This window comes from Dokdonia sp., assembly GCF_039945015.1.
In the GTDB taxonomy this organism is placed as follows: domain Bacteria; phylum Bacteroidota; class Bacteroidia; order Flavobacteriales; family Flavobacteriaceae; genus Dokdonia.
Window position 1 is genome coordinate 519,043 of the sequence record NZ_JBDUXP010000018.1, and the last position, 57,671, is coordinate 576,713.

The following is a 57,671-nucleotide window of genomic DNA, read 5'->3' on the forward strand; positions in this document are numbered from 1 at the left end:
AAAACTTCAGTTAGGATGGTTAACGTAATCGCACTTCCATTACCTGCAAGTGTATTGATCCCTCCTGCAAAGAGAGCCCCTACAATGGCAATTGCATACATCTGTAACTCTGTCATAGTAGCACAAAATTAAAACCTCAACTCAACACCTCCATAAGCATTAAAACCAGGTGCAGGCTCGAAAAATCTACCTCCAAAAGCATTAATACGTACATTATCTGTATATGCCTGATCCAGCAAATTATTTACACCAACATAAGGTCGTATCATCACATTTTTATATCCAAAATCATATCCTCCTCTAAGGCTGATATTCTCATATCCTTCTACCTCTGCTTCATTACTATCATTTGCATATTGCAATCCTACGATGGATGTTTGAATTCCCACATAAATCCCTTTATCAGATCGGTATTGAAGTCCAACGTTTGCCACATGTTTTGGAATTCCTGGCAATGCGTTTCCATCAAAAGCGCCATTAGGTGTTGTAAAATTACGGTATTTAAAATCTGAGAAAGTGTAGGATGCAGATACACTCCACGCTTTCGCGAAAGCGTATACCCCTTCTACTTCAAAACCATTACGATTGGTTTTTCCTGCATTTCTAAAAAATGTACGATCTGGAAAAGCCTCTAATTCAAAAGGCACCAAATCATCCTGAGTATCTATACGAAAAAAGGCAAGTTGATACCTTAACTTCTTTGCAAATGTTCCTTCAAGCCCTATTTCATAATTAGTCGCTCTCTGCGCTTCAAGGTCTTCGTTAAATCCTTGCCCTCCATCTGGATTTGCAGAAAGTTCAGAAAGGGCTGGAGTTTCAAAACTGGTAGAAAAACTACTGTATATGCTATGTGCTTTCGCGAAAGTGTAATTAACACCAACACTTGGATTGATTGCATTTAAGGTAATATCTCCCGAATCATCACCATTACTTAAAAATGCATCATCTGCCGAAAGTTTATTATAATCAAAACGAAGTCCCCCAGTAAAATACCAGTTTCCTATCTCTAAATGATCTGTCACATATACTCCAATGTTTGTAAACTTTTCTTTCTGATCTAATGTCTGATCACCCTGAGTTCCTTCTAGATTTCGGAAACGTTGTCTATCATCATTTTGATATCCAAAGTCATATCCAGCTTTCAATTTATTTTTTCCTTTTATATAAGAAATACTAGCACCTTGTCCTAGGTAATTTCTTCCCAAATCAATAACGCCTCCAAATTCAAATGGAAGTTTGCCATCAAATTGTCTATTATTATAAAAGAGGTATCCCTCTACTAGAGTATGCTTAGAGCGATTCCAGACAATACTTGCTCCTACTTTAAACTGTCGTATCTCTTCTCCTGTTTCAAAAAGCACATTACGATCTCTGGCTTGTCTTCGATTTTCTTGTACCGATTCTAGTGTCAAACTTCCTGGATCTTGAGCCTCGGGAGAATCACTATAATTTAGTAATGCTTTTAAGGTCACGTTATCTCCTAAACGGAAGTTTGCTTTAAAGTTGGTATTGGTTTGCTTAAATCCGCTTTGATCACGGTATCCATCTGAAGACACATAACTTCCGTGAAAAATATAGTCGGCATTTTTTGTCCCAATACCACCTGTGGCTTGAAAGTTTTGAAATCCATAAGCTCCCACACTTCCTTTCCAACTAGAAAAAGGAGATTCTACATTATCTATGGTTTGTATGGAAATCACACCTCCTGATGCATTACCATATAAACTCGAACTTGGCCCTTTTAAAATCTCTATACGATCAATAATTCCTAATGTAAGGTTATCTAATTGTCCTTGACCATCTGGAGTTGTTTCTGGAATCCCATCTACAATAAGTTTTATGCCTCGTATTCCAAAAGCAGAACGCGCTCCAAATCCTCTAATAGAAATTCGCAGATCCTGCGCAAAATTTGTTGCATTCTGAGTAAATACCCCAGAACTCTGCTGCACATATTCTTGTAATGACAATTGTTGTTTTGTAGCATCCTCTGGTCTCGCTTGATATACGGATACAGATGCCGGTAGTTTTTGCAACGTACTAGAAATACGAGATGACTGAATATAAACAGTATCTAGTTTTTGAGCTGGAATAGTATCTGTTTGCGCATAACACGTTTGAATAGTTAGTACTAACAAGACACTATAATGTAGAAATTTATTTTTCAAGCAATTTGATTTTCATCGAAAAATACGCCCTAGCTAAGGAAACTCAAAATAAAGTTGCAAAATTAAGGTATCTTTAAGATAAGAACTAATTAAAAATGATACGATTATTTAAAAAATTCAAGAGGTGGATCTATGCAAAATTAGATAAAATCACTCCCGGGAAAACAGCTATAAAAGGAGCTTCAATAGCACTACTCATTTCCTCCATAATTTTGTTTTTATTATTTGCACTCTCTAGCACATTAGAGGCAGGTGATCCTTGGTTATTTATATTTTTTATTGGATTTGCAGGACTATTTGTAGTAAGCGCATATATATCATTATGGGTGATTAAAAAATTTAATCATATCCCAAAAAGATACAAAATCGCTGTATTAATTGCGATTCCTCTATTCCTTTCTGCCCTTGCTTTTGAAGGGCTATATATAATAACAGCTATTATAATCACATCATTATTAGGAGCTTCAATAGCCATTATTTTAAAAGGTACATTTAGAAAATTAACAACTCCTAAGAAAGTAGTCACTATACTAGGTTTTATACTAGGTCTAGGAGGATTCATAAGTGCTATTATAGCCTATATTCCTACAGGCTTTGAAATGAAACCTATCATAAATGCCGCTGCCGTAAATACCGCTACTATAAAAAACATAACAGCTCCTTCTCCTGCAAAAAAAGGAACATATCCTGTAAAAACACTTACATATGGAAGTGGCAAGGATCATCATAGACCAGAATTTGGAGAAAATGTCACCATCAAAACCGACAGTGTAAACGGTGTTCCCTTTCTAGATAATTGGGAAGGATTTAGTGGTTGGTATAGAGAACAATTCTGGGGATTTAATGCAAAATCGTTACCTGTAAATGGATATGTTTGGTATCCAGAAGGAGAAGGCCCTTTTCCATTAGCACTTGTTGTTCACGGGAATCATATGATGCAAGATTTTTCAGATACGGGATATGGATATCTAGGAGAACTTCTAGCTTCGCGAGGAATTATTTTTGCTTCTGTTGATGAAAATTTCTTTAATAGTTCTTGGTCAGATATTACAGGAGGATTGGATGAAGAGAACGATGCTCGCGGATGGATGTTATTAGAACACTTACGTGTATGGCAAATGTGGAATACTGATAAAGAAAACATCTTCTACAATAAGATAGACACTACAAAATTAGCTCTTTTAGGCCATTCTCGTGGTGGGGAAGCTGTAGCTCATGCTGCCTTACTTAACAAAATGCCATCTTATTATGATGATGCGACAATCCCACTAGACTATGATTATGACATCCAATCTATTGTAGCCATTGCTCCAGTAGATGGTCAATATGAACCAGGTAATGCACGCACCACATTAAAAGATATTAACTACCTTGTTTTACACGGGGCACAAGATGCTGATGTCTCATCTTATGCCGGATCTAAACAATATGAACGCATTACTTTTTCTGACAGTACTCATTATTTCAAATCGGGAATCTATATTCAAGGAGCCAACCATGGACAATTTAATACGAGTTGGGGAGATAATGATGTAGGATCTTTTACGAAGCTTCTAAATAATAAGCCTTTATTGCCTGCAGAAGATCAAAGAAAGATTGCACAAGTGTATATAAGTGCTTTTCTAGAAACTACCCTTAAAGACAATACCACATATAAATCCTTATTTACAGATGCGCGTAAAGGCAAAGATTGGCTACCAGAAACCATCTATTTAAATCAATATGAAGATGCTAGTTTTGAAGCAATAGCTAGTTTTGATGAAGACTTTAATGTACATACCGCTACAGCGGGTAGTTCGACTATTGCTTCAGAACACGTATCTGTATGGAGAGAGCAAGAAATCAAACTTAAATGGGGAGAAAAAGGTAGCCGCGCTTCTTATATAGGATGGCATTATGACGATCTAGAAGAAGGAGAAATTGTACCTGATTCTATCCAAGCTAAATATATTATTCATATTCCTGACACCTTAAAAACTATAGATAGCACCAGTATATTTATGTTCTCTATGGCTGAATCTACTGAAAGTTCAAATCCCAAAACTAGTGGAAAGTGGGTAAACAAAGAAAATGAAACGAATGAAATAGCAGAAAATAATACGTCTGACAAAGAAGGGAATGAGGATGAAAGTGAAAAGGATGAAAACAAAAAAGACAAACCTAAAGAGCCCATTAACTTTTCCATAAAAATGACAGATGCTTCTGGTGAAATAGTGCATTTCCCTTTAAGTCACTTTTCAGCACTACAACGCGAACTAAAAGTAAGGATATGGAAATCCCAATTTCTCAAAGATGAAGATTCATCTGAAAATATATTTCAAACTTTTTCCTATTCCCTGAGCGACATCCAGACATTCAATCCTTTTTTTAATATTACCACCATTAGGAAGATCGCTTTCATTTTTGATAAAACACCTAAAGGAGTTGTTGTGATAGATGATATCGGTTTTATGAAACAGGAATAGTATATCATAGAATTTAAAGTATGCTTTCGCGAAAGCATACTTTCATGCAAATTTGAGACAGATCAAGGCGTATATGAATTCTCTATAGTACAACTTGATTTTTAACATAATTCAAAACGCTAACTAGCTACAAATTAGTATTTTTAATCTATCAATCATCTATTATGAAATCAATTTACTTGCTATTCTTTTTACTTATCTCATTTCTTTCAAATGCTCAAGAAGACTTAAATCGTACTTGGTTTTTAACTGAGCTTACAATGAGTGGAAGCACTGTAAATATTCCAAATACTGTATTTTCAGATCTATCTATAGACACGTCCACAGGAGAATATATAGGAAGTTTAGCATGTAATGGGCATGGAGGATTGATGATCAACTTCACGGATACTACAATTACTATTGAAAGTTATAACCAGACCCTCGATGTATGTGATATTCCTGAAGAAAGTGCTTTTGAAGGAGCTATGTCCGATTTTTTTGGCAATCCTCAACCTCAAGATTTTTCCTATTCTATAAATGAAGATTCATTAGAATTTACACAGCTCACCCTTATAAAAAGTAATGGTGATCAAGCAATATATGGTACAATTAATTCAAATGTTCCTTCAGATATTTCGCAAGAAGGATGGTATTTGGATTACTATGAAATAGATGGTGTAGCACAAAATCCTCCCACAAATCAGGAGAATCAACTTAATGATTTTACTATTAGTTTATTTAATGACTCCAATGAAGTACAACAAGATTTTGTATGTCTCTTTGGTGGGAATGGTGTTTTTTCAACATTCAATTATTTTGGAGTTCCAACAATTTCAATAGGATTTCTTGCAACACTGGCCGATGAGTGTATTAATACCATATTAGCAGATTATGACTACCTATTTTTAATGCAATTAGAAGGTAAAACACATACTTATGAAATTATAGAGGAAGGTCAAGGTAGACATCTTATTCTTACAGATATAAATGGTGATCGTATTTTTTACACCAATGCATTCTTAAACACTGAAGAATTTGGTCAAGATATTTCGATTCAATTATTCCCAAATCCTTCACTAGACAAAATCACAATTACTGGAGATCATATTAACCGTATACAATCCTACCAAATTATAGATATACAAGGTAGGATTATCTCACAAAATATTTTTGATACAATCATTGATGTAGAAAGCCTTGCTACAGGTATGTACTTTTTAAAATTACAAGGAATCCAAACAGAAACTACACGTCGTTTCATTAAAAAATAACGATTTAAAAAGACAGCAAAAACCCATATCATTTATCTATAAAATCCACCTTGATTTTATTATTTATTTTACTATAGAAAAACCCTATCACAGTATATGTTAGAATAATGTTAGGTTCTATGGAAAAAAGCTACTTATGGCGTATATTTGCATATTATTTAGAATCATTATGATTAAAGTAACAACAGAAGCAAAAACAAGAATCGCAGGTCTTATGCAAGACGATGGATATGATATCGCTACAGACTACGTAAGAGTAGGTGTAAAAAGCGGTGGATGTTCTGGTTTATCATATGATTTAAACTTTGATAAATCTCAGGCAGAAGACGATAAAGTTTTTGAAGACAACGACGTACGCTTAATAGTAGATAAGCGTAGTTTTTTATATCTCATAGGAACAACACTAGAATATAGTGGAGGTCTTAATGGAAAAGGATTTGTATTTAACAATCCAAATGCACAGCGTACCTGTGGATGTGGAGAGAGTTTTTCATTATAATATAACTAATGGGCCAAAGGAGAATGAAACAGTTTAGTAATAAACGCACCACCTTTTTGTTCTCCTAACGCCCTATTACGTATTTATAATGTATTGAATAACTCAATATAAGTAGCTGATTAAAATCAGTGGTATCAAAAAAAATGGCATATACTGAAGACGATTTAAGAGAAGAATTAAAAACCAAAGAATACGAATATGGTTTTTTTACAGATATAGAATCTGAAACATTTCCTATAGGTTTAAATGAGGATATCGTTCGCGCAATTTCTAAGAAAAAAGAAGAGCCTGAATGGATGACCGAATGGAGACTAGAAGCTTTTAAAGTTTGGAAAGCAATGGAAGAACCAGAATGGGCGAATGTAAACTATGAAAAACCAGATTTTCAAGCTATCGCTTATTATTCTGCACCTGTAGCTGTAGACCCTAACAAAACACTTGACGATGTAGATCCAGATCTACTAACGATGTATAAGAAATTAGGAATCTCTGTAGACGAACAGAAAAAGATGAATAATATCGCAATGGATATTGTAGTCGACTCTGTTTCTGTAGCAACGACATTCAAAAAGACACTTGCTGAAAAAGGAATTATTTTTATGAGTATTTCTGAAGCTATTAAAGAGCATCCAGAACTCGTAAAAAAACACCTCGGTACCATTGTCCCAACAAAAGACAACTTTTATGCAGCCTTGAATAGCGCTGTTTTTAGTGATGGTTCTTTTTGTTACATCCCAAAAGGGGTACGTTGCCCAATGGAGTTATCTACATATTTTAGAATTAATCAAGGAGGAACTGGTCAGTTTGAGAGAACACTTCTTATTGCAGACGAAGGTAGTTATGTAAGTTACTTAGAAGGATGTACAGCACCTAGTCGTGATGAGAATCAACTACACGCCGCTGTTGTAGAACTTATTGCTCTTGACGATGCTGAGATTAAATACTCAACTGTTCAAAATTGGTATCCAGGAAACGCCGAAGGAAAAGGGGGAGTATACAATTTTGTAACAAAGCGTGGTCTTTGTGAGAAAAATGCAAAAATCTCTTGGACACAAGTAGAAACAGGAAGTGCTGTCACTTGGAAATACCCTAGTTGTATTCTTAAGGGAGATAACTCTATCGGAGAATTTTACTCTATTGCTGTAACAAACAATTACCAGCAAGCAGATACAGGAACAAAAATGATACACTTAGGTAAGAATACTAAGAGTACCATTATTTCAAAAGGAATTTCTGCTGGAAAATCTCAAAATTCATATAGAGGTCTTGTAAAAATAAATGCCAATGCAGATAACGCTCGTAACTTCTCACAGTGTGATAGTTTATTGATGGGAAATGCTTGTGGAGCACACACCTTCCCATATATCGAGGCAAAAAATAAATCTGCGCAGATTGAGCATGAAGCAACAACAAGTAAAATTGGAGAAGATCAAATCTTTTACTGTAACCAACGTGGTATAGATACTGAAAAAGCAATTGCCCTTATCGTAAACGGATTTAGTAAAGAAGTACTTAATAAGCTTCCTATGGAATTTGCTGTAGAAGCTCAAAAGCTTTTAGAAATTAGTTTAGAAGGAAGCGTAGGATAATCCTAAAACTTGCAAATAAAAACTCATGAGAAAGATTATCATACTTTTTGCTGCAGTCCTTGTCTTTATTTCTTGTAAGGAAGCAACAGTAGATACAAAAGAAGCAGAAAAAGAAAAGGTACAAGAAGTGCCATCAAAACCTGCCGTTCTTCTCTATACATTTGATGGAGGATCTGTAGGCGCAAATAACCTTAATCTCTTTGCACAAGGAGACACGTACAAAGGAGAATCAAAACAACTTGTAGATCCTTTTTATGTAGTTAAACATCCTAAAGGAACCTTACTTTGGGATACTGGATTACCTGAAGGACTTGTAGGGCAAGAAGCATACACAACTCCTGATGGGGCTTTTACCATTTCTAGAAAAGATTCTATTTTAAATCAACTAGCGACTATTGGCCTTAAAAAAGAAGATGTAGATTATATTGCTTTTTCGCATATTCATTTTGATCATACAGGTGGAGCTAGTCATTTTGCAGCTGCAAAATGGCTTGTACAAAAACCTGAATTTGATTTTTCTATAAGTGAAGAAATTAAAGGCAATGGTTTTTATGCTCCAGATTCATTTAAAGCACTTACTAATGTCATCTCACTTTCGGGTGATCACGATGTTTTTGGAGACGGTAGCGTTATTATAAAATCAATGCCGGGACATACACCGGGACATCAAGTATTATTTATAGACTTACCAGAACATGGCCCAACATTGCTCTCTGGAGATATGTATCACTTTCAAGAAAATCGTGATGGACACGTAGTTCCTGGGTTTAATCATGACCTTACACAAAGTGAAACCGCTATAGCCAATTTTGAAGCTTTCGCGAAAGCAAAAAAAGCAACTGTATATATTCAGCACGAACCTGCAGACTTTGCAAAAATGCCTGTAGCTCCAAAAACACTTAACTAATAAATCCTATATGAAAAAACTTGTCATCCTATTCGTTATAGCGCTAGCAATCACAAGCTGTAAAAATGAAACAAAAAAAGAAGATGGATCTTCAGAAACTGTTGAGAATACACAAAGCAAGAATACCTCTTTAAGAACAATTGAAGGAGAGTTTCTCTTTGTTGATGGTGCAGGCGTTATTATGGGCAACAACTTTATTTATGGTGTCGTTCTAAACGATATGACGGAGGAGCTTATAAAACAGGCCTCTTCAAAACAGAGAGATAAATTTGACATGGTTCCTGTAGTTATAAAAGGAGAAGTCAACCCAAAACCAGAAGGTAGTGATGTTTGGGAAGAAATTGTGACCATTAAAGAAATTGTAAAGGTACTTCCTCCTAAAGGAGATGAACCTATAAAAATAGAAACAGGAAAATAACAGCCTGAAATAAAAAAGAAACAATACGTTATGTTAACAGTAAAAGACCTGCATGCAGGTATAGAAGAAAAAGACATCCTTAAAGGGATTAATCTTGAGATTAAAGCAGGAGAAGTGCATGCTATTATGGGACCTAATGGTTCTGGAAAAAGCACATTAGCATCTGTTATTGCTGGTAAGGAAGAATATGAAGTATCTGGTGGCGACATCCATCTTAATGAAGAATCTATTTTAGAAATGGATCCTGAAGAGCGTGCTCACAATGGTGTTTTTCTTTCTTTCCAATACCCAGTAGAAATTCCTGGTGTATCTGTAACAAACTTTATTAAAACTGCTATCAACCAAACTCGCAAGGCAAAAGGTCTAGAAGATATGCCTGCAAGTGATATGCTTAAAATGATACGTGAGAAATCAGAACTTCTTGAGATTGACAGAAAGTTCTTATCAAGATCTCTTAATGTAGGGTTTTCTGGAGGAGAAAAGAAACGTAATGAAATATTTCAAATGGCTATGTTAGAGCCTAAACTTGCTATTCTTGACGAGACAGATTCTGGTCTAGATATAGATGCATTACGTATTGTAGCAAATGGAGTAAATAAGCTTAAAAGTAAGGATAATGCAGTGCTAGTCATTACACATTACCAACGTCTTTTAGATTATATCGTCCCAGATGTAGTACACGTACTTATGGATGGTAAGATTGTAAAAACAGGAGGTAAGGAACTTGCTCACGAGCTTGAAGAAAAAGGGTACGACTGGCTTAAAGAAGAAGTAAACGCATAAACAGTTTGGAGAAAAAAGACACGAGATATTAAGTCGCTATACGCAACATTTCGATTCTTTACATTCCTAACTCACAACTTAGACACATGAGTTTAAAAGATAAATTAGTAAGTTCACATATCGTTTTTCAAGATAGTCTTGATCCAGACTCTGCTTTATACGATTTACGTGGAAGTGCTATAAAAACATTTGAAGAAGAAGGTTTTCCTTCAAAAAAGGATGAAGCTTGGAAATACACATCTCTAAACAGCATCTTAAAAGAAAACTACAGCCTTTTTCCAACAAAAAAAGAAACCTCTCTAGATTTTAAAGATGTAGAGCGTTATTTTATTAATGATATAGACACGTATAATATCGTTTTTGTAGACGGTGTCTTTAATGCACATCTATCCTCTACTACACATGATGGAATTGACGTATGTACACTAAATTCTGCTCTTACAAAACCGAAGTATAAGCAAGTCATTGATGTATATTTTAATAAAATTGCAAAAGAAGAAAGCTTAACTTCATTAAACACTGCATATGCAAAAGAAGGAGCTTACATCTATATTCCTAAAGGAAAAGTAGCAGATAAGCCTATTCAAATTATTCACTTTGCAACAGGATCAGAAGCAGCAACACTATTACAACCTCGTAACCTTATTGTTGCAGAAGAAAATAGTGAAGTTCAAATCATAGAGCGTCATCAGAGTCTTTCAGACACCGCTGTTCTTACAAATACCGTGACTGAAATATATGCGGGTAAGCGTGCAATGATAGATTATTATAAGGTTCAAAATGATAAACTAAAAGCTTCTCTGGTAGATACTACAGAAATAGAACAACATAGAGAAAGTGTTGTTTCTGTTCATACGTTTTCTCTTGGTGGTAATATCACACGTAATAACCTTAATTATTATCAAAAAGGAGAATACATGGATTCTATCTTAAAGGGGATTACTTTAATAGAAGGTAAACAACATGTAGATCATAATACACTTGTACATCATATCGAGCCTAACTGTGAATCACATCAGGATTACAAAGGTATTTTTGCAGAGAGCTCTACAGGTGTTTTTAACGGTAAAGTAGTTGTAGAAAAAGAAGCTCAGAAAACAAATGCATATCAATCTAACAATAATATTTTGATAGATGATAAAGCAACGATTAACTCAAAACCTCAATTAGAGATTTTTGCAGATGATGTACGTTGTTCTCACGGATGTACCATAGGACAGCTAGACGAGAGCGCATTATTTTATTTACAATCTAGAGGTATCGCTCAAAAAGAAGCAAGAGCTTTACTTATGTATGCTTTTGCAAATACAGTATTATCTAGTGTAAAAATTCCGCAGTTAAAACAACGTATTACTAAACTTATTGCCAAGAAAATTGGTGTAAGTATTGGGTTTGATATATAAGTAATACAAATTATAAATTACATATTAAAATACCCGCTTAATGCGGGTATTTTAATAAAATGAAGGCATTATTGAAGATGGAAGCAACAAAATCAAACACGGCGTTTGACGTACAAAATATTAGAAAAGACTTTCCGATACTCACAAGAAAAGTAAACGGACACCCTTTAATTTATTTTGATAACGCAGCGACCTCTCAAACACCTCAAGCAGTTATAGATGCTATTGTAGATTATTATTCTAACTACAATGCAAATATTCATAGAGGTGTACATGCACTTTCACAAGAAGCTACAGATGCATATGAACAAGCTCGTATTAAAATCCAAAAACATTTTAATGCGGCAAAATCTCATGAGATCATCCTTACTGCTGGTACAACCCATGCTATTAATTTAATAGCAAATGGATATAGCTCATTACTTAAAAAAGGGGATGAAGTCTTAGTCTCTTCCTTAGAACATCACAGTAATATTGTGCCATGGCAAATGCTATGTGAACGTACTGGAGCGGTTCTTAAAGTAATACCGATGACGCAGAGTGGAGAACTGGATATGGACGCTTTCGCGAAAGCGATCTCTACAAATCTCAAACTTGTATTTGTAAATCATGTCTCTAATGCTCTAGGAACTATTAATCCTATTGAGCACATTATTGCCGAAGCTCATAAGGTAGGTGCATCTGTTGTTATAGATGGAGCACAAGCAACACCACATATCAAACCAGATGTACAAGCACTAGACGCCGATTTTTATGTAGCCAGTGCTCATAAAATATGCGGTCCTACTGGAGTAGGGATTTTGTACGGAAAAGAAGCTTTATTAGAACAGCTTCCTCCCTATCAAGGTGGTGGTGAAATGATTGACCAAGTAACCTTTGAAAAAACTACATATGCAGGACTTCCGCATAAATTTGAAGCAGGAACTCCAAATATTTGTGGCGGTATCGCAACTGGTGTAGCAATAGATTATATGAATGCTATAGGGTTTGATACCATTGCACATTACGAAGAAGAATTACTTCAATATGCAACAGAGAAGTTACTTCAAATAGAAGGGCTTAAAATATTTGGAACTTCTAGTAAAAAAACAGCTGTAATCTCTTTTAATGTAGCAGCTATTCATCCATACGATATCGGCACTATTCTAGATAAGTTAGGAATTGCTGTACGTACAGGTCATCATTGTGCGCAACCTATCATGGATTTTTATCAAATCCCAGGAACCGTGAGAGCTTCTTTTGCATTTTACAACACAAAAGAAGAGATAGATATTTTTATAAAAGGCGTACAACGAGCTGTAACAATGCTCTCATAAAGTAGTTCTATATGGTTACTATTTCTGACCAACTACAACTTATCCCTATTACTTTAGAAGATCAATCGGATCTTTTTAAATTAATGCAACGCATTTATCCACCTGCGTATGCTCATTTCTGGCATGACCAAGGGAATTGGTATATTAATCATGTATACGGTTCTGAAAGCCTAAAAAAAGACCTAAGTGAGATAGGTTCTCATTATTACTTTGTACGCTTTCGCGAAAGCGTATTTAATCAAGATTATAAAATCATTGGCATCTTTAAGACTATAGAAAATTGTACATATCCTGAGCAACCTGATATTAGCAGCTTTAAAATACAGCGTATATATCTAGATACAACCATACAAGGAAAAGGAATTGGAAAACAATTGATGCAATATGCTCATGATCGTGCACAGGCAACAAATCATAAGCTCATTTGGTTAGACGCTATGGATCAACACCCACAAGCAATGCATTTTTACGACAGACTTGGATATCAAAAAGGAGGATTGCAGTGTTTGGATTTTGAATTGCTACATCTTCCCTATCGCCCAATGTGGTATCTATACAAACATCTATAATTTCTATCATGTCAAGGTGACAGTTGTCTTTTTGGGCACTATCTTTGCCTTAAAGTTCGTATACTATGATACGGTTCTATATTTTACTATTTATGATGTGTTTGACAAACTCCTGTGCATCAAAACAAGAAACTAGTTCTCAGCCAGATGAGAACCAGATTTTTGCAGGTACTTTTGTTGTGAATACGTTGTATGGACGACTTATAGAAGGAGATGACATTATCATGAAAATTAATGATCGCACATCTAAGGTTTCTGGGCTAGCGGCTTGTAATACATACAATGTTGCTTTTACTCAAAAGCAAGAAAAGATTACATTTTCTCATGTAGTAAGCACTATGGTAATTTGTGATGATGAAACAATGAAGAAAGAAAGACGGTTTTTAAATATCTTTACAGGGATTAAAGAATTTAATACCAAAGGCGATACGCTTATTTTATATAACGAGGGTAAAGAAATTTTAAAAGCGACACGCTTTATATTTTAACTATGGCAACAATACAAGAAATACAAGAAGAGATTATAGATGAGTTTTCTATGTTTGATGACTGGATGCAACGGTATGAATATATGATTGATCTAGGAAAGTCGTTACCTCTTATAGAAGGACAATATAAAACAGATGATTATAGTATCAAAGGATGTCAAAGTAAAGTATGGGTACACGCAAATATGGAAGACGGTGCTATTAATTTTACAGCAGATAGTGACGCTATTATTACCAAAGGGATTATAGCGATCCTTATACGCACTTTTTCTGGACAAGCTCCTTCTGCCATTATAGAAGCAGATACTGCTTTTATAGACGAGATAGGGCTTAAAGAACACTTATCACCTACAAGAGCAAATGGTCTTGTAAGTATGATCAAACAATTAAAGTTATATGCTGTTGCATATCAAACGCAATTAAATTAAAGACAATGAGCGACACCACTATAAACACAGAAGAGTTAGGCGAAAAAATAGTTCGCGTGATTAAAACAATATTTGACCCAGAAATCCCAGTAGATATTTACGAACTTGGATTGATTTACGACGTATTTGTAAATGAAGACTATGACACAAAAATTCTCATGACACTTACAACTCCTAATTGCCCTGTAGCTGAAACACTACCATTAGAAGTAGAAGAAAAGATAAAATCTATTAAAGGAGTTAATGATTGTGAAGTCGAAATAACGTTTGATCCACCTTGGACTCAAGAACTAATGAGTGAAGAAGCTAAATTAGAATTAGGAATGTTATAAAACCTATGGATGAAATCGTAAACAGAGTTGCAAATAGTAAATTAATTACATTTGATCTAGAAGATTTATATGCTTCTGGAGAGCGCATTACTATTGACATTTCTCAGTGGCTAGAAGAAGGATTTTTATTACGGGAGAAAAGCTTTCGCGAAAGCGTATCAACCCATAATTGGTCACAGTATCAAAACAGCTTTGTTGCCTTGCACTGTAGTACAGATGCCATTATTCCTGCATGGGCCTATATGCTTGTTGCTACTCAATTACAAGGGATTGCAAAGAAAACAATTACTGGAACATTAGAAACTCTCGAAACGGTACTTTTTACAGAAGCAATTCTCCATCTAGATACGTCGCCATATGAAAACAGCCCAGTCATTGTAAAAGGATGTACAAATAAACCTGTCCCTCAAAACGCTTATTTATTACTTATAGAAAAACTGCAGCCAGTAACAAAAAGTTTGATGTTTGGAGAGGCGTGTTCTTCTGTTCCTTTGTATAAAAAAAGGAATTAATTTTGTGTTGAATTTTCTGTTCAATTAGGCTACTTTTGCCCGCTTATTAAAAGTATATTGATAATGCGTGCACTTAAAATAACATTACTCTTTTCCCTATTCTCTGTATCACTAATCGCTCAAGAAAAGCCTAAAAAAGATTCAATTTCAAAAGGGTGGAAGAGTAAAGGACTGGCTCAACTTTTATTTAATCAAAGTGCTTTTAATGAAGATTGGCAAGGCGGAGGGACTTCAAATGTTGCCGGAAGCTTTAATATAACCCATGATCTGAATTATAAAAGTGAAAAAATTAATTGGGACACAAAACTCATTACCAACCTAGGGATTACCATTGCAAAGGATCAAAAATTTGTACGCAAAACAACAGATAGGTTTGAAATTAATAGCATTTTTGGTAGTAAAATTCCTAAAACAACCTGGTATTATTCTGGGATTATAAACTTTAGAACACAGCTTGCCTCTGGATTTGAATTTTTTAATAGAGATCTCCTCAATGACCAAGGGGAGATTATAGAAATCGTACAAGACAGAAAGGAGATAACAGCACCATTTTCACCTGCTTACTTACAGTTTGGACCAGGTGTCCTATGGAAAGAAAGTGATGATTTTAAAATAAATATAGCCCCAGCTACTGCTCGATATATATTTGTGAGTAGTCGCTTTACAAACGTAGATGAAAATGATCCTGAAGCTGTAACAAGTTATGTTCCTTTTTTTGGAGTAGCTGCAAACAGAACGACACGTTTTGAATTAGGAGCTTCCTTAAGTGCTTATTACAAAGAAGAACTCTTGAAAAATATTGTTTTTGAGAACACACTCAACTTATATTCAGATTATCTAGATAAGACTAAGAATGTAGATTTAGATTATACACTTAATGTAGCAATGACTGTAAATAAATATATCACTACAAATCTTGCGCTTCAGCTTATTTATGATGAAAATGCCATTAGTGGTCTACAAGTCCGTGAAGTACTAGGTTTAGGAATTAAATATTCGTTTCTAAATTGGGAATCTTAGATTTATAGATAAAACATCTTAAATAAACCTCATCGATCAACTACACAACACACACGTTATACAACGCAAAAAAGGCATTATTTACTTGTAAATACCCATATTTTGCAATAAATCCTATCTTTGCAAAGCAAAACTATAAATCAATTATACCATGAAAAAAATCATTGCACTAGCAGCCGCTATGCTACTGACTATCAGTCTACATGCTCAAACAGAAGAGGAACTAAAAGAAGAACAAGCTCCTAAAAAAGCTGAGATTGCAAAATTACAAGGAGAAGTAGATGCTTTGCAAGCAAAAATAGATGCTTTACCAGGCTGGAAAAAAGGAGTTTTTGGCACTATAGGTGGAAATATCTCAAAATTTGATCAATGGTTTAATCAAAGTAATCCTAACGTATCTTCTGGTAATTTTGGAATAAACGTAAATGCATATGCAAATCTTAAAAGAGAAAAAGATTTTTGGCGTAATGCATTAAGTGCAAACTTAGCTTGGGTAAAATTTGATGATAAAGATATAGATACAGACAGTGATGACTTTGAACAAAGTACTGACGTTTTCAATATTAGCTCTTTATACGGAAGAAATATTACTGAGAAGTTGGCATATTCTGCACTAGGAGAATACAGAACTACATTATTAAACAATTTTAATGATCCTGGATATCTTGATTTAGGGGTTGGTATTACTTGGCTTCCTATTAAAGACCTTGTTGTGGTTGTACATCCATTAAACTATAATTTTGTTTTTGCAGATGGAGATTCAAATTTTGAATCTTCACTTGGAGCCAAAATATTAGTTGATTATACTAGAAAAATTGGTGCTATCAACTTTAAATCAAACTTATCTGCTTTTCAAAGTTATGAGACAAGTGATTTATCAAACTGGACTTGGACAAACTCTTTTGGATATACACTTTGGAAAAAGATTGGTGTAGGCTTTGAATTCGGTCTAAGAAATAGTCCACAAGAGACATTATTCTACACACTCAATACACTTGAACAAGCCGATGCTACCTTTGATAATATTGACACAGAAATACAAAGCTACTGGACATTAGGATTAAGCTACGCTTTCTAAGAAAAACACAACTACATTAAAAACAAAAAAGCGACCCGATGGGTCGCTTTTTTTGTTCCAACTTAGATGGTATATCATAACATTTTCCTACAGATTTAATCAGGATAATACCAAAAAGGGATTTTTGACATATCTCTAACGACCAAAGAATCTCCACGTATTCCTTGTCTAGCTAAGTGCAATACATGATGCCCTCGCGATATACCTTGTAAATCCAAAACTGTCTCGTATCCTCGTTGTCCCTTATTGTTCTCTACTGCAATATACATCGCTGGCATTTCTAAGCTATCTAATTTGATAGTAATAACATCACTAAGCAAGGACATGTATTTTTTAAAATTTGGGTATGCCATGGAATCTCTACCGTTACTAAGCTGTATTCTAAAACCTGACATTTCCAACCCACGAACATCTTTTATAGGAGTAAGCGTACTATCAAGCTTACAAATTACATTCTCTATAGCCGACTTGTGTTTTATAAACACTGGCAAAGATGTTGTCTTTATTATATTAGAAGGAATTGCTGCATTACTTACATAAGTATTTTCCTTATCATCCATTTGGTCGTAATAATTTCGCGTTTTTGCATACTCTACAGTATCATCCCAACGGTCTATATGATAATTGGACTCCTTAATAGTAAGTGTAAATAATAACAAGCCCAATACAAAAACAGGCACCATTACTGCTAAGATTCGTTTTCCTAGTTTATTGTCTAATAAATTATAAAGCAATGGCCGATAGAGAAAAGAAAACGTGATTCTACTCATCAATCGGTATATGGGAAAATAAATAATAGCGAGCCATTTCTTTTTCTTCAAGAATCCTTGAGTAAAAAAATCAAAGGCAGTCATAAGATATGCTATCGCAAATAAAATAACTAAGATAGGCCCCAAAACACTTTGAACTCCAAGACCAAAAATATTTTCCAATAAAATAAAAACAGTTGCCGCAAATCCTATACTAAAGAAGAAAGAAATAAAGAAAAAAACTAACAAGAAGGACAAGGCAAAAATCAAACTACAATAGTCCTCTAAATTTGCAATATACTTATCAAAAGAACCTATTCGTTTTTTTAAGTATGTTTTAAACTTATCTGTATAGTTAAGAACCTCATAATCTATATCACCAGAAAAATATCGCAATCCAACAGCCCCTATCCAAAGACCTCTTAAAATCACATGAATAATCAGGCATATTGTCAAAGATAGAAGTGATATTAGTATTGCTGTAAATCCTATCCCTGAAATAAAACCTAAAAAGAACTCTCCTTCAGATTTTGCTCTTATAGAATTCATAACCTTTACGATAGGTTCAATGGCTTGTACCAATCCAAAAATAGCCACCCCAGAAATAATAAGTTCTAATTGCCAACTCTCTTGCTGTAATAAATCAAGCCATTTTTTAAACTTAGAATTTTCGTGTTTTGGTTGCATACTATGATCGTTATGATAGACTAAATATAAGGTAAGATTAATAAGAATTGTTACAATAAAAAAATGCAAGCTTCTAAGGCTTGCATTTTTTTATTGTAATTATAGCTTATATATTCTAGAATCCTTCTTCATATTCTGGATACAGAAAATTGTTATATGGAAATCTAGTAATGTGAATTTCTCTCACGCGTTCATATACTTTTTGTCTAAAAGTCTCAAAGTTATCTTTATTTAAAGCAGATATAAAAATAGAATCTCCATTAGTACGCGCCATCCAGGTTTGTTTCCATTCCTCTATAGAGTAATGTACGCCCTTACGCTCTATCATAAGATCATCTTCATCATAGGTTTCTGGCACATAAACATCAATCTTATTAAAGACCATAAGCACAGGTTTATCTGCACTCTTTATTTCATCAAGGATTTTATTTACAGACGCAATATGATCTTCAAACTGTGGGTGAGCAATATCTACTACATGAAGTAATAAATCTGCTTCTCGCACTTCATCAAGTGTACTCTTAAATGAATCTACCAGTTGTGTAGGAAGTTTACGTATAAACCCTACCGTATCCGAAAGCAAAAAAGGCAAATTCCCTATCACCACTTTACGCACTGTAGTATCTAGCGTAGCAAAAAGTTTGTTTTCTGCAAACACTTCACTCTTACTCAAAGCATTCATAAGTGTAGATTTCCCTACATTGGTATATCCTACGAGTGCAACTCTTATCAATGATCCACGATTACCACGTTGTACAGACATTTGCTTATCGATCGTTTTCATTTTACCCTTAAGGAGTGTAATACGATCTCTTACAATACGTCTATCTGTCTCGATTTCTGTCTCTCCAGGCCCTCTCATTCCAATACCTCCACGTTGACGTTCAAGGTGTGTCCATAATCCTGTAAGTCTAGGTAACAAGTATTGATATTGTGCAAGTTCTACCTGCGTACGTGCATAACTTGTTTGGGCTCTTTGTGCAAAAATATCGAGTATTAAATACGTACGATCTACGATCTTACATTCTAACAATCGCTCAATATTACGTTGTTGTCCAGGAGAAAGTTCATCATCAAAAATAACCGTTCCTATATCATGCTGATCTACATATGCTTTTACATCCTCCATCTTTCCAGACCCTAAAAATGTTTTAGGATTAGGCATATCAAGTTTTTGAGTAAATCTTTTAGTCACCTCACCTCCTGCTGTATAAGCAAGAAATTCAAGCTCATTCAGATACTCATTCATTTTATCCTCATTTTGGTGACGTGTGGTCACTCCAACAAGAACACATTTTTCATATTCTATTTGTTCAGTTTCTAACATGGGGCAAAGGTAGGAAATGCATTGCTATCATTTTTACTAAATTCGTAACTCTCAATACATGATTTATGAAAGATAATTCCGCTTTCGCGAAAGCGCACTCAACCCAAAAAAAAATAAGCGTTGCTTTTTATAATTTAGAAAATCTCTTTGATACCGAAGATGACCCCAATACCCTAGATGATGACTTTACCACCGAAGGTTATAAAAACTGGAACGGAAAACGTTATTCCAACAAATTGCGCAAACTAGGACGTGTTATCTCTCAGATTGGTCTTAAAGAAACCGAAGGAGCTCCTGCATTATTAGGCGTTGCAGAAGTCGAAAATAAAGAAGTATTACTCAACCTTATAGAAGCTAAGGACATTAAAGACGTTGGTTATGATGTTGTACACTATGATTCTCCAGATGAGAGAGGCATTGATGTAGGATTACTCTATCGTAAAGAATATTTTGAAGTACTTGAAAGCGAGACAGTCTCTGTTTATTTAGAATCAGAGTTTGGAGAACGTGATTATACACGAGATATACTACACGTTACAGGAAACTTACAAGGCATAAAAACACACGTATTGGTAAATCATTGGCCTTCTCGTCGTAGTGGTGTTGATGAGTCAGAACCCAAACGAATCACAGCTGCTCAAAAAAACCGATCTATCGTCGAAACGATACAAGAAGAAGATCCCGAGGCTCGTATTATTATTATGGGAGATTTTAATGACGGCCCTCATAATGAAAGTGTCAAAAATCATCTCGTGCAGAAAGATTTATATAATCCTATGGTGTTTTTAAATACACGATATGAAGGAAGTCTCAATCATGATTTTGAGTGGTATTTATTTGATCAAATCATTCTTTCGACAAATTTTATGCGTCTGCATGAAAACCCGCTTACGTATGAAATGTCCAATATTTACAATGAACATTACCTAACCGAATTTAAAGGGCGTTTTAAAGGAAATCCATTTCGCACCTATGCAGGCAAGAGATATCTAGGAGGATATAGTGATCATTTTCCTGTGTATTGTGTATTTAAATAAAGAGTCATAAATAGTATACAAAAAGGCTATCCATAGTATGGATAGCCTTTTTTACTTTATATTCTATATAGAAGTAATTATTGCTTTATAAACCTCTTGGTAACAGCAAGTCCTTCTTTAGAGACAAATCTCACAAAATAAATTCCAGAAGCATACTGAGACACATCAACAGAAAGCCCATCTGTTTTTGGATTTATTTTCTTAACAATCGTTCCTGTAGAAGAGAAAATTAGGATCTCATTATAATCTCCATCAAGAATATCAATAGTTATTTGCGACATTGTCGGGTTAGGATACATTTTGATATTATCCTTAGACGCTTCTGTAAACGAACGTAATGCCGTAATCGTAGATACTTCTTCTGGAGCAGTAATTGAACTTGTATTATCTCCAGAAACAATTACCTGATCTACCCATATTTGATCATTATTGGCACTTGCATCACAACGGATACGGAATCTATTATTTGCATTAAAGTTAAAATTACTACTATCTAAAGTAATGGTGTCATCAAAGAAAGTCCCATTAGAAAAATCTGTTCCACTAACGTACTGACCAATTACTTGATAAGAAGACCCATTAAAGAACTCTACAAAGTAATCTTCTCCATTTTCCATACTATTTGCAAACGTATGAAACTCAATAGTCACTTGATTATTTCCAGAAAGATCTAGAACAGGTGACACCATATTAGAAGAATTAGAGTTATCCCTAAGTCTTACAGAAAAAGATCCTTCAAATGAATTTGCCGAAGATTGTCTTGCACAATCATTACCTCCATCAATCCATCCTTCTAGTCCAGTTTCAAAGAAATAACCAGCAATTACACCTGGAGTACCGCCATTATCTTCCAACGTTGTAAATGATGTTGTAGCATCGCCAGAAACATTTCCTGCAGCATCTTGTGCGCTTACAGATGCGTTGTATGCTGTTAACTCAGAAAGCCCCGTTACATTAAATGTTGTCGTTGCAGAAGTTCCTACAACTGTACCATCTATAGAAATGGTATAGCTAGTAACTCCTACATTATCTGAAGATGCATTCCAACTAAGAGTTGCACTATTTGAAGTAATGTTTGAAGCTACTAAGTTTGTAGGATCTGTTGGCGCTTCGGTATCAGGAGGCCCTGCTTGTAATTGGAAAGATCCAACAACACCCCTTCTTCCGTTGTTCATATACTCATTAATAAACCAGAATGTAGAGTCGTCTGAAGGATCAACATCCATCTTACTATAATCTCCATAACGAGTTCCTGGTATTTTTGCATCACCATTAGCTATTAATCCTTCCATAGCTGTCATTGTTCCTAATGGATCTCCATTCATTCTTCCTGTAAAATAAGAACTCACAAAGACTGTAGAGGAAGTAGAAGCTCCAGACATAGAAGTATATCCCATCCCTATATTTCCTTGTCCATCCATCGCCATACTAGCATTCCAAGCATGTCTTCCATCAGGAGCTGTGTACGTACCCTCTTGGTATAAAGACCAAGGTTGATTATCACCACTCTGACGGAACTCATACCAACGTACAGCCGCCTGTTCTCCTGAAGTTGCATCTGCATCTACTACAAAATTAAAAATTGCCGAATTATGGGTTGCAAACTTTCTAAACTGCGCTTGATTCATAATCGTTGCTTGTAGTGCATCTATACTAATACGCCTTCCATTTCCAGGTTGTAATAAATTCGAAAAACTTCCATTATCAAATACGCTTATAAATGGCGTTGTATTTATTTGTGTTGGGTTTGACACTGTTGAGCTAGATGGATTTGACCAATTTACATCAGCCGTCCACACTTTAATATGATCTACAGATACACCTGCCCAAGCATCATCTTGTAAATACACAATTGTCGCCCCACCAGCTGCTGGTAAATTGCTATTGGTAACATTTAATGCTTGCGGACTAAAAAATCCACTGGTGACTATTCCTGGAAGGTTAAATCCTAAAATTTGAGCATTAGGATCTCCTACTAGCATCGCATCTCGTTCTAACGCCCAAAGTCTATTAGAGCTTCCTGTATTTTCTGTAATATAATATCCATCACTCCACACAGATAATTTTTGATAATCTTGTATTCCCGAAATAGTATATACAAACCAACCAGCAGTAAGGGGATTTGGACCATCAGAAACAGCTACTTGTGCTCCAGATCCTAAAAATGAAAGTACCCATCTATCTGCTGCATTATCATAAGAAGCTGTAAGATCACAACATCCTCCTGAGGGAAAAATCGCTGGATTAGGAGAGGTCTGTCCTAATAGTTGATTCCCTGATTTATCATAAATAGCAAATCCCGTATTAAAGACAACCATAACATGATTAGGACCAACGGCTAGAGAAGGATCTGTAGGTTGAGATCCTGACGAGTATGCATCAAAAACAAGACTTGCAGGAGCCATACGAACACTCTGCTCCATTTCATGCTTATTTCTTACATAATAATCGTTCTCAGTTTGAGGATCTTTTCCTTCTACTATTTGAGGAGCTAGTGATCTCTTGTCTTTTGCTTCTTTTACTCTATTATCTGATGAAATCAGATCATTAGGTCTTGACATCATAGGAGATACATACTCGACAGATGAAATCTTCCCTTGATGAAAAGGCTTAGTATCTTCACCTACTTGTGAGTACCCCATAAAGGTAGACGCAATGAAGAAAAGAAACAATAGTAATTTAGTTTTCATAATATTTTGGTTTTAAGTTATTAACAGCCTGTAAGATACATAATTTAAAGTCGTTGTTTCTTACAAAAAAATTCACATCAAAATAACCACATTAAAGAAGAAATAAATAGACCTATAATTTATAATAAAGGGATAAGTTGTCTTATTAAAAATTATCATAGTACTGGCAAGAAAAAAACTCTCTAATTCTATAGAAAAAAGAGATATTGGAGCCAAAATGTTCATTTCCAAATACAATGTCCCTCTTAAAATCACAAATAATCAGATAACACTTGTTAGTCGTCGATGATTTTGTGCTTTATATCTAAAAAAAAAGTTAACGTTTTGTAAGATTCTTTTTTTGTTTAACCTTAGTAGCATATAATGACAAATTATCTTCTTTCATAGTTGCTTTTGTTTTTAAAAATTAATCCTACTAAAAAATAAGATATCATTGTCGAGCTATATCATTAGTATCGAATACAACAACTAATTTCTATCAAATGAAAAAAAAATTACTTTCATTTTTATTCGCAACCCTTTTTACGTTTATAGGCTATGGACAAATTACCATAGATGAGAGTCTAGATGCTCAAACGTTAGTCGAAGATGTTTTAATAAATTCATCCTGTGCCGAGGTTTCAAACATTGTATCATCAACAGGGACTGACTTTGGAGATGTAAATGGTATTGCAGCCTTTTCTGCAATTGGGACTGACTTTCCTTTTGAAGAAGGGATTATACTAATGTCTGGAAATGTTCAGGAAGCTCCTGGTCCAAACTTAAATGTACAATCTAATGGAGGATGGCCTGGAGATGCCGATTTAGAAGCAAACACCAGTGCTGTTAACACTAATAACGCTTCTTTTATAGAGTTTGACTTTACTCCTTTTATAGAACAAATCAGTTTTGATTTTATTATGGCGTCTGAAGAATACGATCAAAATTTTGAGTGTACTTTTTCTGATGCTTTTGCATTTATTCTTACTGATGTAACTACAGGAGATGTACAAAATCTTGCTGTATTACCCGGAACAACCATTCCTATTGAAGTTACAAACATACGCCCAGAAGTACCTGGACAGTGTGCTGCTGTAAACGAAGAATTTTTTGATAGATACAATTTCCAGCCATTTAATGACGAAAATGCTTCGGCAACAAATTTCAATGGACAAACTGTTGAACTTACTGCTATGGCAGATGTTATTTCTGGAAATCCATACACTATAAAACTAGTGGTAGCAGATGAAACTGATAGCTCATTTGATATTGCTGTATTTTTAGAAGCTGGTAGTTTTAACATTGGCACTACAGACTTAGGGGATGATATTCTTGTTTCAAATGGTAATGCCGTTTGTGAAGGAGATACAATTACCCTTAATGCAGAAGATCCAGATGCGATCTCTTATACTTGGTTCTTAAATACTGTAGAGATTGCTGGAGAAACAGATCCTACACTTGTTGTTTCTGTTCCAGGAACTTACAGTGTGATCGTAAGTCTTAACAATACAGATTGTGTTATTGAAGATGACATTTTTGTAGAGTTTATAACACAGGACGCTGTTAATCTTGGAGATGATATTGTAGCCTGTGAAGGAGATACGGTTACACTAGATTCTAATATTCTTGATACCGCAGCAACTTTTTCTTGGTTCTTAAATAGTGCTATATTAATTGATGAAATATCTCCTACATTAAATGTTACTCAAGCTGGAGAATATGCTGTTACCGTTAATTTCAATTCTGGATGTTCTTTTTCAGATACCGTTATTGTAGATCTCACTACTGCTCCTATTATTGAGTTAGGAGATACTATAAATAGCTGTTTAGAAAATCCAACAACACTAGATGCTACACCGACCAATACAGATCCTGCAGATGCTACTTTTGTATGGACTCTTAATGGAGTCGAGCTTGCTGGAGAAACAAATCCAACACTAGATGTTACTGCTGCTGGAATATATGAAGTCACTGTTACTTCAGGACCTTGTGTTGTGACAGACTCTGTTATTGTCGCTGCTCTTGCTGTTCTTTTTGAGTTAGGAGACGATTTTAATACTTGTTTTGACGAAACGGTAACACTAGATGCTACCCCTACAAACATAGACGCTGCAGCTGCAACATATGTATGGACATTAAATGGAGGTGTTATTGCAGGAGAAGAATCACCGATGCTCACAATAACTGAAGCTGGAAATTATGAAGTTACTGTTTCATTAGGTATTTGTTCAAACACAGATACTATTACAGTTACTCAAGCAAACCCTGACGGATCTCCTTGTTCAGATCCTCCGCCACCATCAGGCTGTGTAGTATTAGATGTTGGACCAGATCTTGAAGTAGATTGCGAAAACCTTTGTGTTGATTTAGTAGCATCTATTATCACTATGCCACTTACCTCTACATCATCATATAGAATAGAACAAATAGAATGTCCCAACCCTCCTACTAGTGGAGAATCTACAAACCTTACCACTGATGATCTTTGGAGCGGTGTCATAGATCTACCTTTTACATTTAATTATTTTCAAAACGATTATAATGGTCTTGTTATAGGGGCAAATGGACAAATCTCATTCAACACAGCTCTTGCAGATCAAGCAAACGGTTGGAATTCTGACATAGGAGAGCTTTTACCTTTTAATGATGAAGCAGCAGAACCTGGAGCTGCAGAATTTCCTTTCAATACTATTTATGGAGCTTTTCACGATATCGATCCTAGTGTAAATGCAGACCCTGCTGCAATTAATTTCTTTATTGCAGGAGATGCACCATTTAGAACTTTTGTATTAAACTTTGATCAAGTACCTCAGTTTAGCTGTAATGATTTATTGACTTCTCAACAAATTATACTTTATGAATCATTAAACATCATAGAAGTTAATATTATTAATAAACCTGTATGTGATGCTTGGAATGATGGTCTAGCTACCTTAGGAATTATGGGTAACGACCTTACTGAATTTGCTGTTCCTGATGGAAGAAATACAGACAATTGGGAAGCTTTTGATGAAAGCTGGAGATTTATTCCTGACGGCCCTGTTGATCCAGATTCTATATTTACTTGGACTGACGAAGATGGAACTGTTATTAGTAATGAAACTACATTTAATGTTTGTCCTACAGAAACGACTACATACACAGCTACATTAACATTTACAAATCCTGATGGATCTGAATCTACTGTTTCTGAAGATGTAATAGTAACATCAGATACAAGTTCTTGTGATGGACCATCGGACTGTACAGTATTAGATGCTGGTCCAGACTTAGAAGTCGATTGTGAAGATCCTTGTGTTGATTTAGTCGCGTCTATTATGTCTATGCCTCTTACATCTACATCTAGTTATGTTATAGAACAAATAGAATGTCCTAACCCTCCTACAGAAGGAATGCCAACAAACTTAACAATAGATGATAGCTGGAGTGATGTAATAGATTTACCATTTACATTTAATTACTATCAAAACGATTATAATGGTCTTGTTATAGGAGCAAATGGGCAGATTTCATTTGATCTTGCACTCGCAAATGGATTTAATGATTGGAATATTGATATAGGTCAAACAATTCCAAACAACGATCAAGCAACGTTCCCATTCAATACTATTTATGGAGCTTTTCACGATGTTGATCCAAGTGTAAATGCTAATCCAGACGCAATCAATTATTTTGTAAGTGGAGATGCACCATTCAGAACTTTTGTATTAAACTTTGATCAAGTTCCTCAGTTTAGCTGTAATGACTTATTAACTTCTCAACAGATTGTACTTTATGAATCATTAAATATTATAGAAGTTAATATTATTAATAAACCTGTATGTGATGCTTGGAACGATGGTCTAGCTACTTTAGGAATTATGGGTAATGATGCTACTGAGTTTGCTGTTCCTGATGGAAGAAACACAGACAATTGGGAAGCTTTTGATGAAAGTTGGAGATTTATTCCCGATGGTCCTGTTGACCCAGATTCTATATTTACTTGGACTGATGAAGATGGAAACGTTATCAGTAATGACTTAATATTTAATGTTTGTCCTACAGAAACGACTACATATACTGCTACATTAACATTTACAAACCCTGACGGATCTGTTTCTACGATCACTGATGAAGTAACCGTTACTGCAAATGTCGTAGATTATACTGTTGACCTTGGAGAAGATCAAGTCTTTTGTGACATACAATCGTATGAAATTGTTCCTCAATTAGATGGAGATGTTACAGATCCTACATTCTTATGGAGTACAGGTGAAGTTACAGAAACTATCACAGTAACAACTACAGATACATACACTGTTGAGGTTACAGTAGGTGGTTGTGTAATGACAGATGAGGTTACAGTTACTTTCTTAACTAGTCCTTGTGTTATAGATACAGATTGTCTTGTAATAGACTTCTTAGAAGATTTTGGAACTGGTACTGAGCGTGTGTCTACACCATTTACTCAATATACGTTTAATGGTGCTACTCAAGTTAATGATGGGGAATATGCTATCGTTAATACGTCTGCAGACTTAAATACAGGTTGGCATGATAACCTTGAGGATAACACACCTGGAGATGTAGATGGTCGTGCACTATTTGTAAATGCAGATTTTAATACAGACGAGTTTTACAGAAGAACTGTAGACAATCTTTTAGCCGACACTAATTATACATTCAATGCATTTATCACAACAGTATATGACACAGACACAAATATCTGTGCTAATAATGGAATCCCAGCAAATGTAACTTTCCGAGTTGAAGATGCAGCAGGAATTACACTTGCAGAAATAGACACTGGCGATATTCAAAACGAAGCTGACCCTAACTGGCAACAGTTTACTATTGATTTTAACTCTGGAGTAAATAACTCTGTTCAAATTGTTTTAGTAAACAACTCTATAGGTGGATGTGGTAATGATCTTGCTATTGATGATATTTCTCTTACATTTAGTGGAGGACCTCCTGTATTAGTAACACCAGCTGATTTAGAGCTTTGTGATGACTTAAATGACGGTATGGAAGTTTTTGACTTAACAACTCAAATACCAAATATATTAAACGGATTAGATCCTTCAGATTTTAATATTTCTTTCCATCCTTCATCATTAGAGGCACAAGCAAATGCCAATCCTATCGGAACACCTAATGCGTATACGAATGCTTTCAATCCTGAAACTATATTTGTACGTGTAGAAAGAGTATTAGACACAAGCTGTTTCAGTATTGTTGAATTTGACTTAATACTTAATGAAATAGTTTCTTTAGCAAATAATCTTCCAGCTAGTATTGAAATATGTTCGACAGATGCGATACCAGCATTAGATGCAGCACCAACAGATCCTGCTATAGATCAATCTGCCGTAACCTATATATGGACAGATGCTTCTAATACGACAGTATCTACCGATGCTCAATTTACTCCAACAGTAGCTGGTATATATACCGTTGTTGTTGAGTTATTACCTTGTAGTCAAGAAACATTTACAGTAGAGCTTATAATTATAGAAACGCCAATTGTAGATCTTGGTGTAGATGAATTATTATGTAATAATGAGTCTTTTGAAATAATTCCTACCTTAAGTGGTAATCTAACTGATGCGACATTCTTATGGAGCACAGGAGAGACTACTCAAACGATCACAGTAGACAACTCTGGAACATTTGATTTAACAATAACTGTCGGTCCTTGTTCTGTTACAGATAGTATTACAATTACTATCGCAGATCCTGTAGATGTATCTTTAGGAGATGACTTTACAACCTGTAGAGAATTCCCTAATACACTTACCGCAATAAGCTCTGATTCAAATGTAACTTATGAGTGGTTCCTTAACGGAGACGTTATCACAGGAGAAACTTCTGGTACATTAGAGTTTACAATACCGCAAACAGCTGTAGGAACACAAGAGTTTACAGTGACTACTACAACCGCTGCAGGTTGTACAAGTTCAGACACTGTTGAAGTATCGTTATTTGACGTAGGAAACTGTGTTATCACTCAAGGGCTTTCTCCAGATGGAACTCCTGGATTTAATGACACATTAGATCTTGAATTCTTAGCAGCTAGAACTGGTATTGATCTTGTCCAAATTTACAATAGACTTGGAACGCTTGTTTATGAGCAACAAGACTATGTAAATCAATGGAGAGGTCAAACTGATAATGGCAATGAACTTCCAACGGGAACTTACTTCTATGTAATCAACCTTGAAGAAGAAGATCCTGTATATGGAAGACAAGCTACAGGCTGGATATACATAAACAGAGCAGAATAACACACAATAGTAAAATAAACCTATAGGTACTATTCATTGTCATCTATAACGCATCATTTATGCAATAAATAAATTTTTAAAAATGAAAAAACTATTTTTATTAACCCTTATTACAAGCATTTTATGTGTTGATTTTGCAACAGCACAGCAAGATCCTCAGTATACACAGTATATGTATAACCAGAATGTGGTTAATCCAGCTTATGCAGGATTAAAGGAAGGACTTGCGCTTAATTTATTGTATAGAAATCAGTGGTCTGCTCTTGATGGAGCTCCAGAGACCTTTACCTTTAATGCCCACGCGCCTGTAGGGGAAAGAACTGGTTTAGGAATCTCGATAATACGTGATGAATTAGGCCCTGTAAAAGAAACAAATGCATATGTTGATTTCTCATACACAATCCCAGTAAGTACTAATTATCAATTAGCATTTGGGATTAAAGCTGGAGCTACTTTTCATGATATTGGATTAACATCCCTAGAGTTGCAAGACCCTGGAGATCCATTCTTTTCTCAAAACGTAAGCCAAACAACTCCTAACATAGGAGCTGGGTTATTTCTATATAGTGACAATTTTTACGTAGGAGCTTCTGTCCCAAATATTTTGAGTTCTCTTCATCTTGATGAAAATGGATTACAATTTGGATCAGAGACTAGTCATTATTTTGTTACATCTGGATATGTTTTCCAAACGACAGAAAATATAAAACTAAAGCCATCAGTACTTGTAAAATCTGCTTTTGATGCTCCTGTTTCTTTTGATGTCAACTTAAATGCATTATTCTTAGAAAAATTTGAACTAGGTGTATCTTATAGATTAGATGATTCTTTTAGTGGTATTGTAGGTTTTCAAGCCACTCCTGATCTAAGAATAGGATATGCATATGATGCTGTTGTATCAGATATTAATAATGTCGCGCCATCATCACACGAAATAATACTAACCTATAATATCATCTTTAATAAGCGTGCATTACGCTCACCGAGATACTTCTAAAATAAAATATAGTACAAGATGAAGAAGTTTTACATATACATAGTACTTGTCGCTACGAGTATTAATTTTGCAAATGCACAGAGCAAAGACACTAAAAAAGCTGATCAATTATTTGATAGACTAGCTTATACCGAAGCTATAGAAGCATATACTAGTCTCATTGAAAAAGGGAAAGCTGACGAATATGTCTACACACAATTAGCTCGTACGTATACGATTCTTAACGACACTAAAAAAGCAGAGTCTTTTTATAAACGTGTTGTTAAAAATAAAAAAGCAAACCCTGAAACACTATTTGCATACGCAGAGATTCTAAAAGCAAATGGGAAATCTAGTGATTACAAAAAGTGGATGAAAAGATTTGTAAAAGCTAATGCAAATGACCCTAGAGCTGCTATCTATCTAAAAAATCAAGATTACTTAGACGAATTAGAAGAACGTGATCCTTTATATACAATCACAAATGCCGACAAAATCAATACTAAATATTCTGATTTTGGATCTTTTACAAGTAATAACAAAATATACTTCTCTTCTTCTAGAAACACAGATCGTAAAAATCACAACCTTAATGGAGAACCGTTCTTAGATGTTTATTCAGCAACAACCGATGGATCAAGTATAAGTAATGTAGCATTACTAGAGGGTGATGTAAATTCTAAATATCACGAAGGAACTATTGCTATTACTCCAGATGGAAAACGCATGTTTTTTGACCGTAACAATTTCTTTGAAGGAGATCTGGAGAAAGACGAAGAAGGGGTAAATCAAATCAATTTATATGTTGCCGAAAAAGTTGCAGGAGAATGGACAAATATCACTCCTGTTCCTTTTAATGATGACAATTACTCTACAGGACACCCAGCTATAAGTCCTGATGGAAAAACATTATATTTCTCTAGTGATAAACCTGGAGGGCAAGGAGCTTCCGATTTATATATGGTTGAACTTAAAAGTGACAACTCTTATGGGGAACCAAAAAATCTAGGAGCACAAATTAACACAATCGCGACAGAGGTATTTCCTTCTGTTGCTTCAAATGGAGATTTATACTTCTCAAGTAATGGACATTTAGGTCTTGGTGGATTAGACGCTTTTGTCGCTGCAAAAAATGGAAGTTCATTTTCTTTTCCAGAAAACTTAGGCCCTGGTGTAAATAGTGGGAATGATGATTTTGGAGTTAACATCGATCCGGAAAAAGGAACTGGTTATGTATCATCAAACAGAAAAGGTGGTAAAGGTGGTGATGATATTTACCTATTAGGAAAACTACCTCCTTGTGATGTTGATGTAACAATCACTGTAGAAGATACTGATGGTAACGGAATATCTAAAGCATTTGTAGAAATTGCAAATACTACAGAAGGAACTACCGATTCTGATACTGCTACAACAACAGGTAAATACTTATTTAGTTCAAAATGTAAAAGAGATTATAAAATAATGGCATCTGCAGATGGATATCTTCCAGCTAGTAGAACCATCTCCGTTGCTCGAAATGCTGCAAACGTAACAATAACTCTTGAAAAAGAACCTGTAATTACACCAACCGAAGTCGTCCTTAATCCTATCTATTTTGATTTTGATAAATGGAACATAAGAGCAGACGCATCAGAAGAGTTAGATCGTCTTATAGCTGTAATGAACAAATATCCAGAATTAGTAATCTCTGCCGAAAGTCATACTGACGTTCGTGGTCCAGAATCATACAATCAAACACTTTCTCAGAAAAGAGCCGAATCTATGCGTGATTATATAATCAGTAAAGGGATAGATGCTAATCGTATTTCTGGTATTGGAAAAGGAGAGTCAGAACTAGCAGTATCTTGTGAAGAATCTAGCTGTTCTAAAAACGATCACCAACTTAACAGACGTTGTGTCTTTAAGATTGTGAAATAACAAATCATACATTTAATACTCAACAAAAAAGGCTTCCATTTAGGAAGCCTTTTTTATTTTAATAACTAAATTAATAAGACATAACCAATTGTAAAAACAAATGGGAATAATACAATGTAAACACCATGGAATGTGCTCCCCTATACAGATGAGTAACCAGTTATATAAGTCTTAGATAAACAATAGAATTACTGGGATCAATAAAGTAGTTTTTACCTATAAAGACCCAGAGATAATAGAACCTCTCATCTTTATTCATTACTTCGCTTTAAAGGAAGATATCTCTCAATTTAAAAACCATATGACTATAACATATTTTGAAACCGTTTTCTCAGTAATTGCTGAAGACCCCATTACCTGTAATCAATGTTTTAAAATATATTTAGAAAATAACAATGTCACACTAGTAAACTTTATAGTGAATTAAAAGCTACATCCACATGCGTACATACTAAGTACGCTTTCGCGAAAGCGTATACAGAAACAGTTCTATTCCATACAACAAGCATAAAAAAATCCCGATACCAATGGCATCGGGATTCTTAAATAAGTTACTATATCTTATATACTATTGAGCGTTGATTTGAATCTCATCTAGTTCAAAGGTTCCATCAAAATCTGCTGCACCGCTTCCGATATATCTAAATCCAATATATCCTGATCCCTCTATACAAGAAAGATCTACAATTCCAGAATCTATCCAATCTCCAAAGAAATCTGCATCATCTACAATAATTCCTGCAGGAATAGCATCCCAAGTAGCCGAAGGTATGTTTGCTGGAACACCATCCCAATCACTAGAGAAAAGCAATTCTAATGTACTTCCATCCGAGAAACTATTAGAGGTCATAAACTGAAGTGTTTCTCCACCCTGAGCGTCTAAGTTAATTTGTGGCGTTATTAACCAAGAAATCGTAGAGGCATCACCAGACATAAAAGAACCAACTCTAGCAGAAATACCTAAAGAAGCATTTTGACCTGTACTAGAAAAAGCTTCCCAAGCTTGTGTTCCTTCTTGTTGGAAGTTTGTCCATCCGTTTCCAGAAATAGGTTGATTTGTATTTTGAGTTTCAAAGAAATCTTCAAATAATACAGTCGCTCCTGCACTACTTGCAACACCACAATCTATCTCTACAGGATCACAACGATCCGTTTGATCAAAAACAATCGTAGATGGATCATTCACCACTATATTAAAAACATCTCCAAAGAAGTTTCTAGTTAAAATACCGTCTATAGTACCTCTTCCTGTTGGTAATGATAAAGCTTTAAAATCTGCAAAAGTACTTGTGCTAAAAATAGCCGTCTGGTTTGTCACACAACTTAATAATGTACGCTCTCCATCAAACTGATCTAATTCTTCTGCTGCAAACGTAAGAGAAGCGTCTACAACTTCTTCTTTAATAAATTGCATGTCTACTAATCTAACATATAGATTTTCTAAGCTTTCGCTAAAATCACTAATGGTGATTTCTAAAGGTACAATCGTTGCTACTTCTGTACTTCTCACAATAATTTCATCCTGAAGTGATGGTGGAATTTTAATCGCTGCATTGTTGGTATCTAACAATGATAACGTAAGTATGCCATTTGCATCACCAGCAGTAAGCCTATCTAATTTGATAAATACTTTTCTACCAAACTCATAACTCGTAAATAAAGGGTTTACATCTACAAGTACTCTAATTGATGCTGTAGGATTCTCTGGACTATCTTGAATGATAAACTCCTCAAAGAAGTTTCCTGCCTCATCACTAGAGATCACATATCCCTCTATATATTGATTTGTTCCTTCAAAAGTAATAGGTCCTCCTTCTTGAACCGCCTGACTAGCAATGCTACTAATAGCAACCAATTGACCATCTATTGTATTAACTCCAGTATTTAATTCTGGAACAGAAAAATCATCATCTTGTACACAAGCACTTAGTACTACTAAGGCAACTAGCATCGTAAATAATTGAATTAATTTTATTGTTTTCATAATCGTATATATTCTATAATTTCTTGATATTTTAATTAAAAGCGTACGTAAAAGTTTACGTAGTATGTAGTTCCATTTCCAAAGAAAAATCTTGGCCCAAACACAGGTCCATTCTCTCTAGCTTTATCTTCACGTACATTTCTAAACGTCGCGTTACGAGATTGTTCAAATCCTCCTGTTACATACTCTTCATCTAGCACATTATTTATCGTAGCAAAAAAGCCTAAGAAGTAATCATTTACTCTCCATGACTTTCCTCCTACTATATTTACTAAGAAGTAATCGTTAAACTGTTGTTGCTTTAATAAATCTCTAGCAACTCCTTGATCAAAATCATTTATAGGTAATCCGTCAGAATCTGTCAAAAAGTTTGCAGATCGTGCAAGGTTACTTACATCAATATAAGCATTTGAAAAGAAGTTTGTTGTTACTCCTATGTTCCAGAAGTTAGGGTCTCTATACTCAAAGCCTAATTGAAAAGCTTTTTCAGGACCTCCAGCTACGTGTACATCATTTAAATTTGTTGTACCATCTCCAAAACGAAGTGCGCCTTCAAAGTCATCGCTTCTAAGGTATAAGTTAGGATTGTTTGTATACGTATATTGTCCTACACTAGCAGAAGCTTTTAACTTAAGCGTAGGAAGTATTTGTGCTTCTAAACCTAACTCTATTCCCATATTACGTCTATCAACATTTGTAAGAACTTCTTGCACAAATGCATCTCCATTATCTCCTAATCCTCCAAGATCTTCTGTAAAGTAAAATCCAATATCTGTTCCTTTTTCAAATCCAGTATAATATCCCGTTAACCTTCCTTTTACAATAGGAGATCTGAATATATAACTCACATCTATAGATTGGATTTGCTCACTTTCTAATCCTTCTACTATCTCATTATTTTGACGTGCATTTACAAATGAATTACGTATTGTAGGTGCATTTGTATAATATCCAGCATTTACATCAACAAGATGACGACCTGTTATCTTATACGTAAATCCTGCTTTTACACCTCCTGTAGAAAAATCTAATTTCTCACTATTTCCAAAAGAACCAACAGATCCATCAACATTTTGAAAGTTTCCGTTCTCAAATAATCCATTACGTTGGTAATTGGTTTGAGTTATAGTTCCTCCTAAATAAAAATCTACTTTGTTGTATTTGAATTGCGCTTGTGCAAAACCAGAAACAACATCTGCATCTATCTCATAATTATATTTATAACGGTCTCCTTCTCCTACAATACGATTAGGATTACGTACATCACTCTGCGCATTATCTGTAGAAATATCTCCAGAGGCATCTCCAGACTCAGCTTCTGTAAATGAATCAATATCTAAATATCCTGTAGCTCCTAATAAATCAGAAATCTCTGCATAATTCTCACTACTTAAATTACGGTAGCTCACATTTGCATTAATTGTAATATGATCTGTAAGTGCTGTATTTAATATAATGTTTGCACTTAACTGAGAATCTTCTATAACATCATTCTGAACAGCATACAATGCATTTCTTCCTTGACTTCTTAGTGTAGCATTACTTTCATATAAACGCCCCCAATCAAATTGTCCATCATTTACAAATTCTTGTTGTGCTAAAAATGCATTTTGAAAATCTCCCGGTGTAGGGTTTGCATCTTGCAAAAAGAAACTAGGTAATAACTGGTAATAATCTGGTGATGGGTTACGAGCTCCTCCAGCAAAAAATTGCTGTCCATTAGACTCAATAAGCGTTGTCCCGTTATTATCTATTCTACTATTCTTAATAGTACCTGTTTGGTATCCTATGTTTGTATTAATAGATGTTTTATCAGATACTGTCCAATAATGATTTAATAAAAATACTGGCTCTTCAATCTCTCTGATACGTGTATTACGTTTCTCTCCATCTTGGTATCCCCAAAAAGGATTGTATTGTCTTCCTTTAAGATTAAAGATTTCTTGCGTTAAAGCGGTACTACGACCTCTTCTATTTGGCGTAAAAAATGAAGTAACATTAAGACTATGCTTATCATTAATTTTCTTTTCTACAGCAGCAAAGATTGAATTGGCATCATATAATGTGCCTTCTACAAATCCTTCATTTCCAAAACGTCTAGAAGCAAGAATTGTAAATGCCCATCCATCTGCACGAAGTCCAGAACTATAACTACCCATAATACGCCCTTGATAAGAACGATTTGCAGCAGCATAAGAAACACGTCCTCCTTTACGGTATTGAGACGCTCTCATAATAATATTTGTAGTTCCTCCCAAACCTCCAAAAGAGTATTCGTTTGCAGAAAGACCAGGAGTAAACTCACGATTACGTTGTGCATCATTAAGTCCTCCCCAATTTCCCCATTGTGGACGACCATTAAACTGCTTGTTCATTTCAATACCATTGATAAGAACCTTACCATTAGCATTATCTAGTCCTCTAGGTCTAAAAAATGTAGCGCTCCAATCAAAAGCGGCAGCACTTAAAAAAGTATCTCTTCCAGCAGAGAGTAATCCAGAAACGTTAAGTCCTCCTATACCATCATCTTCTCCATTAAGATCATTATCAGATAAAGAAATAAGACCATTTAATCGTTGTTCTGTTTCAACATCTACATCAAGAGTAACTTCCCCTAGATCTAGTGTTCTCCCCTCATTAATAACAACAGGAAAACGTCTTGTAACATATCCGTTTTTTGAGATCGTAAGAATCTGATCTCCTACAGGTACGTTTTGTGTTAAAACAAATGCACCCGCTGCATCTGTTTGTGTAGTCAGATTTGACCCTTCTAAAACGACTGTAACTTCAGTCAGCTTTTCTGAGGTAATTCTGTCAATAACTGTTCCTTTTACAGATGTTTGAGCAATGACTGGAAGCATTGCAAAAACTAATAAAAGTTTAAAAATAATGTACTTCATAAATTAGTTTAATTAGTATCAAGTTCCTTGTTAAGAAACTATTACATTTGCTGCGCAAAAATACTCATTTTGATGGGATTCATTACCTTTGGCACGAGATATGTTTATCTCTTTACAGAAAATTAATACAAAAATTACAATGTACCTTAAAAAGCATTTATTACTAGTTTTTATAATGTGTTTTGCTTTCGCGAAAGCGCAAGACAAAAAAACGTTTAAACCACACGCTATTGCATTTTATAACGTAGAGAATCTCTTTGATACAGAAAACGATCCTGTCACCTTTGATGATGATCGTACTCCTAACGGGAAAGACCATTGGACCGAAGTTATTTATGCAGATAAAGTTCAAAAAATGGCACGCGTTATATCTGAAATTGGATTTGATGTTACTCAAAATGCACCTGTTATTATAGGACTTGCAGAAATAGAAAATAGAAAAACTGTAGAAGCACTTGCAAATGACCCTCAGTTATTAGACAAGGATTATGGCATCGCTCATTTTGACTCTCCAGACCGTAGAGGTATTGATGTTGCTCTTATGTATCAAAAAGCATTTTTCAAACCCATAAACATAAGTAAACACGAACTTCTTATATACGACAATAATGATTCTGAAAAACGTGTATTTACACGTGATCAACTTCTTGTTTCTGGTCTATTAGATGGTGATATGATTCATATCATTGTAAATCATTGGCCTTCTCGATCTGGAGGAGAAGCACGTAGTCGTAAAAAAAGAATTGCTGCTGCAAAGCTTAATCAAAAAATTATAGATAGTCTTCAAAGCAATGATCCATACGCTAAGATTATTACCATGGGAGATCTTAATGACGACCCTACAAGCCCAAGTGTAAAAAAAATATTAAAAGCGCAAGGAAATAAAGACAAAGTAAAAGACAAAATGCTATACAATCCTATGGAGCCTATGTTTAAAAAAGGAATTGGCACATTAGCCTATCGTGATGGATGGAATCTTTTTGATCAGATTCTAGTTTCAGAGCCTCTTATACGTAAAGATTTTAGTTCTTACAGATATTATAAAGCTAGTATTTATAACAAAAATTACCTAAGCAATCCCAAAGGACGCTATAAAGGATATCCCTATCGTAGCTTTGCAAATGGCGGGTATACCGGAGGATATAGTGATCACTTTCCCGTATATATTGTATTAATTAAAGAAGTTATAGAAAAATAAATTTCTTTATACGCTTTCGCGAAAGCGTACCTATACTATAAAAAAAGGGAAGATGAATATCTTCCCTTTTTTTATACATATATCTTATATAATTTTAGAACCACTGAGCCCACGGAATCATAGCTAGAACCGCAATAAGTGCTAATGTGTAAAATATCGCTAGTTTCTTAAACTTAGGTGTAGACAAAAGTTGTTTCTTATGCTTAGAATATCCAATAGTTACAAATACAATAGCAATAATCATTAATATAGGATGCTCTACAGCAAGTTTACGAGCGCCACTAGACAATCCTCCCATTCCATTTGTAGTAATAGCATTCAATCCATTAGGAGATACAAAGAAAAGTACTAAACCTATTAGTAATTGAAGGTGCATTGTAATTAATGTAAAAAGCGCAAGACGCATATCTTTTGCCCCATATTCCTTCCCTCCAAAAAACTTGATGAGAGAATTAAATGTGGTGATGACTAATATCGCAAGAACGAGATACGCCCAGATAGAGTGTACAAATTGAATAGTAGAATACATAATGGTGTGTGTTTAAATAAATACAAATCAAAGATAGTCCATTTTAAACCAAAAAACCGACACTGAAATCAGTGTCGGTTTTATTTTTTTTGCTATTGCAAAAAATATATTTAAATAAGACTTAGTTAAAGATATAACGTACTCCTATTTGTGCTTGCCATCTTGAAGACTGAAGACCAAAATCATCAACTTCTTCTGTATTAAGACCTGTTGGATTACCAGCTTCATCATACTCAAGAATACTATCTACAAAACTAAATACTGGTGTATTATCTGATGTAGAAACCGTTTGTAATGGTTGAACATTACTACGTACAAAATTACGAACACCCCAATCTTCATTAAGTAAGTTTGTAAAGTTGAAGATATCGATAGATAATTGTAATGTATGCTTCTTGTCTCCTGACTTAAAGTAAATATCCTGTAAGAACTTTAAATCTACTACGTGATTCCAAGGACCTCTAGATCCATTACGCTCTGCGTACTCACCTCTACGATCTCTTAAGTAATCATCATTATTAATTAAGAAGTTAAGACGTTCCCATTGTTGTGCTTGCTCTGCAGCATCCCCAGAAAAGTTAATCTCACTTGCATTTGCAGGAATATAGATTAATGCGTTATCTCTAGAATCATCATTTAAAAGATCACGACCTTCTCTGTATGTAAAGCTATAAGGTCTTGATTGTGCTCCTTCGTAGAAAAGACCAATAGTAGTCTTTCCTCCAAATTCTCCTCCATACTCAATCTCGTAAGATGCGTTTGCAGAAACACGACTTCCTAAAGAGAAATCAGAACGCGATAATGGAATATCAGAGTTCTTTCCATTTACAGTCTGAATGTTTCTCCACTGAGAACTGTTTTGAGAAGAAGTTCCATCAAAGATTTTCTTAGACTCTCCATATGCGTATGATACTTGTCCTTGGAAACCATTTGTAAATGGCTTTCTTATGGTAAGTGATGCATTTGTAGAATATCCTTCGTTTGTGTTAGACGCTAAGATAATTCTTCCATATGTATCATCAATCTCATCACGACGATCATAGAAAGGTCTATTATCTGCTCCTACATAAGCTCCTGAAGGGCCTCTTAAGTTTAAGTTTTCATATCTAATGTCATTTAAAACATCTGTATATGTAAAATCTGCAGTTGCGATTAATCCCCATATTGGTAATTTTTGATCTACAGCAACATTGAATTTAGATACTTGAGGTAATTTAAAATTCTTTGCAAAAAGATCAATGTTACCACCTGTACCACCTGAACCAGCAGGAACAACTTGTGTTTGTTGGTTAACATCTGCTTGGAATGGCTCTCCAAAAAGGAAACTAAATCCTCCAGTTACACCATTATTATTATACGTTCCTCCAGGCCATACTAAAGGTAATCTTGAAGTAAATACTCCAACACCCCCACGTACTTGCGTTGTGTTATTATCAAATACATCCCAGTTAAATCCTACACGTGGTGCAATATGAGCAGAAGCATTAATACCCTGTCCTACACGAGCATCTTGAAGATCTTTCCCTTCTCTTTCTAATAATCCTATCGTACGGTTGTTGAAATCATCATTTACGGGTCCATCTTCCCAGTAAGGAATATCTACACGGATACCAGCTGTTAACTTAAAGTTATCTGCAACTTGAACTTCATCTTGTACATAGAAACCAGCCTGGAAAGTATTAAAATCTGCAGATCCTGCAGACTCATCACCTACAGCACCATCACCTACTAAAGAATATCCATGTTGGAATACATCTGCATCTTGTTGTGTTAAGAACTGATTAAGACCAGAAGAAACTAAGTCTCCAGCATCATTAAATTGATCTTCAAATGTGTAATCTCCAAAATTAAAAGCAAAGAATAAGTTTTTTGCAGCTGCCCACTCTAAGTTTGTTCCTAACGTTACTGTATGACGTCCTGAAAAAATCTCAAAGTTGTTGTTTATTGTAAAAATATCTTGCTCAAGTAAGTTTGCCGTTGAGAAAGGCTCTGCTCCAAAAGAAATAGTACCACCACCATCTTGAATATCTACAGTTGGGAATGGGTTTCCAGAAGGATCACGATCATCACTTACTCTAGTATATCCTATTTTAAGGTTGTTTGCATATCTTGGTCCAAAAGTAGCATTCCACTCAAAAGCTCCAGAATATGTGTTTGTTTCAAAAAACTCAGATCCATTAATAAAACCAATATTTCTGTTTCCAGAATTACGAGCTTCAAGATTCTCTGCCTGTACAACTCCTAAACGTAAGTATAGTTTGTGATTTTTTCCTGCGTTTAAATCAAAACGTAAGTTAAATTTATCACTATCTAATGTTCTTGTGTTTGCATCAAAAATTCCTGGATTGTATCCGTATTCTGATTGCAAGAAGTTAGACAATGTATTGATGTCTTCTAGTGAAGAATTCCCAGCATAGTTACTAAAAGTAAAAGGTTGTGGTGTTTCATCTTCTTGACGCTCATAGTTTGCAAAGAAGAATAATTTATCCTTAATAATAGGACCTCCTACACGCACACCGTATGTCAATGCAGAAAAATCATCTAATTCCTCACGAGAATCACCTTCATTTACAAGATCTACTGGCGTTTCTCCAGCTAAGCTTTGATCTCTATAAAAACCATATACAGATCCTTCCCAGTTGTTAGAACCAGCACGAGTTACTGCATTTACAGATCCTCCAGAAAATCCTGATTGACGTACATCAAAAGGAGCAAGGTTAATTTGAAAAGATTCAATAGCATCTACAGAAAAAGGATTAACTCCTGTTTGTCCTCCGTTTGTTCCTGATCCTGCAAGACCAAAAACATCATTGTTTACAGCACCATCTATATAGATAGCGTTGTAACGGTTATTCTGACCTCCAAGTGAAATAGAAAAACCATCATTTCCTTCTGTAAGTTGAGCAGATGGTGTTACACGTGCAAAATCTGCAACAGATCTTGATACTGTAGGTAACGTATTAATATCACGCTCAGAAATAGATGTTTCAGAACCAGTCTTGTTACTGTTAAAAATACTATTGTTTTGAGTAGTAATCACGATCTCGTCAAGCGCATTTGCAGACTCAGCCATTTTAGTACTAATACGCCTAGACTCTCCAAGCGAAAGAGAAAAACCTGAATTTGTAAAGTCTTCAAAACCTACATATGATATAGTTAAGTTGTAAGGACCTCCAGATTTCATGTTAGTTATTCGGTAAAAACCGTCAAAATCTGTAACAGCTCCATAAACTGAACCTGTCGGAACGTGTATCGCAACAATGTTTGCTCCTGGTAAAGGACCGTCAGTGTTGTCTAATACTCGACCATTGATCGAACTTGTAGTTACCCCTTGTGCAAATGACATCGCTGTCATAAAGAAAAGAGCAATTACAGATAAAAAAGTAATTTTCTTCATAATGAATTGATTGAATTAAGCAAAGCAAAATTAACCAATTCATGTATCTGTTAAGATTATCCCAACGTTAATTAATTAACATTCTAGCCCTTTTTGTAAACATAATAAGGCTATTATCAACATCTTTGAGTTATTCTCTAAAAAACAGTGTGTTCGCTATAAATAAAGTAATTATTTATCTTTTTTTATAAGAATTCATCAATTGTTTTGTTGAGCTATCATGAACTGCCGAATCTAGATCAGAAAAATCACTAAGCACCTGTTTAGCAAGCTGTTTCCCTAATTCTACACCCCATTGATCATAACTATAGATATTCCAAACCACTCCTTGCACAAAGATTTTATGCTCATACATAGCGATTAATGCACCTAAAGTTGTCGGAGAAAGTGCATCAATAAGAAATGTTGTTGTAGGTTTATTTCCTGCAAAAACTTTAAAAGGAGTCAATTGTTCTATACGCTTTCGCGAAAGCGTACTCCCCTCAAATTCTGATCGTACTTGTTGTTTTGTTTTTCCATTCATTAAGGCCTCTGTTTGAGCAAAGAAATTGGCCATTAATTTATCATGGTGATTTTTATTCCCATGAAGGCTTTTCTTAAAACCTATAAAATCGGCAGGAATAAGCTTTGTTCCTTGATGAATTAATTGAAAAAACGCATGTTGAGAATTTGTTCCTGGTTCTCCCCAAATGATATTTCCAGTTTCATATGAAATAGAATCTCCATTACGGTCTACACTTTTACCATTGCTTTCCATAATAGCTTGTTGTAGATAAGCAGGTAATCTATGTAAATATTGTGTATAAGGTATGACAGCTTCGCTTTCGGCTCCAAAAAAGTTATTATACCATATACTTAGCAAAGCTGTTATTACTGGTATATTTTTATCAAAAGAGGTTTCTTTAAAATGGACATCCATCTGATGCGCTCCTTTAAGTAAATCTTCAAAATGATCATACCCCACAGCAAGCGCAATAGATAATCCAACAGAACTCCATAGAGAAAAACGACCTCCTACCCAGTTCCACATTGGAAAAATATTATTTGAAGCGATTCCAAAATTCTGAACAGCTTCTAAATTTGTAGAAACGGCTACAAAGTGATTTACCACAGCTTCTTCTCCTAATCGCTCTACAAACCAAGATCTTACTGTCGTTGCATTGCTTAAAGTTTCTTGTGTTGTAAATGTTTTGGATACAATCACAAACAATGTGGTTTCAGGATCAAGATCCTTAATCGTCTCCATTACATGATCTCCATCTACATTTGAGATAAAATGAGTCGCAAGGTGGTTTTTATAATATTGTAAGGCCTCAACAACCATAACAGGACCGAGGTCAGATCCTCCTATACCGATATTTACAACATCGGTAATAGTTTTTCCTGTAGTTCCTTTATGCGTACCATCAATGATACGATTTGTAAAATTCTGTATAGACGATTTTACCGCTGCTACTTCTTCATTTTCAAAAGCAGTAGATGCGCTATCTCTAAGTGCAGTATGCATGACAGCGCGATCTTCTGTAGCATTTATCGCTTCTCCTCCATAATAACTTGCAATTGCTTCTGATAATCCAACTTCTTCTGCTAGCTCAACTAAAAGAGAAATCGTTTCTTCTGTAATTCTATTTTTACTATAGTCTACAAGAAAATCTTGCCATTGTATGGTAAAGGTAGTTGCACGGTTCTCATCTTCAAAAAGTGTTTTGAGATGTGTATCTTTTATGGCTTCAAAATGCAATTGTAACTTCTTCCAAGCTTGGGTCTGCGTTGGGTTGATATTTTTCATTCTGTACTACTTTAAGTAAATGAATTACAAATCTTGATTTTCGACTATTTCAGAGATTTCCTCTATCTCTTTTGATTCTGACGCAAAAGGGATAGCGTCTAATTGCCTTTCTAATGGCTGCATTATATTATCATATATAGGCCTAAGATAATCTTCAAGCGGTTCTGAAGCAGGAAGGTCTTCTTTAAATGGATCTACTTCTCGTCCGTTTTTCCAAAAACGATAACACACATGAGGGCCTCCTGTATTTCCAGTCATTCCTATGGTACCTATCACATCCCCTTGTCTCACAAAGTCGCCTACTCTCGCTATACGTTTTTGCATGTGCAAATACTGTGTTTCATAGGTTCCGTTATGGCGTATTTTTACATAGTTCCCATTTCCACCTCTACGCTCTGATTTTGTCACCGTACCATCAGCAGTGGCAAGTATTGGAGTTCCTATAGCTCCTGCAAAATCTGTCCCTCTATGTGGGCGGATTTTATATCCATAATATTTTATACGTCGTTTTAGATTATATCTAGAGGATATCCTATTAAACTTAAGAGGTCCTTTTAAAAACGCACGTCGTAAATTATCTCCTTTTTCGTCAAAATAATCAGAACCCCCTGGTAAAGAATCATGTTCAAAATGATATGCATATACAGGTCTTCCTTTATGTTCAAATAAACTTGCTTTTATCCTCCCTATCCCTGCAGCAACTGTATCATTTACATAGCGTTCTTCATAAACAACTTTAAATCGATCTCCTTTTTGAAGTTTAAAAAAATCAATCGTCCATGCATAAATATCTGCCATTTTATAAGCCACAAGCACATTGGTATCTAGTTCGTCAAACGTAGATGATAAATTACTATTAATGACTCCTGAGATTTCTCTTTCTATAATAGTAACTGGATGAGATTTTTCTTCGGCAATAAGTTCATCTTGAAAATCTATAACAATATAATCTTCTTTATTTTTTTCATAAATAAAGACTTGTGCTGCCGCTGTAGTATCTTTTGATTTTAATAATACATACGGTTTTCCAGGGTGGATTTTACGTGTATCAAAAATATCTTTTATAGAATCTGAAATTTCTTGAATAGTACCATAATCTACATGGGAATCAAAAAGTATTTTCCCAAAACTATCTCCAGATTGTACTGTATCTCTCTCAACAACATAGTCATCAAGTAAATACCCATATGCTTTTACCGGTTTAGATTCTGGTATTGCTATTTCTTGAACAGGGTTGGTCTTTTCTTTTTTATCACCACAAGCAACGGCTATAACCGCAATAAGTAGTACGCTAAAAACAATTTTTAATTTCACAGATTTCTTATATCCTTTATACATCATGCCCCCAATTTGCTAATTCTTCGGCAGTCCAGAGATCTGGAAAGAAAATCCTGCGTTGATATTTAGGGTGCATATACTTGGTCCACTCACTTCCTCCTGTTGCTTCTACGACTTTCTCCCCATTATTAAGGTAATGGTTTGCTGCGTGATAATGTGACATGACCCAAGTTACATTTACAGTATAGTCATAATGTCGCATTGCTTCACGTAATTTTGGATCGTTTTGAGCTTCTTCTGGAAGTGACTTGAACGTAGCGTACAAATTTATAGTATTATATTCTTTTGTGAACGCAACAAATTCATTTTTATATTTTTCTTCAAAAGCAAATAGTAAATAACTTTTCTTACCCGTATTGTAGTCTTTTCCAGCAGCTTGCCAGTACAAATGTTCTAGCGCATGCTCATATGGAGTGTTTCTGTCTATGTTTTCGCGAAAGCGAGCATCAATCAAATTAATCAAATCTGTACTTGCAAACTCTATTTTACGATACTGCGCACTTTGAAATCCACTAGCTGGTGTTAAGGTCTTACGAAACTTCATATATTGATCTAGATCCATCCCATCTTGCATAATAGCAAATGAAGATGTTAACATATCAAAGTAACGACTTATACGTTGGAGACGAGAAGTAAAAAAAGACACTGTAAGATCTTTGTGATGAGATACTTGATCTATCTCCCAGAGTACCATTTTAAAAAGAAGTTCATTTACTTGATGATACATAATAAATACGTTCTCATCAGGCACGTTGGTACGAGGTAATTGAAGGTTTAATAATGCATCAGTATGAATATAATCCCAATAAGTGATGGGTTTACTTTGTAATAATCCTTCCAGATGATCGTCAAGATCTTGATCTATTTTTTCATACTTATCATCAAGAGCGTCTATAATACGCTCTATATCTGGTTCGATTTTTTTCTTCATAGGGTGGTTTAGTTAGTTATCCACAACAATTTTAAAAGAATGTTTTAATCCTTTAAATTCTTCTAGATCTGCTTTAATAGATCCTACTGCTAAGCTTGCTTTGATGCGAATAGGCACTTTATTATCATCATCACTTACCCATACAGTAAGGCTTTCTTGTTCTTTAAAAACACGGCCTGATTGTACCAAAGGTCTAAATTTAAGACATCTTATCTTTCCAAACTCAGTATTCATTACTTCTCGGCCTAAAAAACGAAGCTTAAAAGGATAATTCTCACTATCAAAAAACATAGTAAGTGTTGTCTCATCTCCTTCTTTTAATTCTGTTGCGTCTATTTTGTTACGTAAATAATAAAATGCAGAGACCATATCTTGCACACTTACTTCTGTATCTACTGTTTTACGTGTATTGTGTTTTCTGTTAAAGATATGAGCTTTATGATTTACTTGGTCAAAATCTATTATTTTATCTTTTTTATGTCCGCCTTCATCAATCTTACGTATAAATTGATACGGTAAGTTGGTTTCTTTATCTACATAACTCTCATAATAATCTTCTACCTTAAAAAACCATCTAGAGACACCACTTGTTTCTCCATATCCTTTTATATGATAAACAGGTTTGTTTTTATAAGTAGCATTTTCTACTGCAAGTGTTGCATATCCAGCTGTAATGATTCCATAATGTACCCGGAATTTAAACCATTCTCCTTCTTGGTAGGCTGGTTGTACTTCTTGAGCTTGTAGGTAAGGTGTTACTAAAAGTAACATCCCTGCTATAATTAATCGTTTCATATGGTATACTACTGCCATCATACTGGGTAAAATTTGGTTATTCAATGAAGTAATTACAATAGTTATTCCAAAAATAACTCCTTATACTGAATTATACAGGCTAGTAATAAAAAACTTCGCCCTATAAAGGACGAAGTTTTTATGCAAATATTGTGTTAAGTCCTTTATAAAGTTCCGCGACTTTCTTGTTCTCTTTCTATAGATTCAAAAAGTGCTTTAAAATTTCCTGCTCCAAATCCTTTTGCCCCCATACGTTGTATGATCTCAAAAAACAACGTAGGTCGGTCCTCTAACGGTTTTGTAAAAATCTGAAGTAAATATCCATCTTCATCGGCATCTACAAGAATAGAGAGTTCTTGTAATCTCTCAATATCTTCCTTCATCACTTTCATGTGTTCTCCTAATCTCTGAGGAATATCATCATAATACGTTTGTGGAGGTGGCGGTAAAAATTCAATTCCTCTTGCTTTTAACTGTGCTACCGTTTTAATAATATCATCGGTCGCCATAGCTAAATGTTGTACTCCAGAACCTTCATAAAAATCAAGATACTCTTCTATCTGTGATTTTTTTGCTGCCTTTGCTGGTTCATTAATCGGAAACTTGATACGTCCATTACCATTACTCATTACTTTACTCATTAAAGCAGAGTATTCTGTGTGAATTTGTTTATCATCAAAAGAAAGGAAGTTGACAAATCCCATCACATCTTCATACCACTTTACCCAAGTATTCATTTGTCCCCAACCTACATTACCTACCATATGGTCTATGTATTTCAGCCCAGTTGGAGTAGGATTATAATCTGACTTCCATTCTCTAAAACCTGGAAGAAAAGCTCCTGTATAGTTTTTACGCTCTACAAACATATGTACAGTCTCACCATAGGTATAAATTCCTGCACGTACCGTCTCACCATTCTCATCATTTTCTACAACCGGCTCCATATATACTTTTGCCCCTCGTTTTGTAGTTTCTTCAAAAGCTTTACGAGCATCGTCTACCCAAAGAGCGACTACCTTTACACCATCTCCATGCTTTACGATATGGTCATTAATGGGTGATTTACTGTTTAAAGGTGTTGTCAAAACAATTCTAATCTTGTCTTGTTTTAGCACATAACTCACCTCATCTCTTGATCCTGTTTCTAATCCTTTGTAGGCGTAGGATTGAAAACCAAAAGCGGTTTTATAAAAATGGGCTGCTTGCTTAGCATTACCCACATAAAATTCAACATAATCTGTCCCTAAGAGGGGTAAGAAATCTTGTGCTCCTTCAAATATTTTTTCAAGTCCGTAATTTACGGGTTGTATATCCTTGCTCATGGTACTTAGTTTTCTATAGTTTCTATTTCTTTTATCTCGTATATTATTGTTGAGTCTGTCTCTATTGTATCTACTTCTATTTTGTCATATTCATAGCCTTCTTCATAATCATAAATACTATCCGTTTCCCATTCATAAGGATCTTCTGTATTAAATTCTCCATTCTTATAAGCATCCATAATTTCTGAAGAAAGGAAAGTTCCATACACTATAAACAACACACCATACGCAAGTACGATAAGTCCATTTAGGACAACAGCAATAATATTAATTACTCTTGCCATAGAGACATTACTCCTACTTACTTCAGAGTATTCCTCAGAGTTTTCAGCGTATACTTTCAAACTCTTATTTGCAATGACTAAACCTATAATTCCTAAAATTAAGGTAATTACAGCTGTAACTCCATAACAGCAACAACCTGCGATTCCTAAAACAAGTGCTATTATTCCGAGTATTAAGGATAATGGATCTGCTGGTAATTTATTTTCTGACATGTATTTTGTTTTTACGCTTTCGCGAAAGCGTACTTATATTATTTTAATGATCTAACCATGATTTGTGATAACTCTCATCGGCTATTCCCATAGCAGCTTCACACACTTTTAAAGGCTTGAAGGTATCTACCATCACGGCAAGTTCTTCTGTCCCTTCTTTTCCAATACTTTTTTCTGCAGTACCTGGATGAGGACCGTGAGGAATTCCAGCTGGATGTAATGATATATGTCCCGCCTCTACATCTGAACGACTCATAAAATCCCCATCTACATAATAAAGCACCTCATCACTATCAATATTACTATGATTGTATGGCGCAGGAATACTCAACGGATGATAATCATATTTACGTGGTACAAAACTACACACCACAAAAGCATCTGTTTCAAAAGTTTGATGCACTGGAGGTGGTTGATGTATACGTCCCGTAATAGGTTCAAAATCATGAATACTAAATGCATACGGGTAATTATATCCATCATACCCTACCACATCAAAAGGATGTGATGCATAAACCATCTCAAAAATATCATCCTGCTTTTTTACCTTAATAAGAAAATCACCCTTCTCATCGTTAGTTTCTAGTTCGTAAGGCTGGCGTAAATCACGCTCACAAAATGGAGAATGCTCTAACAACTGCCCAAACCAATTGCGATATCTCTTTGGTGTATAGATAGGACGACGAGACTCTACAATAAAGAGTCTATTATCATCGGTATCAAAGTCTATTTTATAAATGACTCCTCTAGGAATCAATAAATAATCTCCATATCCAAAATCAAGATTTCCTAAATGAGTTCGAAGTTTTCCAGAGCCTTTATGTACAAATATAAGCTCGTCTGCATCTGTATTCTTATAAAAATAATCTTGTGTTTTCTCTTTGGGAGCAGCTAGAATAATCGTACAATCACTATTTGTCAATACCGGTTTACGGCTTTGCAAATAATCGTTTTCTGGAGCAATTTCAAACCCTCTAAAACGATATGATTTTATACTATTTTCTAGCGCTACTTTAGGCGCAACAGAGTATTGTTTACGTATTTCTTTAACCTGTGTAGGGCGATGTACATGATAACTATTTGTACTCATCCCATCAAAACCGATGGTTCCAAATAGTTGCTCTGAATACAATTCTCCGTTAGGTTTACGGAATTGAGTATGACGTTTAGGAGGTATTTCTCCCAAGGTATGATAAAAAGGCATGACGATGTAAAAATTAGATTGCTTTAAAGTTACTTAAAATCGGGCAATCACGGACTACTCTGGGTTCCTCTTAATGAGAAATTTGAGTAATAAAAGAAGATATGTCCAGCTTTTCTTTGACATCGTGGTAAAGATACGGGTTTTTTCTGCTTTCGCGAAAGCAAAAAAAGATTCACCCTATAATAGTACTATTTACAACTTATACTCGATGTGCTTTTCTAAAATTCAAATCGCAACTGCACATCTATTTCCTTTTCTTCAGGTTCTTTTTTTGTTTTCTTCTTGTCTTCTGTATTCAAATTTGAAAGTGAGATTCCTAATAACCGAACACTATTTTTCATTTTCTCTTGATACAATAATTCTTTTGCAGTTTCTAAAATAACATCCTTTGTCCGCACATAATAATCTAAGGTTCTACTACGTGTCTGAAGTGTAAAGTCAGAGTATTTAATCTTAAGTGTTATGGTCTTTCCAGCTACTTTACTTTTTGACAATCTTTTCTCAACCTCTTCTGCAATATGGTCCAAACGTTCCATCATAAACACCTCTGAAGTGATGTTTTCAGAAAACGTACGCTCAGCTGCTAGGGATTTACGAATACGATTAGGCTTTACTTCACTATACTGAATCCCTCTTACAATATCATAATAATAGGCGCCACTTTTACCAAAATATTGTTCTAGATATTCTCTAGATTTCTTTTTCATATCAAGTCCCGTAAAAATGCCTTTTTGATACATTTTTTCTGCAGTTACTTTTCCAACCCCATAAAACTTACGAACATCAAGTTGTTCTAAAAAAGTAATGACTTCTTCTGGCGGAATCGTTTTTTGACCATTTGGCTTATTGATATCACTAGCTACCTTAGCAATAAACTTATTAATGCTTATTCCCGCCGAGGCATTCAGTCCCGTTTTTTCTTTTATTTTTTGACGTATCCAAGTCGCAATAACCGTAGCACTAGGCATCCCCACTTTATTTTCGGTCACGTCAAGATACGCCTCATCTAGTGATAAAGGCTCTACAAGATCTGTATACTCATAAAAAATAGCTCGTATTTGTTTAGAAACTTCTCCATATCGTGCAAAGTCAGATCTTACAAAAATAAGTTCTGGACATAGTTTACGAGCAAGGACTCCACTCATGGCACTTCGTACGCCAAATTTACGAGCTTCATAACTCGCCGCACTTACCACTCCACGATCGCCACCACCACCCACAGCAATTGCTTTCCCTCGTAATTCAGGATTATCTAGCTGTGCTACAGACGCATAAAAAGCATCCATATCCACATGGATAATCTTACGTATAGGGAGTAGTGTTTCCATTACTTGCAAGGTAAGGATTCTACCTTTTACACAGAAGTTTTCTATGGATATCGTACATTTGAAATATGCCAAAAATCGCCATCATATTAGGTGCCACAGGACTCACTGGAAGTCTCTTAACAGAGCTCCTCATAAAGGATGCTACATATTCAAAAATCAAACTCTTTACTAGAAGGCCTACTGAGTTTTCAAGCCCAAAAATTGAAGAGATTATATGTGATTTATTAAAATTAGAAGAAGTAAAAGATCAATTTACAGGTGATGTCGTTTTTTGTTGCATAGGCACGACAAAAGCAAAAACTCCAGACAGATTAGTATATCATAAGATAGATTATGGAATTCCTATCACAGCGGCTCAACTTGCAAAAGAAAACAAGATTGATACATATATGGTTATTTCTTCTGTAGGCACCTCAGATAAAAGTCTCTTTTTCTATGTTCGCACGAAAGGAGAAATGGAACGCGATGTTTTAAAAACAGGAATTCTTAACACCTATATTATGAAACCCGCTTTTATTAACGGACGCCCTGATGAAGATCGTAAAGGTGAGAACAGATTAAAACTCTGGATGCGCGTGATGGATTTTTTTATGATTGGCCCTCTTAAAAAATACAGTTCTACACATGCGTTACAAATCGCCAAAGCGATGGTGTATCTGAGTATAAATCCTACCAAAAATCACAATATAACAAATCATCAAATCAAACTATTAAGTAATCAGTATGAATCTTAATCAAGTAACCATTCCCTCATTAGACGTCACAAAGTCTATAACTTTCTACCAAAAATTAGGGCTACATCTTATTGTACATACTCATGAAAGATATGCGCGTTTTGAATGTCCAGATGGAGAGAGTACCTTCTCCATACATCAAGTAGAAGAGCTTCCTTCAGGAGATGGCGTAGTAGTTTATTTTGAAACCAAAACACTGGATGAAGATGTATCCCGCTTGCGCGAAAACGGAATCACATTTGATCTTCTTCCCACAGATCAATCTTGGTTATGGAGAGAAGCACGACTCAAAGATCCAGATGGCAATCAACTTATCTTATTTTTTGGAGGTGACAACAGAAAGAATCCACCGTGGAGAATAGGGAATGAAATTTCTACGAAAGCAGAAATAAAAGCTGAAACTACAGAAATAGAACGCAAATTCTTACTTACCTCGGATGCTTTTAAGAAAGAAGCTTCTCGTAGTTTTCGCATTACACAAGGGTATCTTACGACCGATATAGAGCGCACTGTTAGGGTTCGTATCAAAGGAGATAAAGCATATTTAACGATCAAAGGAAAGTCAAATGAAGGTGGTACGACTCGTGTCGAAGTAGAGGAAGAGATCGCTTTCGCGAAAGCAGAAACACTCCTCAAACTATGCCTTCCAGGCGTTATAGATAAAACCCGATATGAAGTAAACATCGGAAACCATACTTGGGAAATTGATGAATTTTATGGCGAGAATAAAGGACTCTTCTTAGCTGAAATTGAACTCAAAAATGAAGAAGAATCTTTCCAGAAACCTGCATGGGTAGGAAAAGAAGTCACTGGAAATAAAAAGTATTACAATTCTTATATTAGTACACATCCTTATACGCTTTGGGAGTAAAATAATCTCTTATGAAAACAATCATCACATACATCGCACTCATATTTATATGTGCTTCTTGCGCAGAAACAACACATCAAGAAAAAGCACCTATTGAAAAATCTTTGGTAGAGAAAAAGATTTCTGTAGCTTCTCAAATTGCTCAATTAAAGACTGACGGTTACCAGATTTTTGATTATGTAGATGAAAAAACGGGAGATACTGTTATCATGCAACAATACTTCATGGCATTTTTAAAAAGTGGGCCAAATCGTGATCAATCTAAAGAAGAAGCTGCAAAACTTCAAGAAGCACATATGGCGCACCTCGGACGTATGTACGAAGAAGGATATGCAGATATCTCTGGTCCTTTTGGTGATGATGGAGACCTTAGAGGAATTACTGTTTATAATGTTCCTACCTTAAAAATGGCAGATAGCTTAGCCAACTTAGATCCTATGATGAAATCAGGAAGACTTATGGTAGAAATAAAACCATGGTGGGCTGGCAAGGGATATCCTTTACGATAAGAACTTTTACACTTCCCTAAGTAATCGCTTATCAAACTCTATAGAGAGTTCATCTATGATTTGCACATTCAAAAAATCAGGATGTCTTGGATTGATCAACACATTATTATCTATCGTATTAATCGCAGAAGGCACTTTAAGTGCCATATATTTTCCTTCAGCTATAAATTGATCACCAATATCCAAAACTTTAGAATGCTCTGACCTATACATCCAATCAGATGGTAACGCATTTATATGTATTTCTTCTATAACAGTAGTATCATCAAACTCTAATACTAAAATTTTCAACCCCTTAGGAAATACATATGGAGGGATATGTACTAATTTTTCAAGCATCGCTAGCGAACTATTTTCTGCAGTATATAGCATAGAAACTCCCTTCCGGTTCCAGCGTCCGCCAAAACGACGTGCTCCTTCTCCAGATAAATCTCGGGCATATTTTTCTTGGGCGATTCTATAAACTCGCATAGCTTTAATTAAATTGTTTTTGGTGTTTATTGTGTATTTATACTACAATGCCGTGAGCCATTCTATCAAGTAACATCTCAACAGATTGTATCCCATATTTTGTATCTAACATGGATAACGGGGTTTGATTTTCAAAAGCATAATTAGGAATACTCAGCCATTTCCTAAAACCTTCTTTATCCCCAAAAAAGTCCCAGCCTTTCTCAAAAAGTATAGATACTTCTAGAATACGTTCCGTCTGTGGCGTAGATAATCGCTTTTTGTCTTTATGTATGCGTTCAAGTGTACGATCAGAAATATGTAACAGCTGTGCCAACTCTTGTTTTGAAAAACCAAAAGCCTCTACAGCTAACAGAAATTTTGGATATGACAATCCTTCTCTAGAAACATGTACTAGCCGTAAAGTAGAACGATCGTCCATTTCATAATCATACATTGACATCGGAGGTTCTGAAACCTCAGACACATCAATATCACTACCGGACACAAGGTTTCGAACAAGGTCTCCAGACGTATTATATACCATATCATCACTCATGATAAATCAATTTTATACAAATGTACGTAATTTGTCGTAAAAAAAACGACATTTTTACAAATTTATGATTTTGAAATCGTAATTTCTTGTTTTAACTCTTTTCCATCGGCATCTACAGCAGTAATTATATAGATTCCTTCTTCAGGCGCAATAGCAAGTTCATGAAAGGTTTCTGTCTCTCCCACAAATCGCTCATTAAGATACCAAAAGACTTTGGTATCAGGGTTACGATGCGCTAGTTTAAAGATCACATCATTGTGTTGTTCATCAAAATCTTTTGGCAACACTACATGTTGATCTTTTTTAGGATAAATAAACGACATCGGTTGCTCCCCTAACACATCACAATCTGGATGCAAAGGAGGCAATACATTATAATCTGGATGTTTGCCTGCATAATAAAAAGCAACTGTAGGCGATAATACAAATCGTACTTCTGCTTTCATTTGGTCCAATTCATAACAATCTGAGTTTACACGATAATTACCAGAATTTGTTACATAAATCTGTTTATGAAAATCACATGATACGCTATGAGTCCCTGCTTCTGGGACTAAAACTTTCTTAGTGTCTGGGCAATATATTCCAGCCTTTGATCCACTTTTTGAACATACCATGATTTCTGCAAGTGCATCATATGGTTGTGCAAACCAACGTCCATCTGTAGGTAACGTGTGTAAAACATCAAAAAATAAAGGTGCAGCAGCTTGTATTCCAGTCACACCAGGCCGACCTTCTCCATCTGCATTTCCTACCCACACTCCAATTGCATATTGAGGTGTTACTCCTACCGCCCACGCATCTTTAAATCCATAACTTGTTCCTGTCTTCCAAGCAATAGGTTGGGCATCTTCATAAAATTGCCAATTTTCTTCACCAGTAGGTCTATTTACACTCCTTAATGTTTCCAATGTGTTATAAATGGCTCCCGCATCAAAAATAGGAGGCTCAGACTGTAAACTTAATTTAGTAGTCGCATTCTTTTTAATGTATGAGTATCCTTGAAAAGCATCAGCTGTATATTCACTCGATGTAGATGTGTATGTATGCAATGTATGTGCAAAACCTGCATAGGTTTTTGTGATTTCCCATAAACTACTCTCTGCCCCTCCTAAAATTAAAGAGAGTCCATAATATGTAGACGGTTTATCAATATACGCTATATCCATCTCTTGTAAATTTCCATAAAATTTATCTAATCCATAACTACGTAACATGCGTACTGCAGGAATATTAAGTGATCTGGCTAATGCTTTACTCGCTGGAACAGCTCCGTTAAATTCCTTGTCAAAATTTTGAGGTTGATATCCATTAATATTTGTAGGTACATCTACGACAAGGCTTTCTGGTAAAATCTGACCTTCGTCCAGCATCCCTGCATATAACAAAGGTTTTAATACACTTCCCGTACTTCTAGGACGAGCTACTATATCTACATCTTTTTGGTGTTTCCCTGTAGTCGGTGCATTCCCTACATACCCTATTACTTCTTTTGTTTGTACATCCATTACCACGATAGAAAGATTATAAATCTCATTTTGTCGCAATTGCAAATAATGTTCTTTAGATATTCTATTAAGTTGTTTTTGCAATGCGCTCTGTACTGTCGTTTTAATTCGTTTTCCTGGGGTTTCTTTTCGGATACGTTCTGTGAGATGTGGTGTTATTTGCGGTAAAGGATATGGCTTCCCTGGTAATGCTTCCAGTACTGAAAGTTCATAGGTTGTTTTATCTATCGTTCCTTTTTCCCAAAGTTTCTTAAGGAGTTGATTCCGCTTTCGCGAAAGCGTACTATCATTCTTCCCCGGTCTAACAATAGAAGGGTTATTAGGTAATACGGCTAAAGCGGCACTTTGCCCCCAACTTAATTGACTTGCTGGAATTCCAAAATAACGCCAAGATGCCGTTTCTAACCCAACTACATTTCCACCAAAAGGAGCATACGTCGCATACATATTAAGAATTTCTTCCTTAGAATACGTTGCTTCTAACCGCGTTGCTTTTACAAGTTCAACCAGTTTTTCGGCATAAGTACGTTCACTATTTTTCCTTGAAAGTCTAATTACTTGTTGTGTAATGGTACTACCTCCACGTCGTTTATCTGTAGTTAAATTTCCATATAACGCCTTTCCCATAGCTACTGGATTAAATCCAGGGTGTTTATAAAAATACTCATCTTCAAACAGTGTAATACATTTTTCAAACCGTTCAGGAATGCTATCTAAAGCAGGAAAACGCCATTGTCCATCATCGGCAATACGAGCACCTAGCAAATCTCCTTCTCGACTTTCTACAACAGTAGATGTAGGGTCTTCAAATAAAATAGATGGTAAACAAAACAACCAGTACACACCAAAGATCACACCTATAGAGATCTTCACCTTGTGATTTTTGATAGTAGTAATGATATGTTGTTTATTAGTATTCACTTATGGTTTTAAATTATTTTATTTTAAATCCCCTTCCGTCAATTGCTC

At 35.1% G+C, this 57,671-nt stretch carries 44 protein-coding genes (1 of these 44 running past the window's edge); 24 read left to right on the forward strand and 20 right to left on the reverse strand.

Translation table 11 applies throughout. The features are described 5' to 3' along the window. Both ABJD27_RS13870 and ABJD27_RS13875 read right to left on the reverse strand, forming a co-directional pair. Positions 1-116 carry the beginning of a sulfite exporter TauE/SafE family protein gene (locus tag ABJD27_RS13870; protein WP_348163506.1) on the reverse strand. The gene continues 643 nt to the left of window position 1, outside the view, so 116 of the gene's 759 nt are visible here — the first part of the coding sequence; its start codon is at positions 114-116; its stop codon lies beyond the left edge, outside the window. Positions 117-128: 12 nt separating this feature from the next. Next, entirely contained in the window at positions 129-2,165 is a 2,037-nt protein-coding gene (locus ABJD27_RS13875) for a TonB-dependent receptor (RefSeq protein WP_348163509.1), read from the reverse strand. A gap of 95 nt (positions 2,166-2,260) precedes the next feature. On the opposite strand from ABJD27_RS13875, the gene ABJD27_RS13880 reads away from it, so the two are divergent. From ABJD27_RS13880 to ABJD27_RS13955, 16 genes are all read left to right on the forward strand, one after another. Beyond that, a complete protein-coding gene (locus tag ABJD27_RS13880; RefSeq protein ID WP_348163512.1) occupies positions 2,261-4,630 on the forward strand; it encodes a hypothetical protein in 2,370 nt (789 codons plus the stop codon). A 164-nt stretch (positions 4,631-4,794) separates the two neighbouring features. Continuing rightward, positions 4,795-5,883 carry a T9SS type A sorting domain-containing protein gene (locus ABJD27_RS13885; RefSeq protein WP_348163514.1) on the forward strand — a complete coding sequence of 363 codons (1,089 nt, stop codon included), beginning with the start codon at positions 4,795-4,797 and terminating at the stop codon, positions 5,881-5,883. Between the two features lie 169 nt (positions 5,884-6,052). Continuing rightward, positions 6,053-6,382, forward strand: a complete 330-nt coding sequence (locus ABJD27_RS13890) for an iron-sulfur cluster assembly accessory protein (protein ID WP_348163520.1) — start codon at positions 6,053-6,055, stop codon at positions 6,380-6,382. A gap of 143 nt (positions 6,383-6,525) precedes the next feature. After that, positions 6,526-7,971, forward strand: a complete 1,446-nt coding sequence (gene sufB / locus ABJD27_RS13895) for a Fe-S cluster assembly protein SufB (protein WP_348163516.1) — start codon at positions 6,526-6,528, stop codon at positions 7,969-7,971. A gap of 25 nt (positions 7,972-7,996) precedes the next feature. After that, on the forward strand, positions 7,997-8,878 hold the full coding sequence (locus ABJD27_RS13900) for an N-acyl homoserine lactonase family protein (protein ID WP_348202056.1): 882 nt from the start codon (positions 7,997-7,999) through the stop codon (positions 8,876-8,878). Between the two features lie 10 nt (positions 8,879-8,888). Further along, positions 8,889-9,296: a hypothetical protein gene (locus tag ABJD27_RS13905; RefSeq protein WP_348168854.1), complete on the forward strand. Its 408-nt coding sequence runs from the start codon at positions 8,889-8,891 to the stop codon at positions 9,294-9,296. A gap of 30 nt (positions 9,297-9,326) precedes the next feature. Continuing rightward, a complete protein-coding gene (gene sufC / locus ABJD27_RS13910) occupies positions 9,327-10,079 on the forward strand; it encodes a Fe-S cluster assembly ATPase SufC (RefSeq protein ID WP_348168851.1) in 753 nt (250 codons plus the stop codon). Between the two features lie 86 nt (positions 10,080-10,165). After that, a complete protein-coding gene (sufD, locus tag ABJD27_RS13915; RefSeq protein WP_348168848.1) occupies positions 10,166-11,482 on the forward strand; it encodes a Fe-S cluster assembly protein SufD in 1,317 nt (438 codons plus the stop codon). Positions 11,483-11,541: 59 nt separating this feature from the next. Further along, positions 11,542-12,798, forward strand: coding sequence for a cysteine desulfurase (locus ABJD27_RS13920; RefSeq protein ID WP_348168845.1), 1,257 nt, complete (start codon positions 11,542-11,544; stop codon positions 12,796-12,798). An 11-nt stretch (positions 12,799-12,809) separates the two neighbouring features. Beyond that, positions 12,810-13,367, forward strand: coding sequence for a GNAT family N-acetyltransferase (locus ABJD27_RS13925; RefSeq protein ID WP_348168842.1), 558 nt, complete (start codon positions 12,810-12,812; stop codon positions 13,365-13,367). A 65-nt stretch (positions 13,368-13,432) separates the two neighbouring features. Beyond that, positions 13,433-13,855, forward strand: a complete 423-nt coding sequence (locus tag ABJD27_RS13930; protein ID WP_348168839.1) for an META domain-containing protein — start codon at positions 13,433-13,435, stop codon at positions 13,853-13,855. 2 nt (positions 13,856-13,857) lie between these two features. Further along, positions 13,858-14,283 (forward strand): SufE family protein, encoded by a 426-nt coding sequence (locus tag ABJD27_RS13935; protein ID WP_348168836.1) that lies wholly within the window; start codon positions 13,858-13,860, stop codon positions 14,281-14,283. Between the two features lie 5 nt (positions 14,284-14,288). After that, on the forward strand, positions 14,289-14,615 hold the full coding sequence (locus tag ABJD27_RS13940; protein ID WP_348168833.1) for an SUF system Fe-S cluster assembly protein: 327 nt from the start codon (positions 14,289-14,291) through the stop codon (positions 14,613-14,615). Between the two features lie 5 nt (positions 14,616-14,620). Further along, positions 14,621-15,127, forward strand: a complete 507-nt coding sequence (locus ABJD27_RS13945) for a DUF2480 family protein (RefSeq protein WP_348168830.1) — start codon at positions 14,621-14,623, stop codon at positions 15,125-15,127. A 63-nt stretch (positions 15,128-15,190) separates the two neighbouring features. Further along, a complete protein-coding gene (locus ABJD27_RS13950) occupies positions 15,191-16,147 on the forward strand; it encodes a DUF3078 domain-containing protein (RefSeq protein ID WP_348168827.1) in 957 nt (318 codons plus the stop codon). A gap of 151 nt (positions 16,148-16,298) precedes the next feature. Further along, on the forward strand, positions 16,299-17,225 hold the full coding sequence (locus ABJD27_RS13955; RefSeq protein WP_348168824.1) for a DUF3078 domain-containing protein: 927 nt from the start codon (positions 16,299-16,301) through the stop codon (positions 17,223-17,225). A 95-nt stretch (positions 17,226-17,320) separates the two neighbouring features. Here the strand turns inward: ABJD27_RS13955 and ABJD27_RS13960 are convergent, their stop codons facing one another. Both ABJD27_RS13960 and hflX read right to left on the reverse strand, forming a co-directional pair. Continuing rightward, positions 17,321-18,661 carry a hypothetical protein gene (locus ABJD27_RS13960; protein WP_348168821.1) on the reverse strand — a complete coding sequence of 447 codons (1,341 nt, stop codon included), beginning with the start codon at positions 18,659-18,661 and terminating at the stop codon, positions 17,321-17,323. 115 nt (positions 18,662-18,776) lie between these two features. After that, positions 18,777-19,988, reverse strand: coding sequence for a GTPase HflX (hflX, locus tag ABJD27_RS13965; protein ID WP_348168818.1), 1,212 nt, complete (start codon positions 19,986-19,988; stop codon positions 18,777-18,779). Positions 19,989-20,053: 65 nt separating this feature from the next. Here hflX and ABJD27_RS13970 point away from each other — a divergent pair, with 65 nt between their 5' ends. Next, on the forward strand, positions 20,054-21,025 hold the full coding sequence (locus tag ABJD27_RS13970; protein ID WP_348168815.1) for an endonuclease: 972 nt from the start codon (positions 20,054-20,056) through the stop codon (positions 21,023-21,025). Between the two features lie 77 nt (positions 21,026-21,102). Here ABJD27_RS13970 and ABJD27_RS13975 read toward each other — a convergent pair whose 3' ends face one another. Further along, the gene (locus tag ABJD27_RS13975; RefSeq protein ID WP_348168812.1) at positions 21,103-23,715 is read right to left on the reverse strand and encodes a T9SS type A sorting domain-containing protein; all 2,613 of its coding nucleotides are present in this window, start codon (positions 23,713-23,715) and stop codon (positions 21,103-21,105) included. A 482-nt stretch (positions 23,716-24,197) separates the two neighbouring features. On the opposite strand from ABJD27_RS13975, the gene ABJD27_RS13980 reads away from it, so the two are divergent. The 3 genes from ABJD27_RS13980 (at position 24,198) to ABJD27_RS13990 (ending at position 32,856) form a co-directional block, all read left to right on the forward strand. Beyond that, a complete protein-coding gene (locus ABJD27_RS13980) occupies positions 24,198-29,960 on the forward strand; it encodes a choice-of-anchor L domain-containing protein (protein WP_348168809.1) in 5,763 nt (1,920 codons plus the stop codon). An 82-nt stretch (positions 29,961-30,042) separates the two neighbouring features. Further along, positions 30,043-30,957: a type IX secretion system membrane protein PorP/SprF gene (locus tag ABJD27_RS13985; protein WP_348168806.1), complete on the forward strand. Its 915-nt coding sequence runs from the start codon at positions 30,043-30,045 to the stop codon at positions 30,955-30,957. An 18-nt stretch (positions 30,958-30,975) separates the two neighbouring features. Continuing rightward, on the forward strand, positions 30,976-32,856 hold the full coding sequence (locus ABJD27_RS13990) for an OmpA family protein (protein WP_348168803.1): 1,881 nt from the start codon (positions 30,976-30,978) through the stop codon (positions 32,854-32,856). 568 nt (positions 32,857-33,424) lie between these two features. On the opposite strand, the gene ABJD27_RS13995 is transcribed toward ABJD27_RS13990, so the two are convergent. Next, positions 33,425-34,840 carry a DUF5689 domain-containing protein gene (locus ABJD27_RS13995; protein ID WP_348168800.1) on the reverse strand — a complete coding sequence of 472 codons (1,416 nt, stop codon included), beginning with the start codon at positions 34,838-34,840 and terminating at the stop codon, positions 33,425-33,427. A gap of 35 nt (positions 34,841-34,875) precedes the next feature. Continuing rightward, complete coding sequence (locus ABJD27_RS14000) at positions 34,876-37,740, reverse strand: TonB-dependent receptor (RefSeq protein WP_348168797.1); 2,865 nt, start codon at positions 37,738-37,740, stop codon at positions 34,876-34,878. A 139-nt stretch (positions 37,741-37,879) separates the two neighbouring features. Between ABJD27_RS14000 and ABJD27_RS14005 the strand changes: the two genes are divergently transcribed. After that, positions 37,880-38,938, forward strand: coding sequence for an endonuclease/exonuclease/phosphatase family protein (locus ABJD27_RS14005; RefSeq protein WP_348168795.1), 1,059 nt, complete (start codon positions 37,880-37,882; stop codon positions 38,936-38,938). Positions 38,939-39,032: 94 nt separating this feature from the next. On the opposite strand, the gene ABJD27_RS14010 is transcribed toward ABJD27_RS14005, so the two are convergent. The 10 genes from ABJD27_RS14010 to dinB all read right to left on the reverse strand — a co-directional run bounded on the left by ABJD27_RS14010 (position 39,033) and on the right by dinB (position 52,071). Further along, on the reverse strand, positions 39,033-39,467 hold the full coding sequence (locus tag ABJD27_RS14010) for a hypothetical protein (protein ID WP_348168794.1): 435 nt from the start codon (positions 39,465-39,467) through the stop codon (positions 39,033-39,035). Positions 39,468-39,588: 121 nt separating this feature from the next. Beyond that, positions 39,589-42,864 (reverse strand): carboxypeptidase regulatory-like domain-containing protein, encoded by a 3,276-nt coding sequence (locus tag ABJD27_RS14015; RefSeq protein WP_348168791.1) that lies wholly within the window; start codon positions 42,862-42,864, stop codon positions 39,589-39,591. 175 nt (positions 42,865-43,039) lie between these two features. After that, positions 43,040-44,653, reverse strand: a complete 1,614-nt coding sequence (pgi, locus tag ABJD27_RS14020; protein ID WP_348168788.1) for a glucose-6-phosphate isomerase — start codon at positions 44,651-44,653, stop codon at positions 43,040-43,042. A gap of 24 nt (positions 44,654-44,677) precedes the next feature. Continuing rightward, positions 44,678-45,967: a peptidoglycan DD-metalloendopeptidase family protein gene (locus ABJD27_RS14025; RefSeq protein ID WP_348168785.1), complete on the reverse strand. Its 1,290-nt coding sequence runs from the start codon at positions 45,965-45,967 to the stop codon at positions 44,678-44,680. A gap of 16 nt (positions 45,968-45,983) precedes the next feature. Continuing rightward, positions 45,984-46,922 (reverse strand): tryptophan 2,3-dioxygenase family protein, encoded by a 939-nt coding sequence (locus tag ABJD27_RS14030; protein ID WP_348168782.1) that lies wholly within the window; start codon positions 46,920-46,922, stop codon positions 45,984-45,986. Between the two features lie 12 nt (positions 46,923-46,934). Beyond that, the gene (locus ABJD27_RS14035) at positions 46,935-47,738 is read right to left on the reverse strand and encodes a DUF3108 domain-containing protein (protein ID WP_348168779.1); all 804 of its coding nucleotides are present in this window, start codon (positions 47,736-47,738) and stop codon (positions 46,935-46,937) included. Between the two features lie 143 nt (positions 47,739-47,881). After that, positions 47,882-49,042, reverse strand: coding sequence for a 4-hydroxyphenylpyruvate dioxygenase (gene hppD, locus ABJD27_RS14040; protein WP_348168776.1), 1,161 nt, complete (start codon positions 49,040-49,042; stop codon positions 47,882-47,884). A 5-nt stretch (positions 49,043-49,047) separates the two neighbouring features. After that, on the reverse strand, positions 49,048-49,539 hold the full coding sequence (locus ABJD27_RS14045; protein ID WP_348168773.1) for a CCC motif membrane protein: 492 nt from the start codon (positions 49,537-49,539) through the stop codon (positions 49,048-49,050). A gap of 43 nt (positions 49,540-49,582) precedes the next feature. After that, positions 49,583-50,743 (reverse strand): homogentisate 1,2-dioxygenase, encoded by a 1,161-nt coding sequence (locus ABJD27_RS14050; RefSeq protein ID WP_348168770.1) that lies wholly within the window; start codon positions 50,741-50,743, stop codon positions 49,583-49,585. 218 nt (positions 50,744-50,961) lie between these two features. After that, positions 50,962-52,071: a DNA polymerase IV gene (gene dinB / locus ABJD27_RS14055; RefSeq protein WP_348168767.1), complete on the reverse strand. Its 1,110-nt coding sequence runs from the start codon at positions 52,069-52,071 to the stop codon at positions 50,962-50,964. A gap of 65 nt (positions 52,072-52,136) precedes the next feature. Here dinB and ABJD27_RS14060 point away from each other — a divergent pair, with 65 nt between their 5' ends. From ABJD27_RS14060 to ABJD27_RS14070, 3 genes are read left to right on the forward strand one after another with little or no spacing between them, the layout of a single operon-like run. After that, the gene (locus tag ABJD27_RS14060; RefSeq protein WP_348168764.1) at positions 52,137-52,805 is read left to right on the forward strand and encodes an NAD(P)H-binding protein; all 669 of its coding nucleotides are present in this window, start codon (positions 52,137-52,139) and stop codon (positions 52,803-52,805) included. Further along, the gene (locus tag ABJD27_RS14065) at positions 52,795-53,676 is read left to right on the forward strand and encodes a CYTH domain-containing protein (protein ID WP_348168761.1); all 882 of its coding nucleotides are present in this window, start codon (positions 52,795-52,797) and stop codon (positions 53,674-53,676) included. The genes ABJD27_RS14060 and ABJD27_RS14065 overlap by 11 nt, the downstream gene beginning before the upstream one ends. An 11-nt stretch (positions 53,677-53,687) precedes the next feature. Then, the gene (locus ABJD27_RS14070; RefSeq protein WP_348168758.1) at positions 53,688-54,185 is read left to right on the forward strand and encodes a YciI family protein; all 498 of its coding nucleotides are present in this window, start codon (positions 53,688-53,690) and stop codon (positions 54,183-54,185) included. A gap of 6 nt (positions 54,186-54,191) precedes the next feature. Here ABJD27_RS14070 and ABJD27_RS14075 read toward each other — a convergent pair whose 3' ends face one another. The 3 genes from ABJD27_RS14075 to pbpC form a co-directional block, all read right to left on the reverse strand. Further along, on the reverse strand, positions 54,192-54,656 hold the full coding sequence (locus ABJD27_RS14075; RefSeq protein WP_348168755.1) for an RES family NAD+ phosphorylase: 465 nt from the start codon (positions 54,654-54,656) through the stop codon (positions 54,192-54,194). A 37-nt stretch (positions 54,657-54,693) separates the two neighbouring features. Then, positions 54,694-55,194 (reverse strand): antitoxin Xre/MbcA/ParS toxin-binding domain-containing protein, encoded by a 501-nt coding sequence (locus ABJD27_RS14080; protein ID WP_348168752.1) that lies wholly within the window; start codon positions 55,192-55,194, stop codon positions 54,694-54,696. 62 nt (positions 55,195-55,256) lie between these two features. Beyond that, entirely contained in the window at positions 55,257-57,623 is a 2,367-nt protein-coding gene (pbpC, locus tag ABJD27_RS14085) for a penicillin-binding protein 1C (RefSeq protein ID WP_348168749.1), read from the reverse strand. Positions 57,624-57,671: the final 48 nt, after the last annotated feature.

What these genes read in the sequence shown, in the direction of transcription:
- ABJD27_RS13880 (WP_348163512.1), top strand. Translation starts at nt 2,261, where the DNA reads ATGATACGATTATTTAAAAAATTCAAGAGGTGGATCTATGCAAAATTA.
- ABJD27_RS13885 (WP_348163514.1), top strand. Translation starts at nt 4,795, where the DNA reads ATGAAATCAATTTACTTGCTATTCTTTTTACTTATCTCATTTCTTTCA.
- ABJD27_RS13890 (WP_348163520.1), top strand. Translation starts at nt 6,053, where the DNA reads ATGATTAAAGTAACAACAGAAGCAAAAACAAGAATCGCAGGTCTTATG.
- sufB (WP_348163516.1), top strand. Translation starts at nt 6,526, where the DNA reads ATGGCATATACTGAAGACGATTTAAGAGAAGAATTAAAAACCAAAGAA.
- ABJD27_RS13900 (WP_348202056.1), top strand. Translation starts at nt 7,997, where the DNA reads ATGAGAAAGATTATCATACTTTTTGCTGCAGTCCTTGTCTTTATTTCT.
- ABJD27_RS13905 (WP_348168854.1), top strand. Translation starts at nt 8,889, where the DNA reads ATGAAAAAACTTGTCATCCTATTCGTTATAGCGCTAGCAATCACAAGC.
- sufC (WP_348168851.1), top strand. Translation starts at nt 9,327, where the DNA reads ATGTTAACAGTAAAAGACCTGCATGCAGGTATAGAAGAAAAAGACATC.
- sufD (WP_348168848.1), top strand. Translation starts at nt 10,166, where the DNA reads ATGAGTTTAAAAGATAAATTAGTAAGTTCACATATCGTTTTTCAAGAT.
- ABJD27_RS13920 (WP_348168845.1), top strand. Translation starts at nt 11,542, where the DNA reads ATGAAGGCATTATTGAAGATGGAAGCAACAAAATCAAACACGGCGTTT.
- ABJD27_RS13925 (WP_348168842.1), top strand. Translation starts at nt 12,810, where the DNA reads ATGGTTACTATTTCTGACCAACTACAACTTATCCCTATTACTTTAGAA.
- ABJD27_RS13930 (WP_348168839.1), top strand. Translation starts at nt 13,433, where the DNA reads ATGATACGGTTCTATATTTTACTATTTATGATGTGTTTGACAAACTCC.
- ABJD27_RS13935 (WP_348168836.1), top strand. Translation starts at nt 13,858, where the DNA reads ATGGCAACAATACAAGAAATACAAGAAGAGATTATAGATGAGTTTTCT.
- ABJD27_RS13940 (WP_348168833.1), top strand. Translation starts at nt 14,289, where the DNA reads ATGAGCGACACCACTATAAACACAGAAGAGTTAGGCGAAAAAATAGTT.
- ABJD27_RS13945 (WP_348168830.1), top strand. Translation starts at nt 14,621, where the DNA reads ATGGATGAAATCGTAAACAGAGTTGCAAATAGTAAATTAATTACATTT.
- ABJD27_RS13950 (WP_348168827.1), top strand. Translation starts at nt 15,191, where the DNA reads ATGCGTGCACTTAAAATAACATTACTCTTTTCCCTATTCTCTGTATCA.
- ABJD27_RS13955 (WP_348168824.1), top strand. Translation starts at nt 16,299, where the DNA reads ATGAAAAAAATCATTGCACTAGCAGCCGCTATGCTACTGACTATCAGT.
- ABJD27_RS13960 (WP_348168821.1), bottom strand. Translation starts at nt 18,661, where the DNA reads ATGCAACCAAAACACGAAAATTCTAAGTTTAAAAAATGGCTTGATTTA.
- hflX (WP_348168818.1), bottom strand. Translation starts at nt 19,988, where the DNA reads ATGTTAGAAACTGAACAAATAGAATATGAAAAATGTGTTCTTGTTGGA.
- ABJD27_RS13970 (WP_348168815.1), top strand. Translation starts at nt 20,054, where the DNA reads ATGAAAGATAATTCCGCTTTCGCGAAAGCGCACTCAACCCAAAAAAAA.
- ABJD27_RS13975 (WP_348168812.1), bottom strand. Translation starts at nt 23,715, where the DNA reads ATGAAAACTAAATTACTATTGTTTCTTTTCTTCATTGCGTCTACCTTT.
- ABJD27_RS13980 (WP_348168809.1), top strand. Translation starts at nt 24,198, where the DNA reads ATGAAAAAAAAATTACTTTCATTTTTATTCGCAACCCTTTTTACGTTT.
- ABJD27_RS13985 (WP_348168806.1), top strand. Translation starts at nt 30,043, where the DNA reads ATGAAAAAACTATTTTTATTAACCCTTATTACAAGCATTTTATGTGTT.
- ABJD27_RS13990 (WP_348168803.1), top strand. Translation starts at nt 30,976, where the DNA reads ATGAAGAAGTTTTACATATACATAGTACTTGTCGCTACGAGTATTAAT.
- ABJD27_RS13995 (WP_348168800.1), bottom strand. Translation starts at nt 34,840, where the DNA reads ATGAAAACAATAAAATTAATTCAATTATTTACGATGCTAGTTGCCTTA.
- ABJD27_RS14000 (WP_348168797.1), bottom strand. Translation starts at nt 37,740, where the DNA reads ATGAAGTACATTATTTTTAAACTTTTATTAGTTTTTGCAATGCTTCCA.
- ABJD27_RS14005 (WP_348168795.1), top strand. Translation starts at nt 37,880, where the DNA reads ATGTACCTTAAAAAGCATTTATTACTAGTTTTTATAATGTGTTTTGCT.
- ABJD27_RS14010 (WP_348168794.1), bottom strand. Translation starts at nt 39,467, where the DNA reads ATGTATTCTACTATTCAATTTGTACACTCTATCTGGGCGTATCTCGTT.
- ABJD27_RS14015 (WP_348168791.1), bottom strand. Translation starts at nt 42,864, where the DNA reads ATGAAGAAAATTACTTTTTTATCTGTAATTGCTCTTTTCTTTATGACA.
- pgi (WP_348168788.1), bottom strand. Translation starts at nt 44,653, where the DNA reads ATGAAAAATATCAACCCAACGCAGACCCAAGCTTGGAAGAAGTTACAA.
- ABJD27_RS14030 (WP_348168782.1), bottom strand. Translation starts at nt 46,922, where the DNA reads ATGAAGAAAAAAATCGAACCAGATATAGAGCGTATTATAGACGCTCTT.
- ABJD27_RS14035 (WP_348168779.1), bottom strand. Translation starts at nt 47,738, where the DNA reads ATGATGGCAGTAGTATACCATATGAAACGATTAATTATAGCAGGGATG.
- hppD (WP_348168776.1), bottom strand. Translation starts at nt 49,042, where the DNA reads ATGAGCAAGGATATACAACCCGTAAATTACGGACTTGAAAAAATATTT.
- ABJD27_RS14045 (WP_348168773.1), bottom strand. Translation starts at nt 49,539, where the DNA reads ATGTCAGAAAATAAATTACCAGCAGATCCATTATCCTTAATACTCGGA.
- ABJD27_RS14050 (WP_348168770.1), bottom strand. Translation starts at nt 50,743, where the DNA reads ATGCCTTTTTATCATACCTTGGGAGAAATACCTCCTAAACGTCATACT.
- dinB (WP_348168767.1), bottom strand. Translation starts at nt 52,071, where the DNA reads ATGGAAACACTACTCCCTATACGTAAGATTATCCATGTGGATATGGAT.
- ABJD27_RS14060 (WP_348168764.1), top strand. Translation starts at nt 52,137, where the DNA reads ATGCCAAAAATCGCCATCATATTAGGTGCCACAGGACTCACTGGAAGT.
- ABJD27_RS14065 (WP_348168761.1), top strand. Translation starts at nt 52,795, where the DNA reads ATGAATCTTAATCAAGTAACCATTCCCTCATTAGACGTCACAAAGTCT.
- ABJD27_RS14070 (WP_348168758.1), top strand. Translation starts at nt 53,688, where the DNA reads ATGAAAACAATCATCACATACATCGCACTCATATTTATATGTGCTTCT.
- ABJD27_RS14075 (WP_348168755.1), bottom strand. Translation starts at nt 54,656, where the DNA reads ATGCGAGTTTATAGAATCGCCCAAGAAAAATATGCCCGAGATTTATCT.
- ABJD27_RS14080 (WP_348168752.1), bottom strand. Translation starts at nt 55,194, where the DNA reads ATGAGTGATGATATGGTATATAATACGTCTGGAGACCTTGTTCGAAAC.